Here is a 57671-nt window from a genome sequence, read left to right as displayed (position 1 = left end):
AAAACCATCTTGTGCAGAATATTGGCACATGGGAGAGATTGCAATTCTATTTTTGAACGTGATGCTCTTTATTTGGAGTGGTGAAAATAATTGAGATAGCATAGTATAAATTTAAGTGTATTAATTTGAATGAAGATAAATAGAATTTTATTTGAAAAAAGTAAAGTTAAGGGACAGCAACGAAAGGAGAGATTGAATTTCCATTAATTAACAAACATTTAAAGTCTTATGGAACAATATTTGCAAATTAAACAAATAGAAAACCTTACTTTTGTGAGTTGTAAAAGAACTAAAATTAAAAAATGGACATAGTTATCAAGCTTTCTCAATTTTTATTGAGCTTATCATTACTTATTATACTTCACGAATTAGGACATTTTATTCCTGCTAAATTATTTAAAACCAGAGTCGAAAAATTTTATTTGTTTTTTGATGTTAAATATTCCCTTATAAAAAAGAAAATTGGCGAAACCGAATACGGTATCGGTTGGTTACCTTTGGGCGGTTATGTAAAAATTTCCGGAATGATTGACGAAAGCATGGACAAAGAACAAATGGCTTTGCCTCCGCAACCATGGGAATTTCGTTCTAAACCGGCATGGCAACGTTTGATTATTATGTTGGGTGGCGTTACTGTGAATTTCATTTTGGCTTTTATTATTTACATTGGAATGGCATTTGTTTATGGTGACACTTATGTTGCTAATGCAGATTTAAAAGACGGTTTATTAGTAGAAAACAAAGCCATGCAAAACGTGGGGTTTAAAACTGGTGATCGCATCGTATCTGTAGATGGTGAAAAAATCGTAAAATTTGATAATGACCTTACTATGAAAGTTATCATGGCTAAAGAGGTACTTATTCAGAGAAATGGAGCCGAAGAAGCTATCAAAATGCCCAATGATTTTGTGGATCAATTATCCAAACAGGAAAAAAGTGTGCTACTGGATATCCGAACGCCATTTGTAGTGGGAGCAGTTTCTCCAGATTCTAAAAACACGGCTCTGCAACCAAAGGATATCATCGTTTCGCTCAACGGACAACTTACCAAGTATTTTGATCAAGCTAAAACGGTTTTGGAGAACAACAAAAACAAAACGATTATAGCTACTGTTTCAAGAGATCAAAAAGAAATTCAAATACCAGTTATAGTTTCTAATGATGGTAAATTAGGTATCGGTATTGGACAATTAAGCATGACTTCGCTTGAAAAATTAGGATACTATAAAATCAGCAAACAGGAATTTGGCTTTTTAGAATCCATTCCAGTAGGAATTACAAAAGGGAAAGATCAATTAGTAGGGTACGGAAAACAATTAAAAATGATTTTTAGCCCAAGTACCGGTGCTTACAAACAAGTAGGTGGCTTTAAGGCTATTTTTGATATTTTTCCTAATACATGGAGCTGGGAAGTTTTCTGGAACATCACCGCCTTGTTATCTATCATGCTTGGTGTAATGAATTTATTGCCTATTCCAGCACTTGATGGAGGCCATGTAATGTTTTTATTATATGAAATCATTAGTGGAAAAAAACCAAGTGATAAATTCCTTGAGAATGCTCAAATGGTTGGTTTTGTATTACTTATAACGCTGTTGTTATTCGCTAATGGAAACGACATTTACAAGGCAATTGTAGGGAAGTAAAAAAAAATGAAAAAAGTTTAAATTTTGTTTGCAAAAAACAAATTAAGCCCTATATTTGCACCGCTTTAGAAGTGAAACACACGTCACTAATAAACACCTAAAAACGTTCATTCAATACTAGAATAAGACATACAGTTTCCTTCTTAGCTCAGTTGGTTAGAGCATCTGACTGTTAATCAGAGGGTCCTTGGTTCGAGCCCAAGAGAGGGAGCTTTTTAAAAAGACTTTACAGTGATGTAAGGTCTTTTTTGTTTTAAAGTGGTAGTGAAAGCGGGACTTCACGGGGATTCAGGAGATAAGAGAGAATTTTTGATTTCTGCCAACTTGCCAACTTATTTTACAAAAAAGGGTGACTATAAGGTGACCATCTAAATTTTAAAGGTGACCCCCATTTTACTAATTGTAATGCCAATTGTTTAACTCAAACACAATTGGAAATGAACCAAAAAAAAGTGACCATCTTATTCGTAATAAGTGGCGTAAAGACAAACTCTAAAGGACTATGTCCACTTTATTGTAGAATCACTCTTAACAAAGAGCGAAAACAATTCTCTACTGGACTATTTGTAAACCCAAACTACTGGGAAAACAAACTTCAAAAAGTAAGCGTACAAGACACAAACTACAAATTTATTAATGCTCAGATTGAACAAGTCCAAATTAAGATAAACAACATTATTTTGGTATTTCAACTTCAGGGCGAAGATTGTACTATTGATAACATCTACAAAACATTCGTAGGTGTAGAAATCAAAAAGAAGGAATTTGTCCTTTCCTACTACAAACAGTATCTAGCCAAAATCAAAAAACTCGTAGGATTAGAAATCAAAGACAACACCTATAACAAATTCGTTTACGTTGGAAATCATCTGGAAGCATTCCTGAAATGGAAATTTAAAAAAACAGATTTTCCTTTAGAAGAATTGAGTCTACAGTTTTTAGATGATTTTGATTACTATTTAAAGACAGAGAAGAAACAAGAACAAATTACTATCAATAAAACCATTCAAAGGCTTAGAACCCCAATAAAACAAGCCATTTCAGAAGGTTATTTAGATAGAGATCCGTTTATACTTCACAAGTCCAAAACAGTCCGTAAAACCGTTATCTTCCTTACTACAAAAGAACTCAAAACCCTTGAAGAAGCAGTATTACAACAAAAGAGATTAAGCACCATTCAAGACTTATTTATTTTTTGTTGCTACACAGGACTAGCCTATAATGAAATGGCAAATCTTGAGAAGCAGAACATCCAAATAGGGTTTGATAACATTAACTGGATTCAGATGAAGAGAGAGAAAACACAGCGTCAAATCTCAATTCCAATTCTACCAAAGGCTCAAGAAATTATTGAGAAATACTCAACTGATAGTAACCGCATATTCCCATCAATAAGCAATCAAAAATTCAATTCGTATCTCAAGGAAATTTCAGCTATAACTGGAATTGAAAAAAGATTGACGCACCACATTGCAAGAAAAACATTTGCTTCTACAGTTTTACTGTACAACGATGTTCCAATGGAAATTGTATCAGAACTACTGGGTCATTCTAACATGGTTATTACACAGGAAAGTTACGGGAAGGTAGTGCAGAAGAAAGTTAGTGAGGCAATGGCTAATCTAAAAGATAAATTGAAATAGTACAAAATGAGTCTAACGTATTTAATGCGTTTTAGGCTCATTTTCCATTTAAAATATTTATTCCTTCAAAAATTTCATTTACATCTATACCCAAAGCAAAACAGAATCTCAATAGTAAATCAACAGTCATTCTTTGTTCATTTCTAAATACTCTTCTTACGGTAGTTTCTGAACATAGTGCAGCTCTGGCAAACTCAGATTTATTGCCATTGAATTTTACAAGGAACTCTTTGTATATCCTTTTGACTAATTCAAGTTCTATCTGTTCTAGATGCTTCTGCATTGAGCAAAGAAAACAAACGGTTAAATCAAAAATCTCTTCATCTATCGACTTATAAGTCGAAAATTAAATTAGATTTGTGGATTGATATAAAATCCATGAGTGATGTAATACACTAATCTAAAAGAATTGCGGTTTATTTTAAAGAATGAGGAAACCCGTAATGGAATGATTTGAAAACCAATTACTTTGCTAACAAATCACTAAAAGTGGGTATTGTAACAGCTATATTTATATTTAGTACCGGAAAACAATTACATCTTCAGAATGAATTAAGGTTTTAATCAAAAACCAGAAAATAAGACGATATCAATGGAAAAAATTAAGGCTCAATTGATTTTATCATGCATCAATAACGATCCAGAATCATTTTTACCTTTTCTAATGTCAGCGGAGGTAGAGACAGATGCGCCTAATAAAAAGGATTTTTATCAATTTTTTAAAGGAATGCTTAATCATGCTCATGAAAGTTCAGAAGGAGAACTTACATTGAAAATAGAACCGCAAACATGGGGCACAGATAAAGAAGTCCATAATTACAACTTTTATGACACTGCCCACAAACACCCTCTGCTTTCAATCGAAGTCAAAGAAAACAACAAGCTAATCTATTTAGGCGTAATGCCCTTTTAAAATTTTAAACCACATCAAAATGAAAAACACAATCTTATTTTTCCTGATAATAACTCTAACATGCTGCAAACAAAATGAAAATGAAAAAAAAACCCTATCCTCCTTTGTAGATTATTATGATGAAATTACTGAAATAACTTTAAAGAGCAAATCTACCCCAAAGAAGAATCAAATACTTTTTATGAATTATCATTTAAATATGACAGAGGCTGAATTCGATAGCGTTACAAAAAAAAACATTAAACAGGGGATAATGAAAATCTACAAAGACACCCTTTACCTAAATTTAGAAAAAGGCTGTAAGTTTAAAATTACTCATGTAGTAGAAGACAATCAATTAAAAATAATGCACCTTCAATATGTATTGGAATTCAATAAAAATTCCAATTTGTACAATCCTAAATACTATTATGAAGTCTATTACAAAATTCTACAAGGAAGATATGGAAGCCCAATTTGTGAATATGAAGATAAAGAAGAACAGTTTAATAGTATAAAGGATCATGGAGCAACTTGGATAAAAGACGGAATAGTAATTGAATTGACTGAATCTAATAATCTTTACAAGTTAGTTCATTCAGGTGAAGTTAGTGTCCCTTGTAATGTACTTTGCGACCATTCTACTGAGTTCATTCAAACAACGATTCATTACCAAGAACTTTCAGATCAACAAAAAAGAATCAAAGACGGTAAACTCGCAGATAAAAGAGAGAACGTAAGACAAAAAAAAGAGGCAACGAGACGAAATATTGAACGCATGGAACTTGAAAAGGAAAAGTTAAAAAAAGATAGTATTTATAATAGCAATTTTTAAAAATTTAATTTTTTTTTAAAGTCACACACTTACTAAACCACACTTCACGCCCTACTCTTTTTATGTTTTGGGATATGCCCGTCAATGTTTAATCTTAAAATTATAAAAACTATGGTTACAATTGTAGATTACAAAAAATATCAAAGAGAGAATGGGGAAAGCTTCTATGCTCTTGAAGTACAAGGTGGAATTGAATCTGTAAAAAGTAAAGAAACAGGAAAAACTTACTTTACAGCGCGAACAACTAAGGTGCCATGCACCTTTAACGAGCCAACCTGTAAGGCACTAATTGGCACTCAAATGCCCGGAACTATAAAAAAGGTAGCAGTAGACCCTTATGAATTTACCATCAGGGAAACGGGTGAAATCATTAAAATGTCGCACCGATACGAATACCTTTCAGAAGAAGAAAGTATCGTAGAAAGCAACGTGCTAAAAAATGAAATGGTGTACTAAAACATCTCAGTATAAGTAATTAAGGAACTCTCAAAAGGAGTTCCTTTTTTTTTATAACAATAATTTATTATGTCGAATAACGACCAATAACAACATCAAATAACATCAGTATGAAATTACAAAAAGCACAAAGGAACCAAGTGAAATTAAGACTGGGTTTAAGCGGAGCAAGTGGCTTTGGTAAATCTTATTCAGCATTACTATTAGCTTACGGAATCACTAACGATTGGACTAAAATAGCTATAATTGACACTGAAAATAACAGTGCCAGCCTCTACTCCCACTTAGGAGATTTTAACGTATTGTCGTTGAATGAGCCATACGCTCCAGAGCGTTATATTCAAGCCATTGAGGTTTGCGAGAAAGAAGAAATTGAAGTAGTTATAATTGACAGCATTACACACGAATGGTCTGGAAAAGGAGGTTGCTTGGAACTACATGAACAACTTGGAGGAAGATTCCAAGATTGGGCTAAAATAACTCCGCGACACCAAGCCTTTATCGATAAAATACTTAATTCAAACTGCCACGTAATTACTACTGTACGACGAAAAACGGATTACAGCCTTGATAAAGACGGCAACGGTAAGACTAAAGTAATGAAGCTAGGTACGAAGGAAATCACAAGAGACGGCTTCGAATATGAGCTGACAGTCAATTTTGAGCTTATAAATGATAATCATCTTGTTACCGCTTCTAAAGATAGAACTGGGTTATTTTCTGGGAAACCTGAATTCGTAATTAATTCATCCACCGGAAAGAAACTTATTGAATGGTGTAATCTTGGAATTTCGGTTGAAATAGTGATGTCTGAAATCAATACTTGTGAGAATCTTGAGGGATTGAAGCATGTGTATTCAAAATATCCTTCGCTTCAAAAGCAGATTCACAATGCCATTATGAATAGAAAAAACCAGATAGAAAACATCGCTAGTCACCTAGTCGACGAAAAAGAAATTGTAAAATCATTAATTGAAGAGAACCATGGAATTAGTACTTAATAGTAACATCAACGAGCATCTAGTAGATGAGAACGAGATAATAAACAAACCATCAAGTAGTTTTATTGAAGCCAATACTGAAATAGTGAGCTTAGAGCATCTGGAAAAAGATTGTATAATCCCTGTATTCTCAAAGGATAACGAGTCAACAATTAGCCATTTCCAGTTTGTAGATAAATGCCAACAAATAATTCAAAAATTACTGCCTGGGGTACTTCAGAAAACACCTGATATTAGAGTAAGCCACGTAGTAAAAGGAAGAATTCCATCAGCAATAGGAAAACCTGCAAAGGATCTTGAAGAACACGAAAAAACCATTTATTACGAACGATGTGCCTTCATGATAGACTTACCCTCGACAAAGCAAATTATCAACGGAAATGAGCTTACATTGAGCATTGGCGGTGTGCGAGCCTATAATCAGGAGAACCTTTATTCCAAAAAATCAATGGAGAAATTTAAAGTCTTTATTGGTTTCAAAAATAAGGTGTGTACCAACCTGTGCATTAGTACTGATGGCTTTTCCAATGAAATAAGGATATCTTCCATTTATGAACTAGAAGACAAAATGATTGAGCTATTCTCTAATTACAAGAGAGACAATCACCTAAAAATGATGGAGCGAATGATTGAACACAAGTTGTCTGAAACGCAATTTGCGCATCTAATTGGAAAATTCAGAATGTTTACGCACTTAGACAAGCACACACAGAAGTCAATCTTCCCAATTTCATTGAATGACAGTCAGATAAACAATATTGTGAAAGACTATTACCAGTGTCCAAACTTCTCAAGAAGTCCAGATGGTTCGATAAGTTTCTGGAATCTGTATAACTTATTTACGGAAGCCAACAAATCCTCCTACATTGATAATAACTTAGAACGGAATGTCAACGCATACCAACTAATCAACGACCTAGGTAAATCCATCCAAAACAACATTCCTAATTGGTTTCTCCATTATTAATAATAGCTCTTTTGTTTAGCAAGGAATACTTAACGGGAGGTAGAGAAAGAAGAAGATGGAAGACCATGAATTAGCAGATGTGCTACAATACAGCTCGCCTAAAGAACTTTATGTAATTACCTATTACAATGCACTCAAATTACTTATTTGCCCTTTCAAGGTCAAGGTGTTATCCAATGTTGGAATGCTTCGTAGAGGGCAATTAGTATGGGTTAGCGAGGTTAAAGTAACAACAGAATTAAAAACAATTTTTATAATAAACGGGAATGCTTACCATTACCACTCTTTTGAAATCCTTATTGAGGAATTTACAGAGTAGTTATTATAAAACAAGGAGTTATGCTGAATTTCGATAACCAACTTTTGAGACGGTTTCTCCTTTATCAATAAAACCACTGAAAAAGCTTTTGTACAAATTGAAAACGGAGAGATTATGTCTCTCCATTTTTTATCTCATTAAAAAACGACTAATATTGTAGAACTAAAACTTTAATGCTACAAGCCAATATGCAACTTGATAAATTAATCGCCGATCTTAAGGATTTTAAAAAAACTGATTGGTTAGAAAAAGGATTTCATGACTTATTTAGTAAAATAAATGAATTTGAGATTTGTACTGCTAACGATAAATTTGATCAGTTCACTTACAATGCTCCTGTTGTAATAAATGAAGAAGTGGTTGATAATGAAGTTTTAGTAACTTTTGAAAGTTTTAAATTGCAAAAGTTCAAAGCGAAAATAAAAACAATCCACAATGAGTTTGAAATCCTATCTAAGATAGAAAAAAATTATTACTGTGAATCGCTGATATCAGCACTTAAAATAATATCTAACAACTTCAGTAAGGATTCTGAACTCAAGGATTACCATACAGAATTAAAGTTAGCTATTGAAGAATTATCTATTGAATATTCAACACACCTAAACAAGACCACTAAGAACAATTCTTTCAAATACATTACCGGTAGAGATAATAATAGTTTTACTAAAATACAGCTTCTCTACAAAGTTTTAATGGAGAATGATTTAATTGAAAAAGAAACAACACTCAATGATTTCGAACTTGTTTTTAAAAACGAAACCATTAAAAAATTAATTCGTTGGACCGGTAGCACAAGTGAACTCAAATATTTTATAAAAATAATCAATACTCCTGATTATGGTTTTGAAGATAACGGAGATGAAAAATGGCGAGTTGCTGTAAATTGCTTCATCAAAGTTAAAAAAAGGTCAATTGAAAAAGTTGATTTCAAAAACTTAAGGACTTACAAAATCACTCCAGCAACAATTACTAAATTAGATTCTTTAATTGTAAAATCCTTTCGGAAATAAATCTAAAAAACATTGTTTTCAAAGCCTAAAAACCCTTTTTAGCAAATTTTATACTACCCATATACTACGCTTTTAAAAGTATTTAAAAATATTGTTTTTAATATATTACATAGTACTTATAGTTATCTGCTTAAAACTATACTGCTCTTATACTACGGTGGTACTTTACAGCCTTTATTCTTCCAATCTTTGCATCAGCCTACCGAAATAACAGTAGGTTTAAAAAATTAATTAAATGAAAAAAGAAGAACAAAAAAAACAAAAAGAACAAGAAGAACAAGGAGAACAAGGACAAGATGAAAACGTATTTTGGACAGAAAACGGAGCTCCAAAAATTTTACATGTAGGATTATTAAACTTCCTCGAATCTAATGGCTATGTTAAGGTTGAAATTGGAGAAAACAATTATGTATTCGCTAAAATGACGAACAATAGGTTAAGTCAAGTTACAGAAGGACAAATGGCAAATGACGTTAAGAACTACCTGATAAAAAACAATAAACCAGAAGTTTTAGAAGTGTTTGTTAAGGGGGTTGGAGGTTATATTACAACTAAAAAATTAGATATGCTTACCTCGATTGAAAACATAAATGATCGAGACCCGAGAATGAGTTCAAGATTTTATTTTAATAATTGCTATTGCGAAATAGATAAAAATGCAATTACCTCCTATGATTATTCAACCCTCCAAAATCCAATTTGGGAAAAGAGAATCATACAGAAATCATTCACGAATCCTTCAGGAAAAGGTCAGTTTGAGATATTCTGTGAAAATATCACAGGACAAAACTCAGAAAGGTTATTAGCCTTAAGAACTATTTTAGGATACTTATTACATAGAAATAAGGAAGTAGGGGAACCTAGGGCAATTATTCTCTACGATGCAGAAATGGGACAAGACAACCAAGCTCATGGAGGTACGGGTAAAACACTTTTGTCAATGGCATTGAAACAATGTAGAGAAGTAGAGATTTTTGATGCAAAAGAAATAAAAGAAGGTAGTTGGTTTAAGAATCAACGAATTGAGTTAACAACTGACATTCTTGTTTTTGATGATTTGAAAAGACATTACAGCTTTGAAGGATTCTTTCCAATGATTACTTCTGGGCTTGAAGTGGAACGCAAACGAGAAAAAGCATTTTACATTGATTACAACAATTCCCCTAAATTATTAATCTCTTCAAATTACTATGTTTCTGGTCCTGGAGGTTCATCTGATGAAAGACGAAGACACGAATTTGAAATAACCAATCATTACAATCAAGATCACACACCAGAAATTGAATTTGGCAATCGCTTTTTTGGTTCGCAATGGGACGAAGAGGAATGGTGTAAATTTTACCTTTTTATGATGGGTTGTTGTCAGTCATACTTTCAACATGGTTTGTATAAAGTGCCTCACATTAATTTATCTCAAAATAAATTCTTAGATAGGCTAAATGACAAATTTGTAGCTTATGCCGACGCACATGTTCAAAATGACACTTCAATAGATAAGAGAGAATTTGAAAGTGGTTTCAAACATTTTTATCCTGAGATGAAAGAAACAACTCCCCATCAAATTGCCAAATGGTTAAAAATATATGCCATAAAAAAAGGAGCGACTTTTTCAACAGAATCTTCAGGCGGGAAGTATACTTTTATTTTAACTTCTAATTCAGTTCAAAATGCAGCATAATATAATCTACAAAGTGGTAAACACAATTACGGACGAGGTATACATAGGTGCGACCACTAAAAGTATTGAAGAGAGAAAAGCAGACCACCTACAAAAATCTCAAAAAAAAGTTGGCAGTTGTTTTCAGGAATCTATAGCTACATATGGAGCTGATGCATTTAAATGGGAGCAAATAGACACCGCTTCAAGTAATGATGAGCTGGCTTCCAAAGAAATAAGATACATTTTAGAGAACAACTCTCTTGAAAGTGGGTATAACTCTGACCGAGGCGGAGGTCTAAAGAAAACCGTCTATAAATACAATTTGGACGGCTCATTAAATTCAACATTTGAAGATTTGACTTCAGCAGGTAAAAGTATTAATGTTAGAAAACAAGCTATTAGCAGAGCTTGTTGGAGTGTTAATCAGACTTTAGGAGGTTACTTATGGAGTTATGACTACAAAGAACCTTTTATTGTTGAACCTGATAACAGGAAGAAACAAGTCACTCAATTTACTTTAGATGGGGCAATTATTGCTAAATATAGCTCTGTTTCAGAGGCAAGTAGGATTACTGGAATATCCAAAACCTGTATCTCACGTTGTTGTCGTAATGAACGAGAACAAAGTGGTGGGTTTATCTGGAATTACTCTTAAATATTGAATTCATAGACGGTGTAACAACCGTTTTTTTTCATTTTAAACCAAATCTATATAATGGATATGGCGATACTAGACTCCTTGATAGCGAAACCGTTATTCTTTCCTACCTTCTCAATAATTTATCCTTACAACCAAATTTTCAATATCACTGGAATTTGCATTCTCACTAAGACAAACCAACTTATGGTTTAGAAATCAGTAAAAATGCCATCCTTTACGCTTTCCCTCAATAGCATTCGTAAAAAATTCTATACCTTAGCCTTCGTTAAAAATATACCTGAAATTTCATGAGCTTAAATACACAAAGCCTTCAACCCATAATCAACTTTATCTGGTCAGTTGCCGATGATGTTTTAATCAACAAATACCTCGAAAACCAATACCAAGATGTAATTCTTCCAATGACTGTTTTAAGACGATTGGATTTGGCTTTAGAGCCTTCTAAAGAAAAAGTTTTTAAAACCTACGAGGATTTCAAAGATAAAATTGATAATCTTTCTGGTTTATTAACCAGTGAGCAACACGGTACAGGCTTAGCTTTTTACAATACCTCTCAGTACACTATGAAAAAGTTATTGGCTGATCCAAAGAACATCAACACTAACTTTCTGGATTATCTCAACGGATTTTCAGAAAACGTACAAGACATAATCAGTAAATTTAAGTTTCGCAACCAATTAGAAACTTTTGAAAACACAGGCATTACTTTCTCTCTTTTAGAGAAATTCTGTAATCCAAAACTAGAATTAAGTCCAGACAAAATTTCTCCTATGGCAATGGGGTATATGTTTGAGGATTTGATTAGAAGATTTAACGAGAAAACCAATGCAGCAGCTGGGCGACACTTTACGCCTAGAGAAATCATTGAGCTAATGACACATTTAGTGTACTTGCCGGTAAAAGACAAAATACAACAGGGAACGTACTTAGTTTACGACCCTTGTGTAGGTTCAGGAGCGATGCTCACACAATCTAAATTATTTGCTACTAATCCTGAAGGTGAAATCAAATCAAAAGCCACTTTCCATTTATACGGACAAGAGAATACAGGAGAAATGTACGCCACTTGTAAATCGGATATGCTGTTGAAAGGAGAAGATCCCGATAAAATTAAGTATGGTTCTACTTTGAGCGAATATGGTTTTGAACCGGACTTGAAGTTCAACTTCATGTTGACAAATCCACCTTACGGAACTACTTGGAAGCAAGACCAAGAAAACCTAAACGTAGGTACGGAAAAGAAAATAAAAATTGTTGACAAACGCTTTAATTTGCCCATTAAAAATTTTAAAGGAGAACTAGAAACAACTAGTTTGACCTCAAGAAGTAACGACGGACAGTTGATGTTTATGCTACACATGCTCTCAAAAATGAAAGACCCAAAAGATGGTGGTAGCCGTATTGCTTCTATTCACAATGGTTCTGCTTTATTTACTGGTGACGCAGGAAGTGGTGAAAGTGGCATACGCCAATACATTATAGAAAATGATTTATTAGAATGCATTGTGCAATTACCCAATGACATTTTCTACAACACGGGAATTGCCACGTATGTTTGGTTCGTAACTAATGTAAAAGAGAAAAAACGCAAAGGGAAGGTGCAATTAATCAATGCTTCTTCGGATGCCTTTTACCGTAAAATGCGTAAAGCATTAGGAAGCAAACGAAATGAGTTGATACCCGAACACATTGAAATCATTCAAGACTTGTACTTTGACTTTGAAGAAAACGAATACAGTAAAATATTTGACAACGAAGATTTTGGGTTTTACCAAATCACGGTAAACCAACCAGAAAAAGACGACAAAGGTAACATCATTAAAGACAGCAAGGGTAAATCAAAGAGTGATAGTAAATTGAAGGATATAGAAAATGTGCCGATGAAAGAGCCTATTGACAACTACTTTAAACGAGAAGTACTGCCCTTTGCACCTGATGCTTGGTACGACAAAACGAAGATGAAAGTAGGCTATGAAGTAGCTTTTAATAAATATTTTTATCAATATGCAGGTTTACGCTCTTTGACGGACATTACAGCTGATATTTTACAATTGGAACAAGAAACGGATGGTTTATTAAAGGAAATTATTGAATAATGAAAGGAATACAACCATATACCACATACAAACTATCGGGCATTGCTTGGCTAGGTGATATTCCTGAACATTGGGAGGTGAGCAAAGCAAAACATATTTTTTTTCAGAAGAAAAAGACTTTAAATTCTGAATTAAACTGCGGTTCAATAAGTTTTGGGAAAATTGTTTATAAGGATAATGATAGAGTGCCTTTGGAAACCAAGGCAACATATCAAGAACTATTAAAAGGGGAATTTCTAATAAATCCATTAAACCTGAACTTTGACCTTAAAAGTTTAAGAACTGGACTTTCTACAATAGATGTTGTAGTTAGCACAGGTTATATTGTTTTGCAAAATAATGAAAAATTCAACCGCACGTATTTAAGATGGTTATTACATCAGTTTGATATTTCATTTATGAAAACTTTAGGTGATGGAGTTCGACAAACTTTAAGCTATAATGATTTTAAGAACACTGACTTACCTTATATTTCACTTCCCGAACAAACCGCCATCGCTAATTTTATCGACTACAAAACCGCCAAAATAGACCGCTTTATCCACAAGAAAAAGCAACTCATAAAAGTCCTCAACGAGCAAAAGGCAGGAATAATAAATCATGCAGTTACTAAAGGTTTAGATCCTAATGCTACAATGAAAGATAGCGGTATTGAATGGTTAGGAGAAATTCCAAAACATTGGGGGGTTAGGAAGTTGAAGTATGTTGCTGATTGTTTTCCAAGTAACATTGATAAACATACGAAAGAAGATGAACAACAAGTAAGGCTTTGCAATTATACTGATGTTTATAAAAATGATTTCATTATAAATAACATGAACTTAATGATTGCTTCAGCTTCTGTTGACCAGATAGAAAAATTTAGCTTATTAAAAGGGGATGTGATAATTACAAAAGATTCTGAAACCGCTAACGACATTGCTGTTCCTGCTTTTGTAAAAGAAGATTTAGAAAATGTAGTGTGCGGTTACCACCTATCGGTTTTAAGGCCATCATCAAAATTAGTCGGAGAATATTTATTTCGTACTTTACAATGTAAGTCAATAAACATTCAATTTGAATTATGTTCAAATGGAGTGACAAGGGTAGGATTAGGTGTTTATGATATGAAAAAAGCACGAATTCCAGTTCCTCCAATAAATGAGCAAAAATTAATTATTTCCCACATTGAAAAAGAAACGTCACAACTCAACCAACTAATCCAAACCATAGAAAAAGAAATAGCCTTAACACAAGAATATCGCACCGCTTTAATCTCAGAAGCAGTAACGGGTAAAATAGATGTGAGAGCGTTTGTGATTCCTACTGTTTCAGAGCAAGAAGAATTAGAAGAGGAATTAGAAGAGGAATTAGATATGGTCGCGGAGGATGCAGAAAGCTATGAAAACGAATAATTATTGCTAGTAATGAAAGACAACACCCAAATACAAGCCAAATTGCAAGAGCTTCTTGCTCACGACTACGAGAGTGAAATCGTAGAGTTTAAAGAAGCCAAAAACCAGTATGATTTTGATAAACTGGGCAAGTATTTTTCGGCACTTTGCAATGAAGCTAATCTCAAAAACCAGTCATCTGCTTGGTTAGTCTTTGGCGTAAAGGACAAAGATAAAAGCATTGTAGGAAGCCAATTCAGGAATAGTCCCGCAGACTTACACAGTCTTAAAGCTGAGATTGCCAACCACACCACAGGGCGCATCACTTTTATAGAAATTTATGACGTTAGTACAACTGATGGAAGAGTAATATTATTTGAAATTCCTTCTGCCCCAAAAGGATTTCCAATAGCTTGGAAAGGACATTATTACGGAAGAGACGGTGAAGAAATAAACGCCTTGAATACTGAAGAATACGAGCGTATCAGAGAACAAGCCACGACAGAAGACTGGAGCGCAGTACTTGTTGAAGAGGCGGGTTTAGAAGATTTATCACCGGAAGCGATACTAAAAGCAAGAGCTTCTTACAAAACTAAAAACCCTCATTTAGCAGAACAAATTGCAGAATGGGATGATATGACTTTCTTAAATAAAGCCAAAGTGTGTATCAAAGGTCAAATCACCAGAACGGCTATTCTTTTGCTTGGTAAACCAGAATCAGAACACTTTATCAATCCTGCCACTTCAAAAATTACTTGGATTCTTAAAGACCGGGATAATTTAGAAAAAGATTATGCTCATTTTACTTGTCCGCTTTTATTGAGCACAGAACTGGTGTACCAAAAAATAAGAAATCTGAAATACCGATACATTACTGACGGAACATTGTTTCCTGAAGAAGTAGACCAGTACGATCCGTATATCATTAGAGAAGCTTTGAACAACTGTATTGCGCATCAAGATTACACTATTGGCGGAAAAATCATTGTAGTGGAAAATGAAGACGGTCGTTTAACTTTTAGTAATGCCGGAAAGTTTATTCCAAAAAGTGTAGAAGAAGTTGTGGTAGCTGATGCTCCTGAGTTCCGCTACCGAAATAAATTTTTAACGGAAGCCATGGTAAATCTGAATATGATAGATACTATTGGAAGCGGTATTAAAAAAATGTATTTAATTCAAAGAAGAAAATTTTTCCCTTTACCCGATTACGAACTAGTGAATGATAAAGTCAATGTAACTATCACTGGTAAAGTAATGGATATTAATTATGCCCGTAAATTAGCGACTGTTCCAGATTTGAGTTTAGAAGACATTATGGCTCTTGATAAAGTTTCAAAAAACAAATCGTTGAAGGACGAAGAAATTAAAAGATTAAAGGCTAAAAAACTAATTGAGGGAAGAAAACCTAACTTTCACATTTCCCTTAATCTGGCAAAGGCTACAGGGGAAAAAGGAGATTATATCAAGCAACGAGGAATTGATGATGAGTATTGCCAGAAGATTATTCTTGATTATATCAGAAAGTTTGGAGAAGGTAAAAAATCCGATTTTGAAGATATCCTTTTAGCTAAACTTCCAGACGTTTTAGACGAACAACAGAAATACAACAAAATAAAAAATAATCTGCAAAGCCTTAGAAAACAAGGGTTAATCTATCCAGAAGGCAAGAATTGGAAAATGTCTAAGACCTAATAATTAGACATTTTTTAGCTGTTTTTTAGACATTTTTTAGACATTTTGTAATAAGATAAAAAGTATAATGAGTACAAACACTACCGAAGAAGGATTAGAAGCACACATCACCCAGTATTTGGTTGAGGAGAATAACTACATCCTTCGTGAGAATAAAGTCTACGACAACAGTAATTGCTTGGATACGGAATTGTTCTTTCAATTTCTGGAGACAACCCAACCCAAAGCGGTAGCAAAACTCAAACAATACCACAAAGATTTGTATGAACAAAAAATCATCAAACGTCTAAATGATCAAATTCAGGCTAAAGGAATTATTGAAGTATTGCGCAAAGGAATAACCGATGGTTTTACAGACACAAAACTGAACTTGTTTTATGACAAACCCGTTTCCAGTTATAATACAAATGCCGATGCATTGTATAAAGCCAATATTTTTTCAGTAATGCGTCAGGTTTATTTTTCGCCAAAAAACAAAAAATCACTTGATATGATGGTGTTTGTCAATGGCATGCCAGTTATCTCATTTGAACTCAAAAACGAATTGACCAAGCAAAATGTAGCACACGCTATCAAACAATACAAAGTTGACAGAGATCCAAATGAAGAGCTTTTTCGTTTAGGGAGATTAATTGTGAATTTTGCAGTAGATACAGAGGAAGCTTGGATGTGTACTCAACTGAAAGCAGAAAAGACTTACTTCCTACCTTTCAATAAAGGAAACAATAATGGTGCTGGAAACCCACTGAATGAAGGCATAAAAACGGATTATTTATGGAAAGAAATACTCACTAAATCCAGTTTGACTGATATTATTCAGAACTACTGTCAATTGATTACAGAAGAGAAAGAGTATTTAGATGACAAAGGAAAAATAAGAACCAAGAAAGAAAAGAAACTCATTTTCCCCCGCTACCATCAAATGGTTGCAGTTAGGGAGATGCTTAAAGATGCACAGGAAAAAGGTTCCGGTCAGAAATATTTAGTTCAACACTCTGCCGGATCTGGAAAATCAAATTCTATTTCATGGTTAGCGCATCAACTGGCTGGATTGCACGATAAATCCGGAAGTAAAAACATCTTTGACACTATTATTGTAGTGACAGACCGTAGAGTTTTGGATGCTCAGATTAGAAACAATATCAAGCAGTTTCAACAAGTTAACGGAGTGGTTGAAGCCATCACCGAAGGCAGTAAACAACTCAAACAAGCACTTGAAGAAGGAAAAAAGATTATCATCACAACCATTCAAAAATTCCCACACATCGTTGAAGACATAGGTGATTTGCCAGGAAATAATTTTGCTATAATTATAGATGAAGCACACAGTAGTTTAAGTGGTCAGATGGCAAGAAAACTGAATGAGACTTTGTCTAAAATTACAGATGAAGAAGAATTAAAAACGAACCTAGAGGATTATGATGAAGACGAAAATGATGAAGTAACAGGTGAGGATTTAATACGTGCATTAGTAAAGTCAAGGAAAATGTTGCCTAATGCCAGTTATTTTGCCTTTACAGCAACTCCCAAAAACAAAACATTAGAATTGTTTGGAGTGCCTTATCAAGACGGGGAAAAGACAAAACACAAAGCCTTTCACTTGTACTCCATGAAACAAGCCATAGAAGAAGGGTTTATAATGGATGTACTTCAAAATTATTCAACATACCAAAGTTATTATGCTTTACTGAAGAAAATTGAAGACGACCCGGAATACGATAAGAATCGAGCTCAAAAGAAATTAAAAGCGTATGTAGAGAGTAATGAGCATGCTATAAAAAAGAAAACCATTCTTATGGTAGAACATTTTATGGAAAACATTATTCGTAAAAAAAGAATGGGAGGCTTAGCAAAAGCCATGTTAGTAACCAGTTCTAGAGCTAATGCGGTTAAATATAAAACCGCCTTTGATAGTTACTTAAAAAAAATAAATAGTCCCTATAAAGCTATTGTTGCCTTTTCAGGAGAAATTGACGGACAAACAGAAGCTAATTTAAATGGTTTTTCAAGCAATGCTATTCCAACTGAATTTGAGAAAATGGAGTATCGTTTCCTTATTGTGGCTAATAAATTTCAAACAGGATTTGACCAACCTTTGTTACACACGATGTATGTGGATAAAAAACTAGGTGGTGTCAATGCTGTACAAACTTTATCAAGACTAAATCGAAGTCATCCATTAAAGAAAGAAACTTTTGTGTTAGATTTCGCGAATTCTGCTGAGGAAATTGAAAAAGCTTTTACTCCTTATTTTGAAAGCACTATTTTAGGTGAAGCTACAGATCCAAACAAGTTGTTTGATTTACAAGATGCATTAGATAATTATCAGATTTATAGCAGAGAACAAGTTGAGGAATTCTCAAATAAAATACTAGCCAATGTTCCTATAGACGAATTGCATAAGATGCTCAATAGTTCATCCGAATTATTCAAAAATGAATTAAAGGAAGAAGAACAGGCTGATTTTAGAGCAAAGGTTAAAACGTATGTCCGACTGTATATTTTCCTCTCTCAAATTGTAGATTTTGAAAATGCTTATTTAGAAAGGCTGTATATTTTCCTGAACCACTTACAAAACAAATTAGGAGGAGAAGCTCCTATTGATTTGGCAAAAGGGATTTTAGACAATATCGATATGGATAGTTACCGCTTACAATTAGAATCAACCACTAATATGGTTCTAGAGCAAGGTGAAGATTTAAAACCCATTCCAACAGAAATGAGAGGCAGTACAAACGATACCGAAGTAGACAGACTGTCTAACATCCTCCAAACCTTTAATGATCGATACGGTACACAATTTGAAGACGCTGACAAGGTGAGACAGATGGCTGAAAATATTGCAAATAGTGTCGCTAAAAATAATGAACTCATTAACTCATTAAAATACTCAGACGATCAAAATGCTAAGATTACAAGTGATAAAGTGGTTGGAGAAGAATTATTAAAACACATCACTACTAACTTTGACTTATACAAACTCTACTCAGACAATAAAGAGTTTAAAGAAGACTTTTCAGCAATGATGTTTGGTGTAGTAAAAGAACTAATCAGCAATGGAATGAGAAACAATGCAATGAAATAAGTAGAATTAATGGAAAATTACAGGAATACAAATTGGGTAAAATGGGAGAATAGAAGTAAGATTGAAAACATTAAATATCCTGGGATTTATTCAATAGCAGTTACAGATGAAAATATTGAAGGTCGGCAATTTGAAATGATTAATGAAATTGAATACATTGGAATGACAAATTCAAATGGTGGTTTAAGAAGCCGTTTGAGTCAGTTTGATAGTACTATTAAAAGAATAAGGCTTAATCATGGTGGAGCACATCGATTTATTGGAAAATATTGGAACTATGAAGAAGTAAAAGATAAATTATATGTTTCTATTTGTCCTTTCGAATGTGGTAATAATAAGTCCAACACAGATGACTTAATTGCCATGGGTGAAGTTGCTAAGGCTGAATATATATTTTGGATTGACTACATTAAAAAACATGGAAGATACCCAATATTTAATGACAAGAATAGTAGTCCTAAACCTAATTTTATATCCGTATCAAAAGAAGGAATTCTAAAATAATGTGTATTTTTGAAACGGCATTAATAAACTTGTCCAAGTAACATTCAACGGACAGGAAAATTAAAAATTAATTATAAAAAGGCATACAATTCGGTAACATAAAAAAGTGAAACAACGTAAAGTCTTGTTTTTACTGCTAGTCACACTCCTTGGTTCGAGCCCAAGAGAGGGAGCTTTTTAAAAAGACTTTACAGCAATGTAAGGTCTTTTTTGTTTTAAGGCGGTAGTGAAAGCGAGACTTCACGGTTTTTAATTAATAATAGAGATCTAAAGAGTCGAAGAAAATACCCGATAGAAAATTCGCTAGAAAGTAACCGACCCCGCTAGTTCTTTTAAAAACCGAATCCGCATAAGAAAAGGGATTCAAAACTATATGTTTTGAATCCCTTTTCTTATGCGTTAGATTTTATTAAATAGATTAAGGAATCAGCCGATCTACACGAAGCTGTTCAAACAAATCGTAAAAGGAGTCTTCCGTTTTTTGAAAAACCGTAAAACCGAGGGTACGACTTTTAGACATATCAGTCATTACCTCTATTGGACGTCCTAAATCAAGATCGGTATGCCACGGAGAGGCCAATTTAGTTATGTCACACTCTTCAAGACCATGTTGAACGGAAATTTCTCTCCAAACCAGAGCTTCCTCTTTCATTTGTTCCTCAAGAGGATGAATCGTGCCGTCATAGCCTAATGCTTCAATACCAAATGATGTCGCTAATTTTTTCCAAAGCCATTTCCAGCGAAAAAAATCGCCATTGACAACGTTGAACGCTTCGTTACGAGCCGCTTCTGTAGTGGAAGCCCATATTAAATGTTCTGCCAATACTCTAGCATCCGTAACATCTGAAAGTCCATCCCATTGTGCAGCTGAACCTGGCCACTGAAATGGTTTTCCTGTTTCTTTACAAATGCTGGCATACACCGCAAGCGTGGTGCCAAGATTCATTAAATTACCTACCGCTTTCCCTATAACCGTATGCGGGCGATGGATGCTCCATGTAAAACCATCTCGCGCAGCAGCGGCGTACACTTCATCTTCCTGGGCATAATAAAAGTTTTCTATGTCTAGACGCGGTTGCTCTTCTCTAAGTGGTGTTTCGGGCAAAAATCCTTCTTTGGCATACGCCTCAAACGGTCCAAGATAATGTTTCAGTCCGGTAACAAGCGCTACGTGTTGCACTGATTTTTTAGAAGATAATGCTTCGAGAAGATTTCTAACCATTAGGCCATTTACACGTATGTTTTCGGCTTCAGAATCTTGGCGCATCCAACTTGTAATGTAAATGTGTGTGGGAGAAATATCTTTTAAAGCTATTTTTAAATGCTCCAAATCCAAAAGATCTGCAGCAACCGGCTGAAGATTTCCTATATCTTTTCGTGGGTTTCTAGCTAAACCAAAAGTGGTCCAGCCTTTAGCAATAAGTCTTTCTGCGAGATTACTACCGGTTATTCCGGTTGCCCCGACTACTAGCGCTATATTTTTCATGTGTATGTTTTAAAATTTTTACAGTACAAAATTCGAAAACATTCCATGGATTATAAAGGACATACCTCACATATAATTTGTGATCTATATCACATCAATGCGACAGCCTACTTAATGTTTCTCTTGAAATACCAAGGTAAGACGCTATCAAGGTTTTAGGAATACGGTGAATCAAATCTGGATATAATTGGATAAATTGCGTGTACCGTTCCTCAGAATTCTTGCTCATTAGTGAAAGGATTCGGTTTTGAAGCGCAATATTACCGGCAGTCATTTTTTGCAAAAAGAAGAATTGCATTTTCTGTAACTCGGCACACAGTTTTTCTCTGTTTTCAAGAGTAATATAATAGGTTTGCGCATCTTCTAAACAGTCAATATTGAGCGTGGCAGTCTGTTTATTATAAAAACCTTGATTGTCGGTGATCCACCAATCTTCCATGGCAAATTGCAAAATATGATTCCTACCCGACTTGTCTATATAAAAAGATTTTAACAGCCCTTTTACAACAAAGTGAACATGAGCAACTGGACCTTCCTGCTGAACAATGTACTGGTGTTTTTTATAGTTACCAATCGAAAAATGAGAGAGAACCAATTGAAATTCATCATCCGTTAATGGTACAATTTTCTCAATTTGTCTTCTTAAAATTTCTTGCATAGCTTCTTTTGTTAATAGCCCAGTAAAAATACAATTTAAAAAGTCCGATTAAAAAACATTACCAATCTTCAATACAAAAAATAAAACTCTTACGGCATATACAAAGAAAACAACACGATGTGTTTGGTCTTATTTTAATAAATTAATTCTCTTTTTAGAAATAATAAAGAAACGCTTTACCTACAAAATCTTCTGTAATATTTTAATTTAATAGAGATGTGAATCTTTTGCATTCAGAAGTATCCATTTTTTATCACTATTTAGTTTAAAGGTGCCAATATGTTCCTTACTCCATTCATCAGGTCCTATCAAAGAAAGAAAATTTACGCCTTCAGCATCTCTATACAAATGATAGATTTCACCTATAACAGGTTCAAATGAAAATTTAGAACCGTACACTAATTCATTCCACTCGTATTCTTGCATCAACTTTTGATATTGCAGCTTGAGTTCGTTAAACTTATTTCCAAGCTCTTTATTCACATTGTCTATCCCTCTACTTTTCCAAGAAACCACATCATCAACCCTGATTACTGGGGCTCCAACATTGGTCGCATAAGGCAATACATTCGCATTAAACCCTTTTTCAATTGAATATACTACATTATCTGGCTTTTTATCTTTCATCAAAATCTTAATTTATTTTTTCTAATTAATTACAAGGAATCAATCAGTAACGTTTCATTTATTGTTTTTAAAAGGAGTTTAAAATGTATATTTCTGCAACTCTTTTCTATGTTTACCACTATTTTGATTAAGCAATAGCGGATTTACAAATTCAAAAAGTACATTTTAAAAATTATTTTGTTTAATAATTATTGTACAAAGTTAAACAAATAATTTAAATTGGCAGTACAATTCAACTTTGATGGGCATTAATTAATTTTGTTTTAACTTCTTATTCTAAAACTAAAAAAATATTTATTTTTCAATGTGTCGTAACAACACATTTATTTTTTACATTTGGAAGACTATAAAAAGCTGTTAGACTGATAAATAAACCATCATGAAATCAAAAATCCTTCTTCTCCCTTCTCTCTAATTAGCCGTTTTCTCGCTGAAAGCGCAAACCAAATCGAACGAAACGATTAAAGACTCTCATACTATTATCAAAAATAAAGAAGGGCAAACATTAGGCTATTCGCCAAAATCAGGAGTTAAAATATTACAAGTAAACGGTTTAGCTTTTAAAGACCTCAACAAAAATGGGGAATTAGATATTTATGAAGATTGGAGAAAACCGGTAGCAGAACGGGCCAAAGATCTTGCCTCTAAAATGACGGTAGAGCAAATGGCCGGATTAATGTTATACAGCAGGCATCAGGCTATTCCTGCACAGGAAGCTGGAATGTTTGCCGGGACGTATAGTGAAAAACCTTTTTCTAAAAGTGGTGTAAAATCATCTGATTTGTCTGACCAGCAAATTGCATTTTTAACCAAAGATAATTTACGTCATGTGCTGATGACTTCTGTTGAAAGCCCAATAATTGCAGCAACATGGAATAATAACATACAAGCTTTAGTCGAAGGTATTGGAATGGGTATTCCTGCTAACAACAGTTCTGACCCAAGAAATGGAGCCAATAAAGATGCCGAATACAATGCGGGTTCCGGTGGAGCTATTTCACAATGGCCTGAGGAATTAGGGTTAGCTGCTACTTTTGATGCCACAATTACAGAACAATTTGGTGCTATTGCGGCCAAAGAATACCGAGCCATGGGAATCACCACTGCGTTATCGCCACAAATTGATTTGGCAACTGAACCAAGATGGAATCGGTTTGTGGGTACTTTTGGGGAAGACCCAAAACTTGCAACTGATATGGCAAGAGCGTATGTAGACGGATTTCAATCATCTCCAAAACCGATTGCTGCGTATGAAGGATGGGGAAATCAAAGTGTCAACGCTATGGTCAAACACTGGCCAAGCGGGGGTCCTGAAGAAGGAGGTCGTGATGGACATTTTGCCTATGGGAAATTTGCCGTCTATCCTGGTAATAATTTTAAGACTCATTTAAAACCATTTTTAAATGGAGCTTTTCAATTAAAAGGAGCCACTAAAAAAGCATCCGCAGTGATGCCGTATTATACAATTTCGTATGGTCAGGATAAAAAATACGGTGAGAATGTTGGAAACGGTTTTAGTAAGTACATCATTGCTGATTTATTAAGAAACCAATACCATTATGATGGAGTAGTTTGTACTGATTGGCTGATAACAGCCGATGAAGGACCTAAACCAGATAATTTTGCAGGAAAATCTTGGGGTGTTGAAAAATTAAGTGTTGCCGAAAGACATTATAAAGTGTTGATGGCGGGAGTGGATCAATTTGGCGGAAACAATGATATCAATCCAGTACTTGAAGCGTACCAAATGGGTATAAAAGAACATGGTAAACCATTTATGCGCAAGCGTTTTGAGCAATCAGCGGTTCGGTTGCTTTTGAATATTTTCAGAGTGGGGTTGTTTGAAAATCCCTATTTAGATCCTACTGAAACCAAAGCTATTGTAGGAAAATCTGATTTTATGAAGGCCGGATATGACGCGCAATTGAAATCTGTTGTGATGCTTAAAAATAATAATAAAACTTTACCGATTCAAAAAGGGAAAACAGTATACGTTCCAAAAAGAGTGACTCCGGCGGGAATCAACTTTTTTGGTCAGCCCTCTCCTGAAAAAATTGAATATCCGGTAAGTTTAGAATTGATTAAAAAGTATTACACGGTAACGGATGACCCGACTAAAGCGGATTTTGCTATTGTATTCATCAAAAGTCCTATCAGTGGTGGTTACAGCAGAGCTGACAGAGAAGCTGGTGGAAATGGATATGTACCCATAAGTTTGCAATTAAAAGACTATACCGCTACAGAGGCAAGGGCGAAAAGTATTGCTGCAGGAGATCCAGTGATTGACCCCACGATTACCAACCGTTCGTATTTAAATAAAACGTCAAAATCAAACTCTTACCCAGATTTAAACACTATTCTGGAAACTAAAAAGGCGATGAACGGAAAGCCGGTATTGGTTTCTGTGAATATTTCTAATCCCATGGTTTTTGGGGAATTTGAGAAAGAAGTCGATGCCATCGTGGGAGAATTTGGCGTACAACTTGAAGCCTTACTAGATGTTGTTTCGGGTAAAACAGAACCTTCCGGATTATTGCCATTACAAATGCCATTGAACATGACAACTGTTGAAAAACAATTGGAAGATGTTCCTCACGACATGACTCCCTACAAAGATACTACTGGAAATGTATATGATTTTGGTTTTGGACTAAACTGGAAAGGAGTCATCAAAGACGCCAGAACTGCAAAATACAAAGTCAAGAAATAAATATAAGTCACTTAAACCATCTAAATTTTAGGTGGTTTTTTTAGATTTAATTTAAATCTTGGGAGAAAAACCAAAATTACAATCACTTTATTTGTTAATAATAAGCAAAATTAAAGGCATATTTGTCTTTTTAAATCCTCTTTTACTACCTTTAAAAACATTCCTTGTTTAAAAGATTAAATATCATACTCATGAAAAAAACAGCAATAATCTCTCTCTCGATTCTTTCATTCTTCACTTTCAGTTGCGAAGCACAAGTAAAGCCAAATGACATTTCTATTAAAGATGAGGTGAAAAATTACACACTTGAAACCGTAGCATCGGATATTGCTATTCCATGGGGAATGACTTGGTTGCCTGACGGCACTATGTTAGTAACTGAAAAAAGCGGTATCCTATATCATATTAAAAACGGAACAAAAACGGAAATTAAAAATGTTCCTAAAGCTTATTCTCGTGGACAAGGTGGATTGTTAGACATTGTTCTGCATCCTGATTATGCCAAAAATGGCTGGATTTATATGACACATGCTTCGGATGAAGGCGAAGGTCCAGGTGGCCACACCAAACTCATTAGAGCAAAGTTATTGGATGGTAGTCTGACACAAATCGAATCGCTTTATAAAGCTACGCCGAACACAACAAAAGGACAACATTTTGGTTCCAGAATTGTATTTGACAACGATGGTTATTTGTATTTTTCAATAGGAGAGCGTGGCGAACATTTTGTAAATCCCCAAGACATTAAACGCGATGGCGGGAAAATATACCGTTTAAATGATGATGGAAGTATCCCTAAAGACAATCCATTTGTAAGTCAGACTGGTGCAAAAGAAGCGATTTACACTTACGGAAATCGCAATCCGCAAGGAATGGCAAAAAACCCTGTAACAGGAGCGATTTGGGCACATGAACACGGTCCTCAAGGTGGAGATGAAATTAACATTATAAAAAAAGGAGCTAATTATGGATGGCCAGTGGTTACCTATGGAATTGATTATGATGGCACAACCATTAGCAAACAAAACGAAAAGCCGGGAATCGAGAAGCCAATTTATTATTGGTTGCCTTCTATTGCACCCAGTGGTATGACTTTTGTAACTAGTGATAAGTATCCGGATTGGAAAGGGCATTTACTGGTTGGATCTTTAAAATTTCAATATCTTGAATTGCTAAAGTTGAAAGGCAATGAAGTTATCGGCCGACAAAAAATCGCAACCGATATTGGGCGTGTACGTAATGTGGCACAAGGACCGGATGGCTATATTTACATGGGCGTAGAAGGAAAAGGAATCATCAAAATTATACCGAATTAAACTATGTTGACAACAAAATTATTTTTAGGATTTGGAGTATTTGTATTGGGAAACTTCTCCTACGTAAACCCAGCTTCTACAGAGAACTATATTGACTTGAATGCTGAAACTGCTGTTTTTACAAAACTTCAGTCACCCGGAAAAGAAATTTATGCTGATTTTTGTATGCAATGTCATGGCGCAAACGGCAAAGGAGACACTAAAAATTTCCCACCTCTAGCAGGCTCTGATTGGCTAAAGAGCAAGCGAAATCAGAGTATTGCTGCTGTAAAATTTGGGCAAAGTGGCGAAATAATTGTCAATAAAATAAAATACAATAGCAGTATGCCATCGATGGGTCTTACAGATCAAGAAGTAGCCGATGTGATGAACTACGTGATGACTTCATGGGGCAATACACAAACCAAAATCGTAACCGAGAAGGAAGTAGCAGCAATTAAAAAATAACAGATTTCTCCTAAAGCACCACTACAAAAAGAGATAGGTAACGGAGAAACCACCATAAAAATTTACGGGATTTCCAGGATAGAAATATCTTGGAGCTGCAGTGCCAAATCCTACTGCGTTAGGTAAAATATTAGCTGCATATTTGGCGTCCAAAACATTATTAACACCTGCATTTAACTCGGTTTTAAGGATCTTAAGAATCGTAAAAATATACGTAGTTTTTATATCGAGCAACGAATACCGCTCACTGTATTTTCTATTGGAATCATTTAACGGAATCTTTCCCGTAGTTCGGAAAGAGGTATTGACACTAAATCCGTTTTTGGTGTTTAAATCCACTCCAATATTAAATTGCTTTTCGGGAACGCCCGTAAGTTGGTTTCCTGAATAATCAGCATCGCCATCCAAGAAAGATTTGAATTTAAAATTATTTAACGCTCCAGAAAAATAGGGTGTGATTTTAAATTTGAGGGATTCTAAAAGTGTGTAATTAATCAAAAACTCTAAACCGGTATGCGAACTGCTCCCTGCATTAATACCTACAAATTGATCTTCGGCAGTGCGTCGTGCCACCAATAAATTTTCGATCTGTGTAGTATAAAACGTTGCTTCTGTGTATACTTTGTTTTTCAGCCAATTTCCTTTGAAACCCAATTCGTAATTCCAACCTATTTCTGGTTTTAACCCTGTATTTATCTGGCCTTCAGGCGTTAGTGTTTCAGCAACTGAAGGAACCGAAAACCCTTTGCTTACGGACGCAAATATGTTTTTTTCATTACATACTTTATAAGACAAACCAAGTCGTGGTGACCAAACATTCCCAAAAGTAAATGGGACTTTTTGATTGTTCGTATTATTTGCAAAAACATCTTTCAAAGAATACGTTGTGGTATTCCATGCAATTCCGGTTTCTACGTGGAGCTTTTCTGAAATCCAAAGTTCCATTTGCATAAAATAATTGATGTAATTCCGGTTTTGTTTGACAGCACTAAACTCCTCACCCGCTATACTTCCTTGTCCTGTTTGTGATTGGTATAAATTTTTAAAAAGAGAATACTGATATTTTTCTGTTACTAGTTCAGTACCCAGACTCAGTTCAAAAGACCTGGAAAACAATTGATCTTTATAATTCACATTGGACCGAAAACCGATCGAACTTATTTTTTCATCTAAAATATCAAAGGGTCTGGGTTCGTATGCGTCTTTGAAATTAGAAAAAACACTCGATTGTATGGCCCATTTCTTAGAAAATTGATGGTCATATCCTAACCCAATCATAAATTTATCATACGATTCAAAACCTTGTGCCGCTGCCCAATTGTTAGCTGCTTTTTCAGGATTATTCTTCAAATCCGCCTCATTAATAGAACTTGGAATAAAGGCTTTCAAACGGGTAAAAACACCCACGAAAGATAGACTGCCATTGGGAACGATTTGTTGCTTACCATGCACATTAAATGATTTCCTGCTGTAAGAACTATTTGCTCTGAATCCATCACTGTATAAATCCGTATAACTTGTCAATAAATTTGTCTTAGTATCACTGTATCCAGCCGAAATACGTTGTTGCAAGAGACCAAAACTCCCTAAAGCGATTGTAGATTTTCCAAACGATTCTAACAAAGGCGTTTCCCTTGAAAACAACTGGATGACTCCGCCCAAACCAGAACCAAAACTAGTAGAATTTGGTCCTTTTATAATTTCAATTTTTTCAATTGAAGCTAAATCAATGTCTTCAATAGTGGTTTCACCCTCACCTGAACTCAAGGGAATCCCATCAAAATAGGCTTTTATTTTATTAGTTCCATACTGCGAACGGGCGCCAATGCCACGAATCGTAATCCTATTGGTATTCAAAGCACCTTGTTGCATCGTAACGCCCGGAATTTTGTTTAAAACCGGAGTCAGTATAATTCCGTCACTTTTATTGATGTCAGCAGCAGTAATCACTGAAACCGAAGCGGCAACATTTTGAAGTACATTTTTAATCGGCGAACCCTTCAAAGTGATTCCAGAAAGGGATATAGTATCTTTTTTAACTTGACCAAAAAGAGACGTAATACTCAAGGAAAGGAGTGAAAAAGTGAGAATAAAAAAAGAATTTTTAAACAATTGATTGCGTATTTAAATGAGTAAAAAAGATTTATAAAGTTAGCTTTTTCTTTTAATACCCAAAAAACATTTTTAAACGAGCATTGATTAGATAAAATCATGGTTCTTATATGAGCTGTAATTTATATTCGGTTTCTATCTGATTATAGTTATAGAATTGCATATGGGTCTTGTTAAACCGTAAATTATATAAAAAATACCCCTTGAAAACACTACTTGGTGAAATATGACGTTCTTTAAAAATCATACCTTTGTCGTAAGAAACAAAAATTAAAACTATCTTTAATTGCTTTATTTGTATTATACTAAAAATAACAGGATCAACTTATGAAAAAATTAGCACCGGCATGCATCGCAATCCCTTTATTGTTGTTCACTACAATAGCCTGCAATCGCGGCAAAGCAGCTGATGCTGCAGAAGGGATTGAAAAAACAGAGCTTATAAAAGCAGATTCTATAGAAAAAAAGAAAGCGCTTACCATTGACACTCTTGATTATAACAAAAGAATGGTGGCATTAAGCAACAATGACACCACGGGTAAGTGGCCTGTAAAAGCGCCTTATCCTTTGCCTGGAGCGCTCCTGCCTTACAACAGAATTATTGCGTATTATGGAAATTTATATTCCACCAGGATGGGGATTTTAGGAGAGATTCCCCGAAAACAAATGTTGGCAAAGTTACAAGGCGAAGTCGCAAAATGGCAAGCAGCTGATTCTACTGTGAAAGCAATTCCTGCTTTGCATTACATCGCTGTTACCGCTCAAGGCGAACCTGGAAAAAACAACATGCACCGCTTACGGATGCCTTTTAAACAGATAGATACAATTATCAGTTGGGCAAAACCAATCAATGCGTTGGTGTTTCTGGATATTCAAGTAGGACACAGCACCGTTAAATCTGAAGTAGCGGAACTAGAAAAATACCTTTCCATGCCGAATGTACATCTAGGAATTGATCCCGAATTTTCGATGAAAAACGGGGAACGTCCAGGTTCCAAAATTGGGCATTTTACTGCTGCTGATATTAATGACGCCATTACTATTTTGGCAAACATCGTGCGCAAAAATAAACTTACCCCAAAAGTATTGGTGGTACACCGTTTCACACAAGGAATGGTGAAAAATTATAAAGAAATTAAAACGGTACCCGAAGTTCAAATTGTAATGGATATGGATGGTTTTGGAAGTAAAGTATTAAAGAAGGATTCCTATAGAAGTTATATTTACAAAGAACCGGTTCAATTTGCCGGCTTTAAATTGTTTTATAAAAATGATAATAAAAACGACTGGAAAATGTATAGCCCGGAAGAATTAGTAAAATTCACTCCAAAACCCATTTACATTCAATACCAATAATTTACGATTCGATTTATGAAAAACCTTCTTTACTCCATTTTTTTTGGACTCTTTTTAGTGCAAGGCTGTCAAACAGAACCGCGTAAAAAAACTTCTAAAACCCCGGTAGTTCCCGATTCGGAGAAAATAGTACCGCTCAAAAAAGTGCTGGCGGATGCACCTACTATATTATCAAAAAAGGAAGTTCCTATTTTATGCTACCATAACATCAAAGATTTTAGTAGCAGTGCCAGCGGAAACATAAAAACCTACACAGTAAAACCGGTTGCTTTTGCAGAACAAATGAAAGCCTTAGCCGATGCAGGCTATCAAACTATTTTACCGGAACAACTGTATGACTATTTAGCCTATAATGGTCCGTTACCGGCAAAACCTATTATGATCACCTTTGATGATACAAGGGAAGAACAATTTACCATTGCCGCAGCCGAAATGAAAAAATACGGTTTCAAAGGTGTGTTTTTTATCATGACGGTATCAATTAATCGTCCTGGCTACATGAGTAAAGAGCAAATTAAAAACCTATCTGATAGCGGAAATAGTATAGCCGCACATACATGGGATCACCACATGGTTACTAAATATACCGGAGATGACTGGAATACACAATTAGTAAAACCTAAAGCAAAACTCGAGGATATCATTGGAAAATCAGTTACGGATTTTGCATATCCTTTTGGTTTATGGAATACAGCGGCAATCCCTGAAATAAAAAAGAGTGGCTATAAAATGGCTTATATATTATCTACCAAAAGAGATCCTATAGATCCATTGTATACCATTAGACGTATTATTGTTTCCGGAATTTGGTCTACTGAAGGAATGGTGAATTCTATTAATTCTTCCTTTAATAAAACTGAATAATCTATTAAACACGGCGTTTTTTAAAACCTAAAATTAGATGCTCGCCTATTAACAAAGGATTCTAGAGAACCTTTTATTATTCTTTTTAAACTATTTCCAGACCAAAACAACTTTCATAAAAAAAGCACTATTGTATTCCTAGGAATACAGTAGTGCTTTTTTTTTACATAAATAACGCTTCTTATCTTGGGGACAACCAACCTTCTGGATTGTTATAAGTCGTGTTTTGAAGAATTAAAAATTTAATAATTGTTTTCCCAGTCTCTCCATTGGTCCTTACTCTTCCTAAATTTTGCTTTATACTCACCTTATCGCCTTTACTAACACTAACAGAACTTAAGTTTTGATAGACCGTAAAGTAATCTCCGTGTTGTATCATAACTGCTTTATTCACCGGTGATAAAACAATAACGCTGGTTACTTCGCCTCCAAAAACAGCTCTTGCGTTTGCACCTTTGTCAGTGGTTATTTCTACACCACTATTGTGAACGGTAATCGTATTAAATAAAGGATGCGTTTGATTTCCATATCCTAATGATACGTATCCTTTTTCAACAGGGTATGGCAATCTTCCTCTATTGGCTCTGAAATTATCTGCAATTATTTTAGATTCCGGAGTCAACTCAATTTTAGAAGATGACACAGCGGCTTTGGAAACCGGGGCATTAGGATTGGCTTTTGCTTTTTCCAAAGCGGCTTTTCTATTAGCAGCAGCAATAGCTTCCCGAATTAATTTATTGATTTGTCGGTCAATTGTTCTGTATTCTTGTTGTCTTTTTTTAATTTCTTGGGAAATCTTATTTTTATCTTTTTTGATAACACTTACGAGCTTCAATTGCTCTTTCTTCTCTTTTTCGAGTGACAACCGCTCTTTTTCGTTTTCAGCAATCAGTTTTTGTTTTGCTGTTTTTTGTACATTTAATTTTTGATTAAAATCCGTAAGCTTGTTCGACTTTGTTTTTATTTCTTCACCCTGCATTTTTCTGTAACTGGTGTACTGTTTCATGTACTGGGCTCTTTTATAAGCCTGTAAGAAATTTTCAGACGACAATAAGAACATCGCTCTGCTTTCTGATGAACGACTTTTATATGATTTTACAATCATCTGAGCGTAATCCTCCTTAAGCTCCGTTAATTCTTTTTTAAGCTTATTAATCTGCACTTGATTAATATACATGTCATTATTAAGCAACTTGGTCTGCTTTTCAGTCGTATTAATTAATTTTTCTTTCAGCTTTATTTTAGTGCTTTGAATGATAACTACATTAACCGCAGATTTTTCTTTTTTCTTTACGTTCTGTAATAATTTTTCGTTTTCTCGAATTTCTTTTTGAATTTGAGCTTTACGTTGTTCAAGTTTTTCTTGTTGGGATTCTTGGCTCCACAACAATGAAGTCATACAGATAAAAATTAGGCTAAGGAGAAATTTTGGCATATTGAAAAAATATTTTTTGCGAATTTACTTAATTATAATTCTTTTGTACCCATTTGGAACACTATAAGGAAAAGAAAGTTCTTCATTGAAAGTAACCGAGTTGTATTCCAGATTGATTTCGGTGTTTCCTTTCTTCTGAAACGTATTAATAAGAACACTAGTTGGCAATATAGCCTCGTTGTATACTTTATTAGCTGCGTAAGCCACTTTGATCATCCGCTCTTCAGCGGTTTGTGTTATTTCTTGTTTTTGAACTAAAAACTTATCGGCATCCAAAAAGAATGATTTTTTAGTGTTTTTATTTGAAGTATCGTCTAATCGATAGGTTTGTTCCAGTAAAGATTCCAAGTATTTTCCCTTTGTTAAATCATCAATCGCTTGACCTAATAACATGTTTTGAATTTTATTGTAATCCAGATCAGTTCCCAGCCATTGGCTTAAACTACTAAAATCTCCCTCAAAATATTTCCCATTTATCTTTTCGTAATAACTTACCGTAGTGGGTGTGATGAGTGCTTTTGCCATTGTAATTCCCAGAAAACGAATGATTACCAAAATTTGCTCGTCTTTCTTAATCTTGATTTCAGCGGTGACATTTTGAGTTTGTTTGTCATCGGCGTAACGCGCATTTGACTTAATATATAATGTAGAAAATTCATTTTTATTGTTGTAATGATTTTCTATTATTTTTTTGGCTGACATGTAGCCTGCCTCTGCCATAGGCTCATTGCTTGCTGAAACCGCAATTGCTTTCGTTTTACACGATACGAGCGTGAGCGAAGCAGCAAAACAAACTATAAAAACCCGACGTAACACTAGTATTGAATATTTTTTCATTATTTTTTTTCTTTTAATAATTGATTGGCTTTAGAGAAAAACAAGTCTTTTTTCTTGAAATCTCCCAAGCCATCATAGGCTTCTCCAAGTTGGATATTGAAATTTATTTCCAATTCTTTATTCTCTACTACATAATCCATGCCTATTTCGAGAAAATCCTTCGCTTTTTTAAATTGTTGGAGTTGATTGTTGGCCAAACCCGCATAATAATAAAACTGTGGTTGTGTTGGAAAAGTCTCTACCATTACAAGTGCTTTTTTGGCTACGACCTCAAATTGTTTCTGTTCTGTATACGCTTGTAACAAAAGTAAATTCGATTCGATGACATCTTCTGACCCATTATCTGCTGATTTCTCATAATACGCAATGGCCTTGTCCCATTGTTTTTTAGCCTGGAAAAACTTTCCTATTTCTTTGGCTACATTTACAGAAGTGTCGTTGTCGAAATAACTGACAGCTTTCTCTAAATCAGTCGAATATTCCGGATTCTTGTCTGTGAAAATCAAAAACTCATTCAGAATTCTGTGTTTAATTTTCGAATCTATTATAGCACTAGCCAAAACAATATTCATTGCTTTGATGGCTTTTGGTACATCATTAGCATCCAAATAATTCTTGAACAAACTTACTTGAGCCCACTCCGAATTTGGAATCGCTTTTTCAAGTTTTTTGACTGTATCAAAAGCTTTTGATTCTTCATTATTTTTAGAATACAAAAATATCAAACTGATATAATTGAACTCGTCTTGTGGATTTTTTGCAATCAGATCTTCCAGATTGGTAATCTCCATATTCTGAAATTTCCCTACGGATAAAATCTGGCTCTTGTATAATTCCCTACGATCCGTTTTTCCAAAGGTTTCGTTGAGTTCCTGAATCAACGCCAAAGCTTTTTCATACTGATTGGTCCCCATATACAATGAGGTCAAGTCCTCTTTGTATTTCGGATCAAATTCAATCAGCTTATTAATAACACCAATACCCTGAGTGAAATTTTTAGTTTCGTAACTCACATCATACATTCCTATCCAGAACCATTTATTTTTAGGATCAATTTTGGTAGCAATTTCAAAGGAGTTATAGGCACTTTTATACTCTTTTAAGGCTAAATAATTCTTCCCTAGTTCATAATAAACGGTTGCATCATTGGGTTTGATCTTGTTAGCTTTGTCCAATGCCACTATCGCTTTATCATAATTTTCAATCCCTTTTTGAAGCAAGGATTCGTAAAAAAGCTCCTCAAACTGATCTGCATCCAGCTTAATTTCCTCTGGTTCCGTTTGTGCCCATAGCAAAGCTGAATTGCATTGCAAAGATAGAAATAGCAGTATGAAAATGCTTTTTTTCATTTTAAAATTAATTCGCTACGTTACCAAATAGTACCCCAATAAAAGGGACTTTTTTATTCTAACACTGAATAATCTCCGATGCTGATGCTCGTAAAATTCCCATTGAAACTGGCGTGATTTCCGATCATTGCATTATCTAAATCTGCATTTTTTATATGAACATGGGTTTGTACCAAACTATTTTTAAGTGTACTGTTTTGTACGTGACATCCATTTCCTAGGGAAACATTAGGTCCTACCGTGGTATTTATCAAAACCACATCTGTACCGATATAACAGGGCGGAATTATAGTCGAATTTTCTAACTTGACATCAAAGTCAACTAAATGCGCTCCATCATTATACAGGAAGCCCAACATTCTGGAATTGGTTTCTACGGTCACATTTTTGTTGCCACAGTCCATCCATTCGTCTACTTTACCAGGAACAAATTTCATGCCCTTGGCCATCATTTGTTTGATTCCATCGTTAATTTGATATTCTCCACCGTGAATAATATTATTATCTAAAACGAATTGAAGTTCGTTTTTTAATACCTCTACCGCTTTAAAGTAATAAATTCCAATAACGGCAAGGTCTGAGACAAATTCCGTAGGCTTCTCAACCAGTTCGACTATTTCATTCGCATCATTCAAATTAATAACTCCAAAAGCTTCTGGATGCTCTACTTGTTTTACCCAAATAACGCTGTCAGCATTTGTATCTAAATCAAAATCAGCCCGAATTAATGTATCTGCATACGCAATAACGGCAGGTCCGCTTAAAGAATCTTTAGCACACATGATGGCGTGACCGGTTCCTAAAGCTTCGTTTTGATAATAAATAGTGCCTTTGGCGCCTAATTTTTGTGCGATAGCGATTAATTCCTCTTCCACTTTCTTGCCAAAACTTTCATGGATGATAAAAGCAACTTCTTCGATATCTTGATTCAATACACCGGCAATATCCTCAACCAGACGGTGAACGATTGGTTTTCCAGCAATAGGAATTAATGGTTTTGGAATAGTTAAAGTATGTGGGCGAAGACGTGAACCACGACCAGCCATTGGGACAATTATTTTCATGTTTTTTTATATTATAAAGATTGAAAAATTAAAAAATTAAAAATTAGAATCAAAAATCTTTGAATTATTAAATCTTTGAATTATTAAATTAAATTATTTTACTCCAGTACTCCCAAATCCACCTTCGCCTCTAGAAGTTTCTGAAAGCTCCTGGACTTGGATCCATTCTGCACGCTCGTGTTTTGCAATGATGAGTTGGGCAATGCGTTCTCCATTTTCAATAACAAAATCTTCATTGGATAAATTTACTAAAATAACTCCAATTTCACCCCGATAATCAGCATCTACTGTTCCCGGAGCATTCAGGACGGTAATTCCATTTTTAGCCGCCAAACCGCTCCTTGGCCGTACTTGTGCCTCGTACCCGATAGGTAGCGCTATGAAAAGACCTGTTTTTACAATGGCTCTGCCTAGTGGTTTTAATGTTATGGATTCGGTTAGATTAGCACGTAAGTCCATTCCTGCCGACGCTATAGTTTCATAGTTTGGCAAGGTGTGCTGTGATTTGTTAATTATGTTTATTCTCATTTTTTTTATTTTAAAATATGGATGTAGAAGCAACAAGTCGGGGCTTGCTAGTATTTGTTTGTAGCTGTTGTTTCGTATTAATATAGATTTTTAATAGCCCTGATTGCAGCGGCATCCTTTTCTTTTTTTCTTTAAAAAAGAAAAGATACAGCAAAAAGCAGGAAATAGCTCCTGAGAACTCTATTCTAGTTCTTTCTTCGGGTTACAATTTTAGTTAATAATTCTTTTTCATTATGGTATATAAAATACATAAATACGAGTAATAATGGGATTCCGATGTAATAATTCTCTCTAAAACCGTAAAATGAAATAGCCGAAAACCCTATCGAAACCAATAGATACATACTGATTTTGTTGGTGTCGTAAGGGATAGGATAGTATTTATTACCAAAATAATACGAAATCATCATCATACTTCCATAGGCAGCAATAGTGGCAATCGCTGAGCCATAATAGCTCATTGTTGGTATTAACAGATAATTTAATACGAGTGTAATTATGGCTCCCACAATGGAAATGTAAGCACCAATGTGAGTTTTGTCGATTAATTTGTACCACACAGAAAGATTGGTGTAAATCCCTAAGAAGAAGTTGGCCAGTATAATCAGCGGTACTACTTTCATGGCTTCCCAGTAGGACTCGTCCTGAATCATGATGACTTTAAGTACATCTGCAAAAACGATAACGGACAACAATATAAAAGATCCGAAAATAACAAAGTACTTGGTAATTGTCGCGTAGGTTTGTGGCGCATCCTCGCTTTCAGAGTGACTGAAAAAGAAGGGTTCGATTCCTAAAGTGTAGGCTGTACGGTATAAAACCATGAACAAACCCAATTTGTAACAGGCAGAATACACTCCTACTTCAGCAGCAGCGCTATCAGGAGGCAATAAATAGCCCAATAAAATTTTGTCAAATTGCTCGTTGATCGCAAAGGCAACCCCAGCAATCATGATTGGCATACCGTACTGCATCATTCTTTTCCAGAGTTGGTAATCAAAATGCCATTTTAATTTGAAATAATTGGGCGATAGCAGTATAAATGTAAGTAAGCTGGCAACAATGTTGGAAACAAATATATAGCCTATCTGAAAATCTTCCATGTATAGAGATCGTAAGATACTCTCAGGATTTGATTCTGCAATCGCGGGTAAATAACTTAAAAAGAAAAGATTCAAAAACAGATTTACAGCTACATTTCCTATTTTGATTATCGCATATTTTACGGGTTGCTGATTGACTCTTAATTTAGAGAATGGAACAATCACCAAAGCGTCGAGCACTAAAATCCAAATCGTGTAACTAATGTATTGTTGGTCTATTTCAGCCCAACTAGATAATGTATTTCGGAATAATAAAGCTCCGAATAAAAACGCTATGGAAGTCCAAAAAATAGAAACGGAGGTGGTTTCTACTACTGAATTCTTATTGGTTTCTTTGTTGTAAAACCTAAAAAAAGCAGTTTCCATTCCGTAAGACAGAATAACATTAAAAAAAATCATTCCAGCAAAAATGATGGAAACCTTTCCATACGATTCTTTTGGAAGTAAATCCGTGTATAAGGGCACTAGTAAAAAACTGAACATTCTTGGTATCACCGTAGCCAATCCATAAATGGCAGTCTGTTTAAAAAGATTTTTATATAATCCCAAAATGGTATGTCTATTAAAATTAAGCAAACAAAAATAACTAATTCTTTGGTTTAATCCGCTGAAGTGAATATTAGTTTTAAAACCGAAACACCTACAATAAAGACTAATTCATTTTCCACCGAAAATAGCTTTATGGCTTTTCTGTGACATTCGATATTTTAAAAAAATATAGTTTATTCTCTTTCTTGTATTCTAAAACTGCTTCGTTGCGTTTTAAATCAAATTTAGATTTTTGAATAACCGGTGCTTTATTCCCATATTCTTTGGCAAGATTACTATCCAGAATCAAATCTTCTTGTTTATTGCTTTGATAAAAATGTGCTACAAAAGTATTTTTAGTGATTTCTTCAACCCTAGATTCTTGATTGTGAAAATAGATTTTCTTCAGTTTGATATTTGCCGCAAGTGGTTTTTTGAAGTCAATATAAAAATGCATGACAGTCCTTTCCTTAACGTTTTTATCTTTTTGATAAAAAATCGATTGCATTCCTTGAGGAAATTCCGTTTGGATTTCTTGTTTCATGGCACAAAAAGTAAGGCTTAATGCAGAGCTAAATAAGAGGCCAATTATTTTATATCCTTTCATAATAGCCATTTTAACTTAATCCGTCTTCGTTTAGAATCTTAAGAAAGTGAAATCCTTTTGGAACATAACCTTGATTATAATAGAAACGATGTGCCGTGAAATTTCCAGTAAAAGCATCTAAAACAATCATCGTACAACCAGTTTCCTTGGCCAAAACATCAACATAATCCGTCATCATTTTGCCCAATCCTTTGGAACGATGCTCCGGATGAACGATAAAATTATCAATCTCTATGTATTTTCCTGACCAAAGTTTTGTCCCTGACCAAAATCCAGAAACCGCCACACAAACCTCGTTTTCAAAAATGGCAACCTGTTTGTAATTATGGGGAATCATCTCGATAAGATACGATTCATATTTTTCTACCGTAAAAGTGGGATATAAAAATCGCATTACATCAATATTACCAAGCATTTCCGCTACTGTGGTTAGTTCTCTAATTTTTAATTGCATACTTTCTAGTATTATTTTTAACGATAAAATTAAACAAAAAAAGAGCCAACATCTGTTGGCTCTTAGAATATATTTTGAATCAATACTTTATTATCCATTCAATGCTTCTGCTCCACCAACAATCTCTAATATTTCGTTAGTAATAGATGCCTGACGTGCTTTATTGTATGTCAATTTCAATTGATTTCTCAATTCAGTTGCATTATCCGTGGCTTTGTGCATGGCTGTCATACGCGCTCCGTGTTCTGAAGCAAATGAATCACGAATTCCTTTATACAATTGTGTTTTTAACGATTTTGGAATCAAAGTCAACACGATTTCTTCTTTTGAAGGTTCAAAAATATAATCTCCAGTCGAAACTGCAACATCGGATTTTATCGGTGCTAAAGGCAAAAATTGTTCCGTTTGAATGATTTGTGTTGCGGCATTTTTAAATTGATTGTAAATCAACTCTATTTTATCATATTCACCAGAAAGAAATTTCTGAGTCAAAAGATCTGAAATCTTAGCTACGTTATCAAAAGTCAAATCATCAAAAATAGCGCTTTGATTGTCAACTACAGAAAGTGTTTTACTCAAAACATCGTTTCCTTTTTTACCAATAGCAAAAACGTCTACTTGTTTGCCTGAGTAAAATTCAGCACGGTTTTTAGCGCCTTTAATTGCATTTGTATTAAAAGCACCAGCTAAACCTCTATTTGAAGTTATCACTACTAATAATACCTTCTTGATTTCGCGTTGGGTTGTAAATTCTCCACCGGCATCACCTTCCAGTGTAGCAGAAAGATTTTGCAATAATTCCGTTAATTTTTCGGCATAAGGGCGCATTGCTGTGATTGCATCTTGTGCTTTCTTTAGCTTTGCTGCAGAAACCATTTTCATTGCCGATGTAATTTGCATCGTAGATGAAACGGAAGTAATTCTATTACGGATTTCCTTTAAATTTGCCATTTTATATTAGTCTAATGTCATAAAGTCATAAAGTCTAAAGTACTTAAAAGCCGATTAACTGACTTTAGGACTTTGGACTTTACAACTTTGGACTATTTTTAGTTATATTTTGCTGATAATTCTTTTGCTACAGTTTCGATTACATCTGTAATTTCGTCTGTCAATTTTCCTGCTTTCAACGCATCAAGAGTTGCTCTGTGTTTGTTGTTCAAGAATTCTAAGAAATCTTTCTCAAATTCTCTTACTTTGTTCACAGGAACATTTCTCAACAAGTTTTTAGAACCCGCATAGATAATTGCAACTTGATCTTCAACAGTATAAGGATCGTTCAAACCTTGTTTCAAGATCTCAACGTTTCTTCTTCCTTTTTCAATTACATTTAAAGTAACGGCATCAAGATCAGAACCAAATTTAGCAAACGCTTCCAATTCACGGAATTGTGCTTGATCCAGTTTCAAAGTACCTGCTACTTTTTTCATTGATTTAATTTGTGCATTTCCACCAACACGAGATACCGAAATACCTACGTTAATTGCTGGACGAACCCCAGAGTTAAACAAATCTCCATCCAAGAAAATTTGACCATCTGTAATCGAAATTACGTTTGTTGGGATGTAAGCAGAAACGTCACCAGCTTGAGTTTCAATAATTGGCAAAGCAGTAAGAGAACCACCACCTTTAACAATTGATTTCAATGAATCTGGTAAATCGTTCATGTCTTTAGCAATTCCATCATCTGCAATTACCTTACAAGCACGTTCTAATAACCTACTGTGTAAGTAAAAAACGTCTCCAGGATAAGCTTCACGTCCCGGTGGTCTTCTCAATAAAAGAGAAACCTCACGGTATGCAACAGCTTGTTTAGATAAATCATCATAAACAATTAAAGCCGGGCGACCTGAATCTCTAAAATATTCTCCAATTGCAGCACCCGCAAAAGGAGCATATACTTGCATCGGAGCTGGATCAGAAGCATTAGCAGCAACAATAATGGTATACGCCATTGCTCCTTTTTCTTCTAACATTTTAGCAATTCCCGCTACAGTTGACGCTTTTTGTCCAATGGCAACATATATACAAAATACAGGTTTTCCTGCATCATAAAATTCTTTTTGATTTAAGATCGTATCGATACAAACCGTTGATTTACCTGTTTGACGGTCACCAATAACTAGCTCACGTTGTCCACGACCCACTGGAATCATAGCATCTACTGCTTTAATACCTGTTTGTAATGGCTCAGTAACGGGTTGACGGAAGATAACTCCAGGAGCTTTTCTCTCTAAAGGCATCTCGTATAAATCTCCACCGATTGGTCCTTTACCATCAATTGGAAAACCAAGGGTGTTTACTACACGACCTACCATTTGTTCTCCTACTTTAAGAGAAGCAATACGTTGTGTTCTTTTAGCAGTTGAACCCTCTTTGATTCCTGTAGATGGTCCTAAAAGTACCACGCCTACATTGTCTTCTTCAAGATTCAAAACAATAGCTTCTAATCCATTGTCAAATTCAACTAACTCTCCATATTGAACATTCGAAAGCCCGTAAACACGAGCAATACCATCTCCAACTTGAAGTACTGTTCCTACTTCTTCTAGTGTAGCACCAGATTCAAAACCTTCTACTTGCTTTCTTAATATTGCTGAAATTTCAGCAGGTTTGATTTCCGCCATCTTAATTTATAATTTAGACACTTAAATGTGCAATAAAACTAATTACTTAACTCTCTTTTTAATACTTGTAATCTGTTGGCTACTGAAGCGTTGTACTGCTTGTCGCCTATTCTTAAAATAAATCCTCCAATGATAGAAGCATCTACTATATTTTCGATTGTGATTTTTTTATCCGAAAGGGTTGCAATTTTAGCCAAAACTTTAGCTTCTAATGCTGCATCCATAGGAATCGCTGTAGTAACCTGCGCTACTTCAATACCATTCATAATATCCGATAATTTACTGTACTCTATTGCAATTGCTTCTAGAATTTCGAATCTTTTGTTTTCAAATAACAAATGAAACAACCCTTGGGTCACACCATTGCTATCGGCAAAAACTTCTAACAGTGCTTTTTCTTTAACTTCCACTTTCATGGTAGGATTTTGAATAAAAGTACTCAATTCCAAATTACCATTAATTGTTGAAGCAATCAATTTCATATCCTTATTTACAACTTCGGCAACACCTTTTGAGTTTGCTAAGTCTAGAATTGCTTTTGCATAACGAATTGCTGCTCTTGTACTTGCCATAATTGTTAGTTTAACTTTACGTCACCTAACATTTTCTCAACTAATTTAGTTTGAGCTTCTTTGTTAGATAATTCGTCTTTCAATATTTTTTCTGCGATACTCAATGATAATGTTGAAACTTGTAATTTCAATTCTGCCATAGCTGCATTTTTTTCACTTTCAATTGCTGCTTTGGCTTGTTCAATCATTTTCAGACCTTGAGCTTGTGCTTCGTTTTTAGCATCAGCAACCATTTTCTCTTTCATTTCACGAGCGTCTTTAAGCATGTTGTCACGCTCTAATCTTGCTTCTTGTAAAATACGTTGATTGTCTGCTTGCAGGTTTTGCATTTCTTTTCTAGCATTTTCAGCAGATAACAAGGCATTTTTGATTCCTTCTTCTCTATCATTAACGGCATCCAGAATTGGTTTCCAAGCGAATTTTTTTAACAAGAATATCAATCCAACAAATATTACTATTTGCCAAACAAACAAACCAAACGAAAAATCATTTATTAACTTATCCATTATATCTAATTATAAATTTTAAAGTATGAATTGCTTTTTATCGCAATTTGTAATGTTTTAATTTTAAAAACACTAGTTACAACCAACCGTTGTTAACTAGTGTTTTTTTTAAGTTTTTAATTAAGATGCGAATAACGCAGCAAAACCAATACCTTCAATAAGTGCAGCTGCGATAAGCATAGCTGTTTGGATTTTTCCAGAAGCTTCTGGTTGACGAGCAATAGCGTCCATTGCTGAACCACCAATTCTACCAATACCTAAACCTGCTCCGATAACAATCAATCCTGCTCCTACAATAGTTGGAATTTCCATAATATATAAATTAAAAATTAAACATTCTTATTAAGAGTCTACTGTCATAAAGTCAACCTGACTTTTAAACTTTCGACTTAATGGTGAGCCTCGTCGTGATGATGCTCTTCGTTTCCTGCTCCAAAATAAAGCGCAGATAACATGGTAAAAATATATGCTTGTAAAAATGCAACCAATATTTCAAGAATAGAAAGCGCAAATGCCAATCCGAATGACAAAGTACTTCCAATCCAACTTTTAAAAATAAACATTAAACCAATGATACTCATCAAAACAACGTGTCCTGCTAAAATGTTAGCATACAAACGGATCATTAATGAAAATGGTTTGATGATAGTCCCTAATAATTCAATAGGAGCCAGAATAAATTTCATTGGAGTCGGCACGCCTGGCATCCAGAAAATGTGTCCCCAATAATTTTTATTAGCGGTAAAAGTGGTGATTAAATAGGTCAACAAGGCCAATGATGCTGTAATTGCAATATTTCCTGTTACGTTAAATCCTAGCGGTGTTAATCCTAATATGTTTAAAAAGAAAATAAAGAAAAATATAGTTAACAAATAACTCATGTATTTTTTATATCCTTTTTCTCCAATATTTGGAATGGCGATTTCGTCTCTGATGTACAGTACAAGCGGCTCAAAAAAGCGTCCAGCTCCAGATGCTATTCCGTTATTTTTACCGTACGATTTTGCTAAACCTGTAAACAGTACAAACATTAAGACTGCTATTCCTAAAATACCGATTACACTTTTCGTAATCGATAAATCAAGTGGAGTTGCATTTGTAGGATGACCGTGCTCTTCTGTCAAAGCTCCATCCGCCTCCGTTTTGTATATTTTTTCGTGGTGCAATACGTAGAAGTTTCCATTGTGTTCAGCAACTTCTTCTCCATGATGAAATTTTGATGATGAAAATACTTGCAATCCATTATCCCAGAGTATAACAGGCAATGAAAAACCATAATGCGCTCCTGTTTCTTCATTTACTGAAAAAGTAAAATCATGCGCATCCAAAAGGTGATGGTTAATAAATGCCTTAATTTTAGATTTTACATCCGTTGGCTCTACATGAGTTCCTTCGGCTGCAACAGGAGCAACTTCCGTTTTTACTTGCATAGTATCCACTTCAGGATTTGCAAAACTGATTAGAGGAAGACACGCTACCAAGGCTACTAATATAAATCTAAGTGGTTTGTTTGAAATCACCATAACAGTTAATTATCTTAATTTATTACGTTTCTGAAATTTGGTGCAAATGTACATCTTTTATTAATATTCAAAAGAATATAAAAAATTATTTTTGATGGATTTGTTCCTTGAATCACATATTTATTGCTTTTCGTTTAATATACGTATTGTTAATATCGTTTCAATTGCTAAAAAGAGAATAAACATCATAAAAAAATTAATTTTCTCTATTGCATTGTTTTGGGCTGCAGCCTGCAATATAGGCTTTAAAATCAGATAACAAACTATCATTTTAATACTGGTACTCAAAAGAAAGGACATGCCCACATTATCGAAACTGCGTTCTTTGACTTTAAGCAAAACCACAAATACCACAATAGATAAAACCAGAAACAACAAATAAAGGGTTTCTATAGAATAATGGAAAGCGGTATCATTTATATGTAAAACATAAAAAACAGCCCTGTGAATACCGTAAGCCAATCCCGCAAGTACTAGTAAGGGTAAAAGTGGTTTGTAATTTTTTAAATTCATTGTATTAGTTTTTAACCCTAAAGGCACTAAGATAAAAAACTGTTCTATCTATAAGCGCAACAATTACTGGTTGATCCGAGTTGTGGTTTTTAATTATTTTGTCTTGTTGATTTCGTTTACTTGTCGGATTACGTTATATAAAGACAAAGCAACGCCAACCATCACTAAAACTTTACTGTAATATACTTTTGGATGAGGATGGTTTTCGTCTAACCAGTCGCCGAGATAGGAAAACAGAAAAATAATGGCGCCCATCTGAATCGGAATATTAATCAGCTGAAGCCATTTATTCGCTCTTTTTTGAGGTGTTTTGTTGTCCATCGCTAAGGGTTTGGTTTTTTATATGTGGTTTCATAACACAAGATGCACTAAAGTCAGCACCCGGTTCTACGGATAACTTTCCTACGGTAACTTCGCCATGGATACTGGCCTTGGATTTTACATTCATCACTTCAGTCACCTGAATCTTACCATCAAATTTACCTTCAATATCGGCATTTTTGCATACAATATCTCCGGTAACGCTTCCAGCTGGACCTATGACAATTTTTCCACCGGACTGGAAATTACCAATCAAGTTTCCGTCCATTCTAAAATCAGCCTGCGAAATAATATCGCCTTTTATAGTTGTTCCTTCAACAATTCTATTGGTCTTTCCCAAAAGATCAGTGTATGATTTTTGCTTTTTATCAAACATATTTATTCTTTTTTTAGTACTAAATACGCTTCAAGATTCTTCTTAATTTGGATCACTTTATAATTCTCTCCCGAAACGACAATAGCGACATCCACAATTTTATATTTTGCATTTTCTTCTAAAACTACTGCTATATCATTCGCATAAACCTGTGATTTTATTCCGTGTAGGGTAATAAAATTTTCGTTTACGGTATAAATATCATACGAATAATATAATTTTTGAAGGTTTTCACTGGCTATGAACATTTTGATTTTTTCTTCCAAAAATTTTGTGTTTTTATCCTCACGGGAACCCACTCGATATAGAATTTTCCAATTATTTGAATCTGTTGTACTGAACTCCATTTTTTCTAAAAACGGAATCTGATCATTAAGGATTAGCTGTGCGTTTTTCCCTTCTTCACTGTTTGGATAATTATCCGCGATCTCTTGAAGAGCCTTTTTGTAGGCCAATACCCCTTTAAGCTTCCCGATGGTGTTTGCTTTAAGCAATTCGAACTTTGATACAATATCGTCTCCAGAAAACTGATTGATCAAACTATCTGAATTTTCCAAAACTGTAGCAAATTGTTCTTGTTGGAATAATTTATACCATTTACTATAGACACTTTCCGGCGTTTCATTTTGATTGATGGCACTTGGATCGGTATTGTTAATTATCTGTGCATAACGCGATTCCGGAAACTGCCCCGATATCCTTTTTTTCATTTCCTCTGCTTTATCTGCATCCGTGATTTGGTATAATTTATACAAATTATACATCACAGGAAGAACGAGTTTTTCCTCGGGATTGTTTTTTAATATTTGTTCCAGTTTAGCGATAGCCAAATTATTTTCTTTGAATTTTTCCTTATAAATAACGCCCAATTGGTAGTATGCAAAATTTCGTTCTTTCCTAATACTATCCAATTCTATTTGTTCAGTCGGAAGTTGTTTCAAGTAAAAATCTGTAGTGTATCGCTCCACTATTTTAATTGTTTTTACTTCCTTATCAGAAGCTGCTTTATCCACATTCAGAGAATCAACCAAAGTTGGGTTTGTATTCCCCGAAGAAATCCTCCAATTACCATTTAAAGTCCTGTCACCCCATATTCTTTTGAATTCAACTTTCCCAAAAGCCACTGTGGTAGGATTATAAAAATAGAAAATACTAGTTGCTGGTTGCGAACCCACACTCGCAATAGTGGGTGGTGCCATAGGTGATTTGCGTGCTAATTGTATTGGCTCTTGACTGGAAGCCGCAGCAATTAAACCAGTCGAACTGTTTCTTTCTCTATTTTCTTGTTTTGCTTTGTTTTTTTCTTCTAGAAGTATTTTGACTTCATCTTCCTTCTTAAGTTTACCAATATACTTTTCAAAATAGTCCATTCGATCCGTTGGATGCATCGCAACCACATTTAAAATACTGTCATTTCTTTTTGCCAGCGCTTCATACAAAATAACCTCATCGAGATTGCTTCGTGTTTTTTGAATTTTATTAAACTCCCTTGTTTTGTTATTCAGTTTGACCAGCGTACTGTCGTAATATTTTGCCGCTGTAGGATATTCTGCAGTTCTAAAATACAAGTTGCCTAAATTTCTATAATTGGAGGCAACTAAATACGTGTCTTTTGAATTTGTTCTTAACGATGCGTTGTAGAAATCCAAAGCCCCTTTTTGATTGTTTTGCTTTTCCTGAAACACTGCCATTTGATGAAAAATCAAATCTTTGTACGGCCGATTTTCCCTGTCTTTAATCAGTTTGTCAAATGTTTTTACAAAAGAAACCGAATCTCCAGTTTGATAATCAAATAATGCAGCTTTTTTAGCATGCGCCTGAATTACAAACTTTCGCTCCGCTTTTCTGTTCATTTCAATCACTGATTGATAGGAAGTAACGGCACTGTCCTGGTATCCTAATTCCTGGTACAATTGCCCTAAAATAAAACGATACCGAGCTTTTTCTTGATTTACTTTGGTAAATTCAACTGCTATTTTTAGTTTGGAAACGGCACTGTCTTTTTCTTCTAAATTTAAAAAGGATGCTGCTAAAAGTGCGTTGGCATCTGCAAAAACTTGGTTTTTTACATCGTGATCTTCCAATAGCTTACTGATGTTTTTTATAACCAAAGCATCATTTCCCAGACGCATGTTGGTTTTTTCACGCCATATTTTAGCTTCATAAATCTTGCTACTGTTGGGATATTTGTAAAGAATGTAATTGAATGCCTCTAGAGCAGGTACAAAACGTTGATCATAATAGCGAGACTTGCCAAGCATGAGATAGGCCTCATCAATTTGAGTGTTTTTTTCTCTTCCGCCAATATTCATAGAGTGTTTTTGAATCGCTTTAGTAGCTTTGGCTTCTGCCAATTCAAAATCGGCATTGATTGGTATTGCAGTGCTTGTAATATCTTCTAAAATTTGCATTTTTTCTGGTGGCAACAATTGCCAAAAATCATCATCACTACTGGATTTTATAGCCTGAACTCCTTTATCCAAGCCTACTTGTCCATTATATAAAATATTATATTTTGTGCTCAACGCATGAGAATTTCTGGCTATAAAGGTGTCTTTCTTAGTAGAACAAGCTACCAGAAAGATAAAAAATAACAAGAAAAATAACTGCTTAAATATATTGATTTTCAATGGAAAACGTTTTTATCAATTAACTATTAAATACACTTTTTAGTATATTGACTGGTAAAAATACGTTTCTTTTTGATATCGTGAAGATTATGGTGTTATATTTAAATATTACTCTCTTGCGTAAGGAATGGAAGCGACATCCTTTATTTTCTTTCTTCAAGAAAAAAAGATATAGCGCACAGCCCGACCCGAAGTTTTAACGTAGGGTTACGCCCGAATTAAACCGCTAATTAAATAAACATATTGGAGAATACAATTAGCGAATTAGCGGTAAAAAGTTTTGGCTACGACTGTTGTGTTGACTTTTAAACGGCAAAAAACAATTCTAATTCCTGCAACGTTTCTTGAGAAGTTTGAATGTCTTTGACGACCTCCCCTTTGTGCAAAGCCACTATCCTGTTACTCACCTCAACGGTATGCAACAAATCATGACTGGAAACCAGTACGGTTATTTCTGGATTATCGGCTAAATCCTTGATGATTTTCTTTAATCGAAATTGTGTGGTGGGGTCTAAATTAGCAAACGGCTCATCAAGAATAATCACTTCTGGATTCCCGATTAAAGTAGCAATGATTCCCACTTTTTTCTGATTCCCTTTGGATAAATCGCGTAAGTATTTTTTGTTATTAAGGATTTCTCCATTGAAAAATTCTTCATGGGTAGCCAATAATGCATCGACATCGGCTTTGTTCTGCCCACGTAAATCCCCTATGAAATAAAAATATTCTTCGGGCGTTAAGTAACCTATCAGGAAGCTTTCGTCAAGGAAAGAAGCGGTGAATGGTTTCCAGTTTTCGCTGGTATTTACCTGTACCTCGTTATTGACAATATTTCCTGTTGATGGCTGGATTAAATCCAATAAAAGGCTGAAAAAAGTGGTTTTCCCAGCTCCGTTATTTCCCACTAATCCAAAGCTTTCGCCTTTTTTTATTTCTAAAGTATCTATTTTTAATACGGTTGTTCCGTTGTATGTTTTCGAAAGGTTGTTTACTTGTATCATTTTTGAAAAAGTTTATTCGGTTATTTGTTGATTTCGTTAATCGCTTGATTATCCTTTTTGTTTGTATGCCGCTAGGGTCGCGTATTTTTCGGATTTATAGATTTTCTCAATCAAGGAGAAAACTTTGTTTTTTAATGCAAATCCTATTACTCCCATCGACGCTACTAATGCTAATCCCACATTGGGATTGCCTAATTTAGCACCTAACCAATACATTAAAACGGGCAATCCTAATTGCGGTAGTGAAATTAGCATGGTTTTGATATTGAATGCTTTTTTGTCGCCAAAAGCGCCTTTGCCAGAACTCAAATCGATTGGCGTTTTGGTATATGCGCCACCGAGCAAGACCAAATGAGAATTGACTCCAATGTTATAAATTGCACCCACAACGATGGTTAAATACACCTGCCACCCAAAATAAAGATAGAAAGAGGCAATGGTTGTGGTGACTATTGTTGCAATCACCATCAGCCACCATTTAGAACTCAAATAGCCTTTGTAAGGAATGTTTTGCGTCATCATTAACGGATAATACGCACTATCCCAGCTCGGTACAAATTGGCCGAAAGTGATAAGGAATCCTCCCGAAACAAAAATCCCGGCAAAAATGTGCATTACAGGATTGTTGTACACTTCAATTGCATTGGTAAAAAAAAGAAAGCCATAAAAAAGGAACATCACGCTCAATCCTACTGTGGTTTTAGATCGTTTGTTTCTTTTGATTAATTTAATGTCATTTTTCAAAAAAGTTCCAATGGTTCCAAATTGGTTCAACCAAGTCAACTCCTCCGTTTTGGCAACATCGTGTTTGTTTGACAATCCCGCATCCAGGTATAAATTCTTTTTGAAATACAGGAATGTGACATAATATATACCGATTAAAGCCAAAACCAGTATGGAAAAAGCCCAATACGTATTGAAAATAGCATCGAAAAACGGAGCGGTATAATCCGTAACATTAAAAAATCCATAATAATGCAACCCTCCTAAAACGGCTACTATTGCTAAGAAAATGGCAAATAAATTGTCTTTATTACTCAGTAGAATATTTAGAAAATTATTGATGAATATCAAAGAAGACAGCGCGGCATACCATAGTACCACTGACACCACATCATAGCCTTCAATAATTAAAACAACACAAAACGGAATTAAGAAAAAACCATGCACCAAATTAAAGAAGGACAAAACGGTTTTTCCCAAGGAAAAATGAACAATGGTGGCTTTTTTTATGGGGAAAATCAACATCGGGCGAATGTTCATCACGGGGATTTTTTGCAACAGCAATCGGATGATTAAATCCATCAATACATAATAAATCATGAATTTGTTTACCGTTACGATGGGGTCCAGATTCATTTTCTTTAGAATATAAAAGGCCCCAACTCCTAATGCCAAGAAAATTAAAATGAAATAAACGGCGACAAAGCCCATCAGAATTTTCAAAGCCAGATTAGTTGCAAAGGAAGCTGATCTGGTAAAAGCTTTCCATTCCAGATAAATAAATTTTTGAATCATAGTTTGGTTGTTTTGGTTTTATAGTATGTAGTCAAAATAAGAAAACGTTACAAATTTTCTAATTTATATTCCGGGTAGGTTTGTTTTAAATAGGCTTCAGCCTTGGAAGGGATGACTCTGAATAAAATATAATTTAAAATTCCAAAAAGTACTATCATAAAACTTACTGAGAAAATCCAATAATCATTTACTAAATATCTTTCAGCACGACTGCTTATTTGAATAAAAAAATAAAATGGAACCGAAAAAGCGCCTGAGGAAACACCGTATTGGTTGATAATTTCTTCAAACAACCATTTCTTTTTATTGGTCTCTTTTTGTGTCTTTTTGATTTTCTTATTCTTGTAAAATTCATGAAAAATAAATCCAAAATAACTCATACAAATGGCAATAAAAATATAGTCGTTGTAAATACTTGTTTTCAGAATATTAAAAAGTAAAAAGGTCATTACTATTGTTAATAGAATTTTTGGCAGTTTAAAAAACGTTTTAAAATGTTGAAAGACTAACCGATTGTACTTTTTATGAAGAACAGCTTGACGACTTTCTACCACATCCATAAATCCAAAAACGCCAAACTTCCTAAATTCTTTATGTAGAACTTCGCCAAAAGTAAGCTTGGGATTTTGTTCCCATTCAGTTTCAATGGCGTTTGCCAAATGATCGACTAATTCCGTTTGTAGATCGTAATATTCCACATAATGCTGACGGGTAAAAAGGTAGAGATGGTCTATTTGTTGCGCAGTTAGTTTCATGATTTAGGAACTGATAGTTTTTTAATCACTCGTATATGCTGAAATACCAAAACAAAATCAATCATGAAAAACAAAAGGATCAGAAAAAAGACATATACAAATCCCATTTGAACATCTGTCTCAATATTTATAAGTTTAATAGGCACTAATCCAACTCCCAATAACAAAGGTTGAAAAAACACTAGAATACTTCTTTTTTTAAAAAGATAGCTAAAAGTGGTTTTGTGCTTATATTTCCAAATTATTATCCAAGCTATTGTTACCAAAAAAACTTCCGTTACAAAAAGAGTTCTTAGTGCTTTTGTGAAAAAATAAGTAAATGTTTCGGTATTAAAAAAATGAATAAAAGCTGTTACAATTAAAGTCAAAGGAATTGCCCCTAAAGTAATATACCAAAATCTTGATTTAGTATATCTAGCTATTTTATCCATTATTATTTTTGGTCCGGAATAACCTCGACCGAGCAATAAACCATAAGAACTTAGTCTTAATTCTGGTTTCCATTTTTTAAAAACTTCTTTGAAAGCAACTTCAAAAGAATTCGTTTCATTACATATTTTTTCTTCTATTTCCGAAGCGATATGGTCTAATAATTCCAGTTTGACATCTTGATAAACGAGTCCATTTAAAACTAAAGTTTCTTCTATTTGAGCTACTTGTTCGGTGGTTAATTTCATCTTCATAAAATTAAAATTCTAATTTTGGACTGGGGTTCACTAAACTCTGCATATTCCGGATAAAATCTTCAAGTTCTGAGAGTCGGTTTACGGTTTCTTTCTGACCACTTTCGGTGAGTTTGTAATATTTACGCATGCGATTATCCACTTTTTCAATCTCGACATCCAATAAACCTTCGGCTTCCAGTTTGTGCAAGGCCGGATACAAAGCGCCTTCGGTGATGTTGAGTTCGCCTTGGGTGATCGTCTTTACTTTCTGGGTAATTTCATAACCGTACATCTTGCCGTTTTCTTCCAGCAATTTCATTATAATTGTATTCAGGCTACCTTTGTATAATTGTGAGTTTTTCATGATTGAATCGGCGCAAGTTTTGTGGTATTTCTTACTTTAAAATTCAAATATACATAAGATTCTTATACATAACGATTTTAGGTATATAAATTTTCAAATAGTTTGAATTCAAAAAACCTATTCTGTTTCCTATCTTTGTAAAAAAATAATCACATGTCATCCTTTTTAAAATTAATCATAAAAGAAGTAAAACGCGAAACTAAAGACGCTGTTTCGATACTTTTTAACGTTCCTGCAGAATTAAAACCAATCTATGCTTTTATTGCCGGTCAATATATCAATTTGAAATTAACACTTGATGGTGAAGAAATTCGTCGGGCATATTCTATCTGTTCTTCTCCGGAAAGTGGCGAGTTGCGCATTGCAGTAAAAGCAGTAAAAAACGGTGCTTTCTCTCAATTTGCTAACACAAAACTGAAAGCAGGTGATGTTCTTGAAGTAGGAAAACCAGAAGGAAAATTCACTTTTGAACCGCAAGCGGACCGACAAAAAAACTACGCTTCTTTTGTAGCAGGAAGCGGAATCACACCGGTACTTTCCATCTTAAAATCGGTCTTGAAAAATGAACCTAAGAGTTCTTTTGTGTTGGTTTACGGAAACAAAACGCCTGAAGAAACCATATTTCATCAAGAATTACACGATTTGCAATTGCAATATGTGGGCCGCCTTTTTGTACATTATGTTTACAGTCAAGCCAAAGCAGAACATGCTTTGTTTGGGCGGATTGAAAAATCGACTGTAAATTTTGTTTTGAATAATAAACACAAGGAATTAGAGTTTGATAAGTTTTATTTATGTGGTCCGGAAGAAATGATCAATACCGTTTCTGCGGTTTTGAAGGAGCACAACGTTAAAGAATCCGCCATAAAATTTGAATTATTTTCTTCTTCAACTAAAGAAAATAAAATAGAAAAATCATTAGGAGGCCATTCTAAAATCACTATCATGGTTGATGACGAGGAAACGACTTTTGAAATGTCACAAAAACAAACCGTACTTGATGCTGCTTTAAAACAAGGCATTGATGCTCCGTATTCGTGCCAAGGCGGAATTTGCAGCAGCTGTCTTGCTCGTGTTACCTCCGGAACTGCCGAAATGACTAAAAATTCCATTCTTACCGATAAAGAAATCGCCGATGGTTTGATTCTTACCTGTCAAGCACATCCAACCTCTGAAACTATCTATGTAGATTATGATGATGTTTAGGAAACTCTTCCCCTTAATAGCGGTATTCCATTAAAAAAAGAGTTTGCACAGTGCAAACTCTTTTTTTAATGGAATGTTGTAAAACATCTTGTGATGCATCATTAAGACTTAATTTTTCTAAATTCCTTAACGGTTCAAAACAATTTTAATTTTTTCAACTATATCTTCAACAGCAATCGTGCGCATGGCATCTTCATAACCTGCAACTTTTTTATTTGCACATGTCAAACTACAAATATATTTTTAAGCGCTGTCAAGACGAGAAAACTTGGGTTTAGTTACGATCTTGTTTTAAGACTTCATTATTAAGAACTAGCAAATTAAATCACCGTCAAAGCATTACAAGAAAGCATTCCACAAGAACATGTTTTTTTGTCTTTTATTCTCTTCCTTGTCCTCTCCGTAAGTATACCAGTCCTTTGTTTTTTCTTCTATTAATGTTTTTAGTTCTTTTAAATCATAGGTTTTCTTAGCTGTATTGGGTTTAATCACCGCGCTATCTTTTACTCTTAAATCTATTTTAGTTGCTATGTATGACGTATATAATCTTGGTATAGAAAGCCCTAAAATCATACCTGGCAATCCATTTATACTACATGGACCACCAGTAATGGTGATCTCGTCTGTATAAAAAGCAAACACATATACATCATCAAATATTTTCCCTACTGCTTTTCTACAATTGTAACCCGCTATTTCTCTATGCTCGTTTGTGATTTTCCATTGGATATTTGGAATACTATCTGCAATTACAAAATTAGTACCTACAATTTGCTTTTGCATGTTCATTTTTCTGGTTGTAAAATCAAAAAACCAGGTGTTTTCTTCATCAGCTTCTTTCTCTTGTTTTGGGATTCTTGTTTTGGGACTCCATCTGTCGAATTTAAATACACTTTTATTGTCTTCAAAAGTATAGGTGAAATACGATATTTTTAAGTCTGATAAGTTTTCTTTCATCATTTCGTCCCAACTGTCATTACTCATTGTTTTTTTGAGATTGGTATTGACTTCATACTCAATTACAGCCTTATCTACAAATTGCTGTGCATAGGATCCTGTAGTAAAAACAAATAATGTGATGTAAAAATATATTGATTTCATTGGGTTATTTTTTAAAGTAGTGAGAAGTTTTATTCTAAAATATTGACATTTTTCGATACTAAATTACAATTTGTATATCCGCTTATTTATTTTTTTTCGATACCGCTTTTATTTTTAAAATTCCATGTAAAACCTATCATAGCATAGCGTCGGAGTCTATCATTTTGCTCTTCCCCTATTGTATTTTCATAAACAAATCTACTTATACCTATGTTTTGATTCAAAATATCACGCACCATTATATAAGCGGTAAACTCATCGTTCTTAAAAGTACGTTGGAACCTGGCATTCCACAATTGATTGGTAAGATTGGTTTGAAAATCAACTGTTTTTTGACGAGAATATAAATTATAATCCGTTGATAATTTCCATTTTTCTCTAAAGTAAACGGCAACGTCCAAACCTAGATTATTGGTGTTAAATGATTTTACCTCATTGTTTTGAGACGTACTGTTGCGGCTGTTTGCAAAAGTATTACTAAAATTGATATCGTATTTCTTGTCTTTAGACTTATTTAAATAAACCGAAAAATTAGAATTTAAAATATTCGAATTATTGATTTGCTTATTGATGCTATTGACCGATTTATTATAATTTACAGAAGGACTGAGATTAACATACATCCCAATTTTTTTAATTTTAAACCCGTAACCCATGTATAAATTTGCTGAAAAATTACCATTTGTATTTATAGGAGTTGTAATTGTTTTTGCGCTTTCTGGATCAATATCTCTATTAAAAGAAATCAAATTTGAGGTTGTTCTAAAAGAAATACTTTGGTAAAAGTTAGTTTCGGTTAAAATGCTATAACTATTATTAGAAACGTTGATACTATTTGTAAAAGATTGCTTTAAATCTGGGTTTCCTACCACTTGGTTAAAAAAATCTTGATTGTTTCGAAGCGGTTGCAATTGGTCAATGGTAGGCTGTCTTGTTGCACCTTGATAATTCACACGCAAATTGCTGTTGCTTTTGTACTTATATGAAAAATTTGCAGTTGGAAAAAAATTAGTAAAACTGCGAATGTATTCCTTATTTAAAGTTTGATCTTGTAAATTAAATGACGTAAAACCAAAACCACTACCAAAACTATAATTTATCTTTTTGGCATTGTAACTTAATTTAAGAACGGGTTTATTTGTTGTAATATTTTGCTTGAATTGGTTTGACAGCGAATCAACAATTATATCATACTTACCCGTTAGATCTGAAAAATCATACGTTATGAAGTTGCTATTACCCTTATTATGGGTAATTTGATAGGATAATTGCAAAGCAAATTTCTTACCTATAGGCTCTGTATAGGCCACATTTAAAGCAAGATTTTGATTGGTTTTATCTCCAATTTTATTTTGATTAACCTCATTACTAAAGGCAAAATTGCCTCCTTCATAGCTCTCGTTAGCCGATTTTAAAAAATTGTCAGCATTGGTGTTCAGAGTATTCCAACTGCTGTTTATGGAAAGTGTTCTGCGTGGCTTGGTGAATTTATGTTTGAACAAAGCACTCGCTGATATAGCTCCCTTTTCAGATTTTGTGCTAAATAATCGTTCCTGTTTGTTCCTTAACATGCCGTCGCTTCCAGTGGTATTTCCAGTCGTAGATTCATCACTTTCAGTATTATAAAAATTAGTTTTGGCAGTAAATTTCAGGGTGTTCATTGAGTCTATTTTTACATCATACACGGCATTAAGTTTAAAGTTATCTCTATTTACATGGCTTGCAGTAGTTCTATTTTCATTTAACTGTGTATCGCCTACCTGTGTTTGCGTATTTCTACTGCTGTTGTTTTGGTAACTTTGTCTGTTGTATTTGGGTGATAAATTTAAGGAATGTTTGTCATTCCATTTGTTGTTGTATTGCAATCCGGCATTCGTGTTTTTTATAAAACCATTTTGAGTATTTACATAAGGTTCGTCATCATTATCGCCACCGGACCATTCGTAATTTACATTTCCATCATCGTCCATACTCATGCTGACATTTCCGTCTCCTCCTCCAAATTTGTCACTGTCCTGCCAGCTTAATCCATCTTGACCCGTGTTTCCATTTAATAAGAAAGCCGAAAGCTTTCTTTTGCCTTTAAAACTACTCACCATGATATTGCTATTGTATCTGGAATCCGCATCGGTAAAGGGTTGGTTTGCTCCGTCTATTTTACCAAAATATCCTTTCTTTTTATCCTCCTTTAATCTCAGATTAATTGTTTTTTTGCTACCGCCATCATCTATTCCTGTAAACTCAGCTTGATCACTTTTCTTATCAAAAACCTGTACTTCTTTTATTGCATCGGCACGTAAATTTTTTATAGCCATACCAGGATCATCCCCAAAAAATTCTTCGCCATCTACCAATACTCTTTCTACAGTTTCGCCCATTGCTTTGATGGTTCCATTTTTATCTACTTGTATTCCGGGCAGTTTTTTTAATAAATCTTCAACGTTGGCATTGGCATCAACTTTAAAATCACTAGCCCTATAACTGGTTGTATCGCCTTTAATTTTAATCGACCCCGTTTTTATAATCACCTCACGCAATAGTTCCATTTTGCTAATCAAAGCTATGGTTCCTATATTCTTATCATTAGTGGTAACGGTTATATTATCTAAATAATCCGCATACTGACTGTGCGACGTCATTACAATATAACTCCCTGGTTTTACATTTTT

General features: G+C 34.4%; 53 protein-coding genes and 1 tRNA gene (2 of these 54 running past the window's edge). 23 read left to right on the top strand and 31 right to left on the bottom strand.

What is annotated here, in order from left to right:
• Positions 1-102 carry the beginning of an NADH:flavin oxidoreductase/NADH oxidase gene (locus AC0608_RS04410; RefSeq protein WP_478288257.1) on the bottom strand. It extends 969 nt beyond the left edge of the window, so the window shows 102 of its 1071 coding nt (coding positions 1-102); the start codon lies at positions 100-102; its stop codon lies off the left edge, out of view.
• A gap of 200 nt (positions 103-302) precedes the next feature.
• Between AC0608_RS04410 and rseP the strand changes: the two genes are divergently transcribed.
• From rseP to AC0608_RS04395, 3 genes are all read left to right on the top strand, one after another.
• The gene (gene rseP / locus AC0608_RS04405) at positions 303-1646 is read left to right on the top strand and encodes an RIP metalloprotease RseP (protein ID WP_417959080.1); all 1344 of its coding nucleotides are present in this window, start codon (positions 303-305) and stop codon (positions 1644-1646) included.
• A gap of 137 nt (positions 1647-1783) precedes the next feature.
• Positions 1784-1857: transfer RNA gene (locus tag AC0608_RS04400), tRNA-Asn, on the top strand.
• Positions 1858-2083: 226 nt separating this feature from the next.
• The gene (locus AC0608_RS04395; protein ID WP_478288256.1) at positions 2084-3289 is read left to right on the top strand and encodes a tyrosine-type recombinase/integrase; all 1206 of its coding nucleotides are present in this window, start codon (positions 2084-2086) and stop codon (positions 3287-3289) included.
• A 37-nt stretch (positions 3290-3326) separates the two neighbouring features.
• Here the strand turns inward: AC0608_RS04395 and AC0608_RS04390 are convergent, their stop codons facing one another.
• Positions 3327-3572 carry a helix-turn-helix domain-containing protein gene (locus AC0608_RS04390; protein WP_126744957.1) on the bottom strand — a complete coding sequence of 82 codons (246 nt, stop codon included), beginning with the start codon at positions 3570-3572 and terminating at the stop codon, positions 3327-3329.
• Between the two features lie 309 nt (positions 3573-3881).
• Between AC0608_RS04390 and AC0608_RS04385 the strand changes: the two genes are divergently transcribed.
• The 14 genes from AC0608_RS04385 (at position 3882) to AC0608_RS04320 (ending at position 19843) form a co-directional block, all read left to right on the top strand.
• Positions 3882-4202, top strand: coding sequence for a hypothetical protein (locus tag AC0608_RS04385; protein WP_478288255.1), 321 nt, complete (start codon positions 3882-3884; stop codon positions 4200-4202).
• A gap of 253 nt (positions 4203-4455) precedes the next feature.
• Entirely contained in the window at positions 4456-5016 is a 561-nt protein-coding gene (locus AC0608_RS04380; protein ID WP_478288254.1) for a hypothetical protein, read from the top strand.
• A gap of 111 nt (positions 5017-5127) precedes the next feature.
• Positions 5128-5472 (top strand): hypothetical protein, encoded by a 345-nt coding sequence (locus AC0608_RS04375; protein ID WP_478288253.1) that lies wholly within the window; start codon positions 5128-5130, stop codon positions 5470-5472.
• 110 nt (positions 5473-5582) lie between these two features.
• Positions 5583-6473 carry an AAA family ATPase gene (locus AC0608_RS04370; RefSeq protein ID WP_478288252.1) on the top strand — a complete coding sequence of 297 codons (891 nt, stop codon included), beginning with the start codon at positions 5583-5585 and terminating at the stop codon, positions 6471-6473.
• Positions 6457-7440, top strand: coding sequence for a DUF3871 family protein (locus tag AC0608_RS04365; protein WP_478288251.1), 984 nt, complete (start codon positions 6457-6459; stop codon positions 7438-7440). The genes AC0608_RS04370 and AC0608_RS04365 overlap by 17 nt, the downstream gene beginning before the upstream one ends.
• Before the next feature lie 55 nt (positions 7441-7495).
• The gene (locus tag AC0608_RS04360) at positions 7496-7759 is read left to right on the top strand and encodes a hypothetical protein (protein ID WP_478288250.1); all 264 of its coding nucleotides are present in this window, start codon (positions 7496-7498) and stop codon (positions 7757-7759) included.
• Between the two features lie 173 nt (positions 7760-7932).
• Positions 7933-8772 (top strand): hypothetical protein, encoded by an 840-nt coding sequence (locus tag AC0608_RS04355; RefSeq protein WP_478288249.1) that lies wholly within the window; start codon positions 7933-7935, stop codon positions 8770-8772.
• A 235-nt stretch (positions 8773-9007) separates the two neighbouring features.
• On the top strand, positions 9008-10450 hold the full coding sequence (locus AC0608_RS04350) for a primase-helicase family protein (RefSeq protein ID WP_478288248.1): 1443 nt from the start codon (positions 9008-9010) through the stop codon (positions 10448-10450).
• A complete protein-coding gene (locus AC0608_RS04345) occupies positions 10440-11087 on the top strand; it encodes an NUMOD1 domain-containing DNA-binding protein (protein ID WP_478288247.1) in 648 nt (215 codons plus the stop codon). The genes AC0608_RS04350 and AC0608_RS04345 overlap by 11 nt, the downstream gene beginning before the upstream one ends.
• A gap of 293 nt (positions 11088-11380) precedes the next feature.
• Positions 11381-13189 (top strand): type I restriction-modification system subunit M, encoded by a 1809-nt coding sequence (locus tag AC0608_RS04340; RefSeq protein ID WP_478288246.1) that lies wholly within the window; start codon positions 11381-11383, stop codon positions 13187-13189.
• Positions 13189-14583, top strand: coding sequence for a restriction endonuclease subunit S (locus AC0608_RS04335; protein ID WP_478288245.1), 1395 nt, complete (start codon positions 13189-13191; stop codon positions 14581-14583). The genes AC0608_RS04340 and AC0608_RS04335 overlap by 1 nt, the downstream gene beginning before the upstream one ends.
• A 12-nt stretch (positions 14584-14595) precedes the next feature.
• Complete coding sequence (locus AC0608_RS04330) at positions 14596-16254, top strand: RNA-binding domain-containing protein (RefSeq protein ID WP_478288244.1); 1659 nt, start codon at positions 14596-14598, stop codon at positions 16252-16254.
• A 67-nt stretch (positions 16255-16321) separates the two neighbouring features.
• On the top strand, positions 16322-19339 hold the full coding sequence (locus AC0608_RS04325; RefSeq protein ID WP_478288243.1) for a type I restriction endonuclease subunit R: 3018 nt from the start codon (positions 16322-16324) through the stop codon (positions 19337-19339).
• A gap of 9 nt (positions 19340-19348) precedes the next feature.
• Positions 19349-19843 carry a hypothetical protein gene (locus tag AC0608_RS04320; protein ID WP_478288242.1) on the top strand — a complete coding sequence of 165 codons (495 nt, stop codon included), beginning with the start codon at positions 19349-19351 and terminating at the stop codon, positions 19841-19843.
• 418 nt (positions 19844-20261) lie between these two features.
• Here AC0608_RS04320 and AC0608_RS04315 read toward each other — a convergent pair whose 3' ends face one another.
• The 3 genes from AC0608_RS04315 to AC0608_RS04305 all read right to left on the bottom strand — a co-directional run bounded on the left by AC0608_RS04315 (position 20262) and on the right by AC0608_RS04305 (position 22614).
• A complete protein-coding gene (locus AC0608_RS04315; RefSeq protein ID WP_478288241.1) occupies positions 20262-21329 on the bottom strand; it encodes an SDR family oxidoreductase in 1068 nt (355 codons plus the stop codon).
• A 94-nt stretch (positions 21330-21423) separates the two neighbouring features.
• Positions 21424-21987 (bottom strand): Crp/Fnr family transcriptional regulator, encoded by a 564-nt coding sequence (locus AC0608_RS04310; RefSeq protein ID WP_478288240.1) that lies wholly within the window; start codon positions 21985-21987, stop codon positions 21424-21426.
• 207 nt (positions 21988-22194) lie between these two features.
• Entirely contained in the window at positions 22195-22614 is a 420-nt protein-coding gene (locus AC0608_RS04305; RefSeq protein ID WP_478288239.1) for a DUF2452 domain-containing protein, read from the bottom strand.
• 649 nt (positions 22615-23263) lie between these two features.
• Here AC0608_RS04305 and AC0608_RS04300 point away from each other — a divergent pair.
• The 3 genes from AC0608_RS04300 to AC0608_RS04290 all read left to right on the top strand — a co-directional run bounded on the left by AC0608_RS04300 (position 23264) and on the right by AC0608_RS04290 (position 27087).
• Positions 23264-25324, top strand: a complete 2061-nt coding sequence (locus tag AC0608_RS04300) for a glycoside hydrolase family 3 protein (protein WP_478288238.1) — start codon at positions 23264-23266, stop codon at positions 25322-25324.
• A 191-nt stretch (positions 25325-25515) separates the two neighbouring features.
• Positions 25516-26640: a PQQ-dependent sugar dehydrogenase gene (locus AC0608_RS04295; RefSeq protein WP_478288237.1), complete on the top strand. Its 1125-nt coding sequence runs from the start codon at positions 25516-25518 to the stop codon at positions 26638-26640.
• 3 nt (positions 26641-26643) lie between these two features.
• Positions 26644-27087, top strand: coding sequence for a c-type cytochrome (locus AC0608_RS04290; protein ID WP_478288236.1), 444 nt, complete (start codon positions 26644-26646; stop codon positions 27085-27087).
• Between the two features lie 21 nt (positions 27088-27108).
• Here the strand turns inward: AC0608_RS04290 and AC0608_RS04285 are convergent, their stop codons facing one another.
• Complete coding sequence (locus AC0608_RS04285) at positions 27109-29199, bottom strand: TonB-dependent receptor family protein (RefSeq protein ID WP_478288235.1); 2091 nt, start codon at positions 29197-29199, stop codon at positions 27109-27111.
• A gap of 327 nt (positions 29200-29526) precedes the next feature.
• Between AC0608_RS04285 and AC0608_RS04280 the strand changes: the two genes are divergently transcribed.
• Entirely contained in the window at positions 29527-30555 is a 1029-nt protein-coding gene (locus AC0608_RS04280) for a hypothetical protein (RefSeq protein WP_417959072.1), read from the top strand.
• A gap of 15 nt (positions 30556-30570) precedes the next feature.
• Positions 30571-31419 carry a polysaccharide deacetylase family protein gene (locus AC0608_RS04275; protein ID WP_478288234.1) on the top strand — a complete coding sequence of 283 codons (849 nt, stop codon included), beginning with the start codon at positions 30571-30573 and terminating at the stop codon, positions 31417-31419.
• A 181-nt stretch (positions 31420-31600) separates the two neighbouring features.
• On the opposite strand, the gene AC0608_RS04270 is transcribed toward AC0608_RS04275, so the two are convergent.
• The 23 genes from AC0608_RS04270 to AC0608_RS04160 form a co-directional block, all read right to left on the bottom strand.
• On the bottom strand, positions 31601-32818 hold the full coding sequence (locus tag AC0608_RS04270; RefSeq protein ID WP_417959070.1) for a murein hydrolase activator EnvC family protein: 1218 nt from the start codon (positions 32816-32818) through the stop codon (positions 31601-31603).
• Between the two features lie 60 nt (positions 32819-32878).
• On the bottom strand, positions 32879-33691 hold the full coding sequence (lolB1, locus tag AC0608_RS04265) for a lipoprotein insertase outer membrane protein LolB1 (protein ID WP_478288233.1): 813 nt from the start codon (positions 33689-33691) through the stop codon (positions 32879-32881).
• Entirely contained in the window at positions 33691-35040 is a 1350-nt protein-coding gene (locus AC0608_RS04260; protein WP_478288232.1) for a tetratricopeptide repeat protein, read from the bottom strand. The genes lolB1 and AC0608_RS04260 overlap by 1 nt, the downstream gene beginning before the upstream one ends.
• A 53-nt stretch (positions 35041-35093) precedes the next feature.
• Positions 35094-36104, bottom strand: coding sequence for a sugar phosphate nucleotidyltransferase (locus AC0608_RS04255; protein WP_478288231.1), 1011 nt, complete (start codon positions 36102-36104; stop codon positions 35094-35096).
• Between the two features lie 93 nt (positions 36105-36197).
• On the bottom strand, positions 36198-36632 hold the full coding sequence (dut, locus tag AC0608_RS04250) for a dUTP diphosphatase (RefSeq protein ID WP_478288230.1): 435 nt from the start codon (positions 36630-36632) through the stop codon (positions 36198-36200).
• A gap of 185 nt (positions 36633-36817) precedes the next feature.
• Entirely contained in the window at positions 36818-38284 is a 1467-nt protein-coding gene (locus AC0608_RS04245) for a lipopolysaccharide biosynthesis protein (protein WP_478288229.1), read from the bottom strand.
• Positions 38285-38414: 130 nt separating this feature from the next.
• Entirely contained in the window at positions 38415-38870 is a 456-nt protein-coding gene (locus AC0608_RS04240) for a hypothetical protein (RefSeq protein WP_478288228.1), read from the bottom strand.
• Between the two features lie 10 nt (positions 38871-38880).
• Positions 38881-39324, bottom strand: a complete 444-nt coding sequence (locus tag AC0608_RS04235; RefSeq protein ID WP_417959063.1) for a GNAT family N-acetyltransferase — start codon at positions 39322-39324, stop codon at positions 38881-38883.
• 90 nt (positions 39325-39414) lie between these two features.
• A complete protein-coding gene (gene atpG / locus AC0608_RS04230) occupies positions 39415-40275 on the bottom strand; it encodes an ATP synthase F1 subunit gamma (RefSeq protein ID WP_478288227.1) in 861 nt (286 codons plus the stop codon).
• A 98-nt stretch (positions 40276-40373) separates the two neighbouring features.
• On the bottom strand, positions 40374-41951 hold the full coding sequence (gene atpA, locus AC0608_RS04225; RefSeq protein ID WP_126455013.1) for a F0F1 ATP synthase subunit alpha: 1578 nt from the start codon (positions 41949-41951) through the stop codon (positions 40374-40376).
• A 38-nt stretch (positions 41952-41989) separates the two neighbouring features.
• Positions 41990-42523 (bottom strand): ATP synthase F1 subunit delta, encoded by a 534-nt coding sequence (atpH, locus tag AC0608_RS04220; RefSeq protein ID WP_478288226.1) that lies wholly within the window; start codon positions 42521-42523, stop codon positions 41990-41992.
• Positions 42524-42528: 5 nt separating this feature from the next.
• Complete coding sequence (locus AC0608_RS04215) at positions 42529-43029, bottom strand: F0F1 ATP synthase subunit B (protein WP_417959060.1); 501 nt, start codon at positions 43027-43029, stop codon at positions 42529-42531.
• A 120-nt stretch (positions 43030-43149) separates the two neighbouring features.
• Entirely contained in the window at positions 43150-43341 is a 192-nt protein-coding gene (atpE, locus tag AC0608_RS04210) for an ATP synthase F0 subunit C (protein ID WP_073353856.1), read from the bottom strand.
• A 77-nt stretch (positions 43342-43418) separates the two neighbouring features.
• Positions 43419-44552, bottom strand: a complete 1134-nt coding sequence (gene atpB / locus AC0608_RS04205) for a F0F1 ATP synthase subunit A (protein WP_478288225.1) — start codon at positions 44550-44552, stop codon at positions 43419-43421.
• 120 nt (positions 44553-44672) lie between these two features.
• The gene (locus tag AC0608_RS04200) at positions 44673-45065 is read right to left on the bottom strand and encodes a DUF6168 family protein (protein ID WP_417959058.1); all 393 of its coding nucleotides are present in this window, start codon (positions 45063-45065) and stop codon (positions 44673-44675) included.
• A 93-nt stretch (positions 45066-45158) separates the two neighbouring features.
• Complete coding sequence (locus AC0608_RS04195) at positions 45159-45386, bottom strand: AtpZ/AtpI family protein (RefSeq protein ID WP_417959057.1); 228 nt, start codon at positions 45384-45386, stop codon at positions 45159-45161.
• Positions 45352-45762, bottom strand: coding sequence for a bactofilin family protein (locus AC0608_RS04190; RefSeq protein WP_417959056.1), 411 nt, complete (start codon positions 45760-45762; stop codon positions 45352-45354). Before AC0608_RS04190 ends, AC0608_RS04195 begins: the two co-directional genes overlap by 35 nt.
• A 2-nt stretch (positions 45763-45764) precedes the next feature.
• Positions 45765-48392: a type IX secretion system periplasmic lipoprotein PorW/SprE gene (gene porW / locus AC0608_RS04185; protein WP_478288224.1), complete on the bottom strand. Its 2628-nt coding sequence runs from the start codon at positions 48390-48392 to the stop codon at positions 45765-45767.
• A gap of 305 nt (positions 48393-48697) precedes the next feature.
• Positions 48698-49393, bottom strand: coding sequence for an ABC transporter ATP-binding protein (locus AC0608_RS04180; protein ID WP_417959054.1), 696 nt, complete (start codon positions 49391-49393; stop codon positions 48698-48700).
• Positions 49394-49441: 48 nt separating this feature from the next.
• Complete coding sequence (locus tag AC0608_RS04175; RefSeq protein ID WP_478288223.1) at positions 49442-50911, bottom strand: DUF5687 family protein; 1470 nt, start codon at positions 50909-50911, stop codon at positions 49442-49444.
• Between the two features lie 47 nt (positions 50912-50958).
• On the bottom strand, positions 50959-51666 hold the full coding sequence (locus AC0608_RS04170) for a hypothetical protein (protein WP_478288222.1): 708 nt from the start codon (positions 51664-51666) through the stop codon (positions 50959-50961).
• Positions 51663-52343 (bottom strand): hypothetical protein, encoded by a 681-nt coding sequence (locus AC0608_RS04165; RefSeq protein ID WP_478288221.1) that lies wholly within the window; start codon positions 52341-52343, stop codon positions 51663-51665. Before AC0608_RS04165 ends, AC0608_RS04170 begins: the two co-directional genes overlap by 4 nt.
• A 10-nt stretch (positions 52344-52353) precedes the next feature.
• On the bottom strand, positions 52354-52695 hold the full coding sequence (locus tag AC0608_RS04160; RefSeq protein ID WP_417959050.1) for a PadR family transcriptional regulator: 342 nt from the start codon (positions 52693-52695) through the stop codon (positions 52354-52356).
• Positions 52696-52848: 153 nt separating this feature from the next.
• On the opposite strand from AC0608_RS04160, the gene AC0608_RS04155 reads away from it, so the two are divergent.
• Positions 52849-53901, top strand: coding sequence for a 2Fe-2S iron-sulfur cluster-binding protein (locus tag AC0608_RS04155; protein WP_478288220.1), 1053 nt, complete (start codon positions 52849-52851; stop codon positions 53899-53901).
• Positions 53902-54240: 339 nt separating this feature from the next.
• Here the strand turns inward: AC0608_RS04155 and AC0608_RS04150 are convergent, their stop codons facing one another.
• Together AC0608_RS04150 and AC0608_RS04145 are read right to left on the bottom strand one after the other, a co-directional pair.
• Positions 54241-55002, bottom strand: a complete 762-nt coding sequence (locus AC0608_RS04150; protein WP_478288219.1) for a GLPGLI family protein — start codon at positions 55000-55002, stop codon at positions 54241-54243.
• Between the two features lie 86 nt (positions 55003-55088).
• Positions 55089-57671: the 3' portion of an outer membrane beta-barrel protein gene (locus AC0608_RS04145; protein ID WP_478288218.1), read on the bottom strand. 201 nt of this gene lie beyond the right edge of the window; 2583 of the gene's 2784 nt are visible here — the last part of the coding sequence; its start codon lies off the right edge, out of view; it ends in the stop codon at positions 55089-55091.

This window comes from Flavobacterium sp. GNP008 (genome assembly GCF_056428965.1).
The sequence above is the reverse complement of the archived record's forward strand: the minus strand, read 5'-3'. Positions and strand labels throughout refer to the sequence as shown.

Bases quoted from the DNA above. Each gene is read 5' to 3' on its own strand.
- AC0608_RS04270 (WP_417959070.1), bottom strand. From the start codon at position 32,818: ATGACTTCATTGTTGTGGAGCCAAGAATCCCAACAAGAAAAACTTGAA.
- AC0608_RS04235 (WP_417959063.1), bottom strand. From the start codon at position 39,324: ATGCAATTAAAAATTAGAGAACTAACCACAGTAGCGGAAATGCTTGGT.
- rseP (WP_417959080.1), top strand. From the start codon at position 303: ATGGACATAGTTATCAAGCTTTCTCAATTTTTATTGAGCTTATCATTA.
- AC0608_RS04375 (WP_478288253.1), top strand. From the start codon at position 5,128: ATGGTTACAATTGTAGATTACAAAAAATATCAAAGAGAGAATGGGGAA.
- AC0608_RS04255 (WP_478288231.1), bottom strand. From the start codon at position 36,104: ATGAAAATAATTGTCCCAATGGCTGGTCGTGGTTCACGTCTTCGCCCA.
- AC0608_RS04240 (WP_478288228.1), bottom strand. From the start codon at position 38,870: ATGAAAGGATATAAAATAATTGGCCTCTTATTTAGCTCTGCATTAAGC.
- AC0608_RS04180 (WP_417959054.1), bottom strand. From the start codon at position 49,393: ATGATACAAGTAAACAACCTTTCGAAAACATACAACGGAACAACCGTA.
- lolB1 (WP_478288233.1), bottom strand. From the start codon at position 33,691: ATGAAAAAATATTCAATACTAGTGTTACGTCGGGTTTTTATAGTTTGT.
- AC0608_RS04150 (WP_478288219.1), bottom strand. From the start codon at position 55,002: ATGAAATCAATATATTTTTACATCACATTATTTGTTTTTACTACAGGA.
- AC0608_RS04385 (WP_478288255.1), top strand. From the start codon at position 3,882: ATGGAAAAAATTAAGGCTCAATTGATTTTATCATGCATCAATAACGAT.
- AC0608_RS04315 (WP_478288241.1), bottom strand. From the start codon at position 21,329: ATGAAAAATATAGCGCTAGTAGTCGGGGCAACCGGAATAACCGGTAGT.
- AC0608_RS04355 (WP_478288249.1), top strand. From the start codon at position 7,933: ATGCTACAAGCCAATATGCAACTTGATAAATTAATCGCCGATCTTAAG.
- AC0608_RS04170 (WP_478288222.1), bottom strand. From the start codon at position 51,666: ATGAAACTAACTGCGCAACAAATAGACCATCTCTACCTTTTTACCCGT.
- atpA (WP_126455013.1), bottom strand. From the start codon at position 41,951: ATGGCGGAAATCAAACCTGCTGAAATTTCAGCAATATTAAGAAAGCAA.
- AC0608_RS04215 (WP_417959060.1), bottom strand. From the start codon at position 43,029: ATGGATAAGTTAATAAATGATTTTTCGTTTGGTTTGTTTGTTTGGCAA.
- AC0608_RS04345 (WP_478288247.1), top strand. From the start codon at position 10,440: ATGCAGCATAATATAATCTACAAAGTGGTAAACACAATTACGGACGAG.
- AC0608_RS04305 (WP_478288239.1), bottom strand. From the start codon at position 22,614: ATGAAAGATAAAAAGCCAGATAATGTAGTATATTCAATTGAAAAAGGG.
- AC0608_RS04290 (WP_478288236.1), top strand. From the start codon at position 26,644: ATGTTGACAACAAAATTATTTTTAGGATTTGGAGTATTTGTATTGGGA.
- AC0608_RS04360 (WP_478288250.1), top strand. From the start codon at position 7,496: ATGGAAGACCATGAATTAGCAGATGTGCTACAATACAGCTCGCCTAAA.
- AC0608_RS04395 (WP_478288256.1), top strand. From the start codon at position 2,084: ATGAACCAAAAAAAAGTGACCATCTTATTCGTAATAAGTGGCGTAAAG.
- dut (WP_478288230.1), bottom strand. From the start codon at position 36,632: ATGAGAATAAACATAATTAACAAATCACAGCACACCTTGCCAAACTAT.
- AC0608_RS04325 (WP_478288243.1), top strand. From the start codon at position 16,322: ATGAGTACAAACACTACCGAAGAAGGATTAGAAGCACACATCACCCAG.
- AC0608_RS04350 (WP_478288248.1), top strand. From the start codon at position 9,008: ATGAAAAAAGAAGAACAAAAAAAACAAAAAGAACAAGAAGAACAAGGA.
- AC0608_RS04340 (WP_478288246.1), top strand. From the start codon at position 11,381: ATGAGCTTAAATACACAAAGCCTTCAACCCATAATCAACTTTATCTGG.
- AC0608_RS04155 (WP_478288220.1), top strand. From the start codon at position 52,849: ATGTCATCCTTTTTAAAATTAATCATAAAAGAAGTAAAACGCGAAACT.
- AC0608_RS04260 (WP_478288232.1), bottom strand. From the start codon at position 35,040: ATGAAAAAAAGCATTTTCATACTGCTATTTCTATCTTTGCAATGCAAT.
- AC0608_RS04190 (WP_417959056.1), bottom strand. From the start codon at position 45,762: ATGTTTGATAAAAAGCAAAAATCATACACTGATCTTTTGGGAAAGACC.
- AC0608_RS04365 (WP_478288251.1), top strand. From the start codon at position 6,457: ATGGAATTAGTACTTAATAGTAACATCAACGAGCATCTAGTAGATGAG.
- AC0608_RS04165 (WP_478288221.1), bottom strand. From the start codon at position 52,343: ATGAAATTAACCACCGAACAAGTAGCTCAAATAGAAGAAACTTTAGTT.
- AC0608_RS04160 (WP_417959050.1), bottom strand. From the start codon at position 52,695: ATGAAAAACTCACAATTATACAAAGGTAGCCTGAATACAATTATAATG.
- atpH (WP_478288226.1), bottom strand. From the start codon at position 42,523: ATGGCAAGTACAAGAGCAGCAATTCGTTATGCAAAAGCAATTCTAGAC.
- AC0608_RS04310 (WP_478288240.1), bottom strand. From the start codon at position 21,987: ATGCAAGAAATTTTAAGAAGACAAATTGAGAAAATTGTACCATTAACG.
- AC0608_RS04175 (WP_478288223.1), bottom strand. From the start codon at position 50,911: ATGATTCAAAAATTTATTTATCTGGAATGGAAAGCTTTTACCAGATCA.
- AC0608_RS04295 (WP_478288237.1), top strand. From the start codon at position 25,516: ATGAAAAAAACAGCAATAATCTCTCTCTCGATTCTTTCATTCTTCACT.
- atpG (WP_478288227.1), bottom strand. From the start codon at position 40,275: ATGGCAAATTTAAAGGAAATCCGTAATAGAATTACTTCCGTTTCATCT.
- atpE (WP_073353856.1), bottom strand. From the start codon at position 43,341: ATGGAAATTCCAACTATTGTAGGAGCAGGATTGATTGTTATCGGAGCA.
- AC0608_RS04320 (WP_478288242.1), top strand. From the start codon at position 19,349: ATGGAAAATTACAGGAATACAAATTGGGTAAAATGGGAGAATAGAAGT.
- AC0608_RS04390 (WP_126744957.1), bottom strand. From the start codon at position 3,572: ATGCAGAAGCATCTAGAACAGATAGAACTTGAATTAGTCAAAAGGATA.
- AC0608_RS04275 (WP_478288234.1), top strand. From the start codon at position 30,571: ATGAAAAACCTTCTTTACTCCATTTTTTTTGGACTCTTTTTAGTGCAA.
- AC0608_RS04300 (WP_478288238.1), top strand. From the start codon at position 23,264: ATGACGGTAGAGCAAATGGCCGGATTAATGTTATACAGCAGGCATCAG.
- atpB (WP_478288225.1), bottom strand. From the start codon at position 44,552: ATGGTGATTTCAAACAAACCACTTAGATTTATATTAGTAGCCTTGGTA.
- AC0608_RS04335 (WP_478288245.1), top strand. From the start codon at position 13,189: ATGAAAGGAATACAACCATATACCACATACAAACTATCGGGCATTGCT.
- AC0608_RS04200 (WP_417959058.1), bottom strand. From the start codon at position 45,065: ATGAATTTAAAAAATTACAAACCACTTTTACCCTTACTAGTACTTGCG.
- AC0608_RS04280 (WP_417959072.1), top strand. From the start codon at position 29,527: ATGAAAAAATTAGCACCGGCATGCATCGCAATCCCTTTATTGTTGTTC.
- AC0608_RS04195 (WP_417959057.1), bottom strand. From the start codon at position 45,386: ATGGACAACAAAACACCTCAAAAAAGAGCGAATAAATGGCTTCAGCTG.
- AC0608_RS04370 (WP_478288252.1), top strand. From the start codon at position 5,583: ATGAAATTACAAAAAGCACAAAGGAACCAAGTGAAATTAAGACTGGGT.
- AC0608_RS04330 (WP_478288244.1), top strand. From the start codon at position 14,596: ATGAAAGACAACACCCAAATACAAGCCAAATTGCAAGAGCTTCTTGCT.
- AC0608_RS04380 (WP_478288254.1), top strand. From the start codon at position 4,456: ATGAAAATCTACAAAGACACCCTTTACCTAAATTTAGAAAAAGGCTGT.